Below are 57027 nucleotides of genomic sequence, written 5' to 3'. Positions count from 1 at the left end.
TCACCGTGCGTTGCCCAGCGAGTGTGCGCAATCCCCGTGCCACCAACAACGTTCTCTTTTTCAACCGCATCCGCAAGCTCTTTAACTTTGCCTAGGCGGCGAACTCGGGTCAGGTTAGATTCACTATCGACTACCGCGACACCAGCTGAGTCGTAACCACGATATTCAAGACGACGTAAGCCTTCTACAAGAATTTCTGCAACATCACGTTGTGCTACCGCACCAACTATTCCACACATGTTTCACTCCAGAGTTATTGTTCTAATTGGCAGCAAGCAAAGGCCAATTGAGGAAGTATTAAAAGTTTAGATCTATTTATGCACAAATCACTTTTATGCCATGAGATTCGATTTTTTGTTTGTACTCAGGCTCTAAGTCTTTGTTTGTAATTAATATGTCGATAGCATCCCACGCGAGCTCAAGGTTAGGTATTTTTCGGCCGATTTTCTCTGACTCCACCATAACGATCACTTCTCGTGAAACGTCTGCCATGACTTTACTGAGCCCAACAAGCTCGTTAAATGTTGTTGTACCGCGATCAAGGTCAACCCCATCAGCACCGATGAATAATTGGTCAAAGTCATAAGAACGAAGCACAGACTCAGCCACTTGGCCTTGAAATGATTCGGAATGTGCATCCCATGTTCCGCCAGTCATTAATAATGTAGGCTCACTCTCTAACTCATTAAGAGCGTTTGCTACATTCAAAGAGTTAGTCATCACAACCAGACCATTCATACCATCAAGCTGTTTGATCAATGCGCCTGTTGTACTGCCACTATCAATAACGATACGGTTATGCTCTCGAATCAACTTGGCCGCCGCTTGAGCCAATTCATTCTTTCGAATCGAAACATTCTCACTCATTTCGTCATTCACGACTTCTTTAGGGAGCGCGATTGCTCCACCGTAGCGACGAAGTAATTGACCATTTTTTTCTAGCGATGCCAGATCCTTTCTGATTGTGACTTCTGAGGTTTCAAATTGAACAGAGAGCGCTTCAACACTGATCTCCCCTTTTTCATTTACCAAGTTAGAAATCGCATGTCTTCTTAGCTGAGTGTTTCGTTTCGACATTTAATTGATACCTTTTAGTTTCGAACTGAAAGCAATTATAGTCAAGTCGAAACTTTTAAGTCCATTTATTTCGATCCAAAAAATTAATAAATAGCGCTAAAACCTTGTCCTAAGACAAATCTTAAGCAGTGATATTGAAATGATTCGGTGGTAGAATTCGCAACCGAAAAGAAAAAAAATTACAGAATTGACCGTTATTTTTTTGCAACCTAGACCATATATCCTAGTTTTGTCACACAAATACGGCATTAAATCTCAATAAGTTGGTCATAAAATGACTAAACTTATGAAAGACTTTCAGTTCTGGAGCAGACAACACAACTGGCTATTTTTACGAGTTGGCAGGCACAAAATGCCTAAAAATAGCTCTGGCTTCAGACCAATAACCGACTTTCAAATTGTAACTATATCGACCGGAGAGTATCTTCCATGAAAAAGACCAAAATCGTATGTACGATTGGCCCTAAAACTGAATCTGTAGAGAAGCTAACTGAACTAGTAAATGCAGGCATGAACGTAATGCGCCTGAACTTCTCTCACGGTGACTATGAAGAGCACGGCACTCGTATTGCGAACTTCCGCGAAGTAATGGACAAAGTAGGTAAGCAACTAGCTATCCTTCTTGATACTAAAGGCCCAGAGATCCGTACTATCAAGCTAGAAGGCGGCAACGACGTAGATCTAGTAGCTGGTCAAGAGTTCACTTTCACTACTGATACTTCAGTAGTAGGTAACAAAGAAACTGTTGCGGTAACTTACGCTGGTTTCGCTGCTGACCTAAACGTTGGCAACACTATCCTAGTAGATGACGGCCTAATCGAAATGGAAGTTATCGCTACAACTGAAACTGAAGTTAAGTGTAAAGTTCTTAACAACGGTGCACTAGGCGAAAACAAAGGTGTTAACCTTCCTGGCGTTTCTGTTCAACTTCCAGCTCTATCTGAAAAAGATAAGAACGACCTTAAGTTTGGTTGTGAGCAAGGCGTTGACTTCGTTGCAGCTTCTTTCATCCGTAAAGCATCTGATGTTAAAGAAATCCGTGAGATCCTAGACGCGAACGGCGGCAGCGACATCCACATCATCTCTAAGATTGAGAACCAAGAAGGTGTTGATAACTTCGACGAGATTCTTGAGCTTTCTGACGGCATCATGGTTGCTCGTGGTGACCTAGGTGTTGAAATCCCAGCTGAAGAAGTAATCTTCGCTCAGAAGATGATGATCGAGAAGTGTAACCGTGCACGTAAGATGGTTATCACAGCAACTCAAATGCTTGATTCTATGATCAACAACCCACGTCCAACTCGTGCAGAAGCGGGTGACGTTGCGAACGCAATCATGGACGGTACTGATGCGGTAATGCTTTCTGGCGAAACGGCTAAAGGTAAGTACCCAGTTGAAGCGGTAACTATCATGGCTCAAATCGCTAACCGTACTGACGGCGCTCTAAAAGCTGAACTAGGTTCTCGTCTAGACAGCCCACGCCTACGTATCACTGAAGCGGTATGTAAAGGTGCAGTAGACACAGCTGAAAAGCTAGCTGCTCCACTAATCATTGTTGCTACTGAAGGTGGTAAATCTGCACGTTCTGTACGTAAGTACTTCCCAACGGCAAGCATCATCGCTCTAACAACAAACAAGAAGACTGCAGCGCAGCTAGTTCTTACTAAAGGTGTTCGCCCAGTTCTTGTTGACTCTATCGAAAGCACAGACGCGTTCTACCAAATGGGTAAAGAGTACGCTCTTAAAGCTGAATTCGGTAGCAAAGGCGACATCGTTGTTATGGTTTCTGGCGCACTAGTTGCTTCAGGTACAACAAACACAGCTTCTGTACACGTTCTATAATTAATTAGACTTTCTACTTAATTAAATAAAAGAGGGCTTATGCCCTCTTTTTTTGTATTTTTCTATTGCCCAGCTAATCGGTACGCTGTATTATCACAAAACACTGCGGTATTGCATACCGTTAAAATGAGATTGGTTTTATATAACTACTAGCTGGAAGCAAATGAGGAATACATTGTGTCGAGCCCTACGTTAACAGACAAAGTATCAAAAATGATCCACCAAGATATTTTGAATGGTGCACTACAACCAGGTCAAAAACTTGTGGTTGCTGACCTAAAGCAAAAATACAATGTTGGAGCCTCTCCTATCAGAGAAGCTTTGGTACAACTCTCGTGGACAAAGTACGTAAGCCTTGAGCCACAAAAAGGATGTTGGGTTGCCCCTGTCTCAGTTAGCGAGTTAACTGACCTTTACGATAGCCTAAGATTTGTCGCATCTGTGCTGATCAAGCAAGCAATTGAGGTTGGTGATGAAAGCTGGGAGCTGGACGTACTAACGTCATTCCATAAGCTTTCACGTATTAAACTTTCTAAAGAAGACTTCGATTGGACAGAATGGGAAGAACGCCAGCACCAGTTCCATATTGCTTTGCTTGAAGGTGCAGTATCTAAAAACATGCTCAACTTCTTTAGCGATCTCATTAACCAAGTAAAACGCTACCGCTACTACGCTGTCGTCAATGGCTTAGACAATAGCGCAATTAACTTAGATGAATATGAAATGATCATGAAACTGGTACTTGCTAAAGATGCAAGCAAAGCCGCGGAGAAGTTTGATGCTCACTTAAATCGCACTAAAGAACAAATTCAGCAGGTTATTGAAGCGGCCGCTTAACGCTTAATAGTACCTTTGCATAAAAAATCGAGCTCGGTGCTCGATTTTTTATGCAACTTCTTCTTCACTTGCAATCCTCGACACTCGATTACGTCCCTGTGCTTTAGACTCATATAGAGCAATATCGGCATGCTTGTAACTGCGTACATTATCGGCGGTTAACTCTGTAACACCAATGCTCACCGTCACTGGAATATTCGGCTCTAGATCAATTGCTACTCTAAGTCGCTCTAACCCTAACAGTGCTTCATGCAGTGAAGTATTTGGCATTATTATCGCAAACTCTTCTCCTCCGATACGGGCAACAAAGTCGGTCTCTCGCAATATACGTTCAAGCATTCGACCCGTTTCCGTAATTACCCTATCCCCTTCATCATGGCCAAATTCATCATTGATACGCTTGAAGTAGTCAATGTCCAACAACGCTAAGCATGTGGTAGGCATCTCAGGGTAACGCCTGATGAGACCACTATAATGTCGCAATTTAAGTTCAAATTTACGTCGGTTCCACAGTTGAGTTAACGCATCTCGCTCACTCAATACACGTAACCGCTCCTCAAGTTGTTTTCGATCAGATATATCCACAATTGAGGTGATGTAATAACTCACTTTTCCTGAACGAGACAAAACACTCTGGACTCGACCAAGAGTCGTCACAAGTTCTCCCGTACCAAAATGGCGAAACACAAGCTCGCCTTCCCATAATTGATGACGAGCAACTTGTTCAAAAATAGAAAGCGTCTCCTCAAGCTGCTCTTCACCCAAGAAAAGCTTAATAATGTTTTTGGATTGAACTTCCGCTTTATCGAGCCCCGTCAGCTTGGTGAACTGCTCATTAACCCTAATAACTCGATGACGGCGATCGGAAATGATCATTGCAGACATACCACTTAATGCCGCTCTAGCTAACTGACTTTCAATACTTCGCTGACGGTAACGGCTGATAAGCAGGGCCGCTGGCATTACAAAAGCAAGTGTAATTAAAAACACCAAGATTGCTTCTTGAAACAAGTCATGCAAATCGCGATAGGCAATTTCATCCATTTGTTGCTCATCAAAGTGGATGACTAAATATAATTTCTTTTTCGGAGAAAGGCCTATTTGATTAAAGACGACCAATCCACCAGCTTCTCGCACGAACCCAGACTTTCGCTCCTGCATATCCTTCCAACTCATTGGTAGGCGCAAAGCAAAATTGTACTGCTCTCGAGTTTCAATCAAGTTGCCAAACAACTTACTTTGATTTTCACTCGCGAGGTAATAGCCCTCTTCCCCAATCAACTCAGGTCGGAAGCGTTTATTCGGAGAAAAATTAAGGCGTGATGCTAAATACCATACATCAATATTTAGAACCAAGTACCCAGAGCGAACGCCTTGCACATATACAGGGGTAAGCAAGCGCAGTGTCGGCCGATAAGGTTCAACGTGTTTACCGTAATCTTGTTCAAGGTCGATACCCCAAGCGCCAATCTCATTCTCTTTTAATGACGTGGCATACTGAAAGTAATCACGCTCAGATTTGTCTTGTAACTGAGAAGAGCGAAACACGCGTTCATCACTATGCAGGTAATTAAGGCGTATTTTTTCAGTACCGGTGACGTCCAAATAGCGAATTTGGGTATACCATTTTTGGTTCGCAGCAACGGAAGACCATACATCTTCAACCACCGCTTTATTCGCTTCTGATGGTGTTAAGACGTATTCATAGAGATTTCGGCTATGGGAAAGTAACTCGATGACAGAGACAAACTGATTGCGAACACTGCGGTATTCGCGCTCGCTGTAAGCAAGTTGATGAAGCGCTTGTTTACTCGTTTGAGAAACAATTTCCTGCTGAGTCTGCTGGTACTTTTGTGCATAGTAGGCTGAAACAACAAAAAGGAAAAACAGCGTCGTCGTAATCAAATAGGGATATATTTTATTCTGACGCATTGCCAACTCTGCACATAAGGAGGACTTGTCAGTATAACATTCAACCGAAGTGGGGATAAACAGTATATGACGCCATATACTGTTTACTGTGGTCATTTTTCTTTACAGGTTAACGCGTCTAAACCGTTAATCGAGCTTATAAATGACATCAACTCGATCACGGATGATGATCGTTGAGTCTTGGTAGCTATTAGATTCGGTTTTAGCGTCCATAGCCATGGTTCTCATCAGAACAGGCTGGCTGCCCGACATATTGTAATCAACTCGCCAAACACCATTGATCTCTTTGCCAAAACCTTTTGCGAGAGAATCTGCTTTGCTATTTGCATCTTTAATCGCTTCAAGACGAGCTTGTTGTTGATAGGTTGCCTGATCTTTTACTTTAAGCTGGATGTTATCAACTTGATTAATGCCCGAGTTCAGCGCTAAATCTAAATAACGATTTAAATCCGCCAGTTCATCCACCGTCACTGTGATACTGCGTGAAGCTCTATAGCCAACCAGCTCAGGCTTACCTTTCTTCGGATAGTGATATTGAGGCGTGATGTACAGATTGGAGCTAGCAATATCTTCGCTTTCCACTCCTTCTTCGCTTAACGCTTTTAAAAATGTTGTGACACTGCTGTCGACTGACTGCTTCGCTTGCTCTGCAGTCATTGTAGAGTCAACGACCTTGACGGAGAATTGAGCCATATCGGGCTTCGCAACGACTTCTCCGTATCCTGTTGTAACAAGATGAGGAAAATCAGGACTCGTTGCGAATGAGGTAAAACTCACCACTGATAGAGACAACGCAGCTAAAACTTGAGGAAACGCTTTCATACTTCATCACCATTTTGAATCAACATATTACATCATAGATATCGGTCAGAATTAGACCAGAGGTGGAGTTAAGTCCTGACAAAGAATTAACCTCTGCATTGGCTTCGCTACTACTTCGGTAATAAGTCTTTGGTGTGATTGATAATTGCTTGTGTAATCTCACTCAACAACCCTGTTTCAAGCTGCCAATGATGCCAGTAAATTCGAAAGCTCATAAAAAAGTCTGGCATCAAGTCTACTAATTTCCCTGATGAAAGCTCAGTTTCGATTTGTAACTTTGGAATAAGACAATACGCGCATCCCATCAAGGCTAAGTTTACAAATGCTTCCGAACTTGCGACATGATGATGAATGACTGAGTCAGATGAAATATTAAAATGGAGTTTAAGAAAATCCCTGTGTAACTGATCATGCTGATCAAATGACACCGCGGGCGCTTTAAGTAGTGATTCTCGGTTCACTCCGTTAGGAAAATAGGTTTCAGCAAACTGTGGACTGGCGACACACACATAATCCATTCTGCCTAAGTAAGTTGCTTCACAACCAACCATAGCCTTAGGTTCCATACTTAAAGCACCAACAACTTCACCGTTTTTTAGTTTGTCTAGTGTGCGCCCTTCACCATAAACGGCGAGGTTCAACTCAACTTGGCGAGACTTCATCACTGGTGCTAGAGCGGGCAACAACCAAGTCGCTAAACTGTCAGCATTGATCGCAATCGCCGCTTTTTGCACTCTACCGAGATTATCCCCATCAAGCTCTGGAATGAACTCACTCTCCAGCAGTTGAACCTGTTGGTAGAGTGCAAGCAACTTTTGTCCTATCGGAGTGGGTCTGGGCGGTTGCTCTCTTACCAAAGCAGGTTGCGCTAAAAGCTTTTCTAACTGCTTTACTCGTTGAGACACCGCGGACTGAGAGACAAATAAGGTTTCAGCAGCTCGTTCAAAGCTGCCACAACTCACAACCGCTTCTAAGGCCTCTATCCAACGATAATCCAAACCACGCATCGCTTACTCCCAATTATTAGAGATGCTTATATAGCATAAAAATTATTAAATATACTTATAACATTAGCTTACTTATCTTAGTCCCGATTAATAGTTAAATGGAGACTAAGCGATGAATTTTTGGCTGCTACTGCAAGGTTTTGGCCTCGGCGCCAGTATGATAATCCCAATAGGTGCGCAAAATGCTTATGTATTAAATCAAGGTATCAAACGCCAGCATCACCTTACTACCGCGACGATATGTAGCATTCTAGATATTGTATTCATCTCTTTAGGCATCTTCGGTGGTGGAGCGGTGCTCGCACAAAATGACACGTTATTATTGTGGGTGACCTTGGGTGGGATTGCGTTTTTGTCTGCTTACGGCTTGCTTTCATTAAAAAGTGCCTTTAACTCACAAAAAGAAGAAACCGAGATCAATAAGACGCAACGAGGAAAAAGAGCAGTGATACTTGGCGCACTAGCTGTAACGGTTCTAAACCCTCACCTTTATCTTGATACTGTGGTAATCCTAGGGTCGATTGGTGGTCAATTCGAAGGGCAAGATCGCATCACGTTCGCAGTCGGTACTATGTTAGCCTCACTTGTTTGGTTTTTCGCTCTCTCTATTAGTGCAGCTAAACTCGGACCAATATTGTCACAATCACGAGTCAAGCAAGGTATTGATATCGCCGTTGCCCTTATGATGTTCGTCATTGCCGCTGTATTGGCAAACCAATTACTTAATCAGTATATCTAGGTCGAATATGGACAAGCTTGAAGAAATTTACCAGTTCAATAAAGCACTATTGAAAAAGCTATCGGTTGAATATCAAGAGTGGCAGCATGAACCGATTCTCGATTTCGCGACTGATGAGGAAGTCGCCAAGAAACTCGGTTGGACTGGCACCCATAGCAAAAGCCTATTCTTGAAGTTAAAAGGGGCTGGGTATGCCCTGCTATTGACAGACAAAGATAGTCGTTTGGATAGCAAGAGTATAAAGGCCCTAACGGGTAAGCGACCTTCTATTGTCAGTAATGAGGAAATGATCAGTATAATCGGATGTGTGCCAGGCGCGGTGTGCCCTATCGGATTGCCAAACAACATCCCCATTATTGTTGACCGTAAATTGTTTGATTCAGAAGAGTTACTTTATACACCCGGTAAACCTGAATATACCATTGGACTCCCTAGCTCACGGCTTAAGGATATCCTACAAGCACTCGATAACCCTATTCTTGAAATATAAAAAAGCGAGGCAATTGAGCCTCGCTTTCAATCATCATATCAACGGATATTAAGCTTCAACTTTGTTCAGATGAACATCCATTTGTGGGAATGGAATTTCGATACCTTCGTTATCCAAGCCTTCTTTAATGGCTTGCATCAAATCGAAGTAGACGTCCCAGTAATCAGCCGTATTAACCCAAGGACGAACAACAAAGTTCACTGAAGAATCTGCTAGAGTATGAACACCAACCTGAACACCTGGCTCTTGAAGAACTCGCTCATCAGATTCACAGATCTTAGTTAACAGTTCTTTAGTCTTCTGCAGATCTGCACCGTAAGAAACACCAATCATAAGATCAATACGGCGAGTTGCATGACGTGAATAGTTAGTGATTGGGCTACCGATTACACTGCCATTTGGTACAACAACCATTTTGTTGTCTGGCGTCGTTAGCACTGTTTGGAAAATCTGAATTGATTCAACTGAACCCGCTACACCACCAATCTCAACGTAATCGCCCGACTTAAATGGGCGGAAAGCGACAATCAATACACCTGCTGCAAAGTTAGAAAGTGAGCCTTGAAGTGCTAAACCAACTGCTAAGCCAGCTGCACCAATAACCGCAACAACAGACGCTGTCTGCACACCTAGGCGACCTAGCGCAGCAATCAGTACAATAACGAATAGAAGGTAACGAACTAAGCCATGGATAAACTCAACAACCGCTTTATCCATTTTTTTCTTTTGTAGGACTTTCGCTACGCTGTTTGCGACCGCTTTAACGATAATGTTACCGATAAATAGGATCAGAACTGCGGAGATAATATTCACACCGTACTGAACCAATAGATCTGAGTTATTTGTCAGCCACTTCTCTGCGTGACTCAAACCATCAACCAAAGGAGTCTCAATCCCTGCTGATTCACCTGCCATAATTTTTATCCTCTAAAATGTAATGATTCTATGAATCTAACTGCTTTTACTTACGAAATAACAATGACATCCCTATCCATTCACTGAAACAATGTCAGTTTTTTGGCACGATATCTTATTTGCCGTCATTCTCAAAGTCATGTTTTTGCAAAGAGAATGAAAACAAAGGCTTATCAGAAACTTCTGATACCAGCTTGTTACAGATTACGCAAACTGTTTACATAGTGCCAGAAATTTCACTATAAGAATGGCATTTTGTTTAATAATGTTCAGGCATAAAAAAACCCGCTCAATGAGCGGGTCTTAGATAACTTAGTAACGACTAAATTATAGTACGTCTACTGCGTTAAGGTCAGCAAATGCTTTCTCAAGACGAGTAACCATAGAAGCTTGACCAGCACGTAGCCATACGCGTGGATCGTAGTACTTCTTGTTTGGTGCATCTTCACCAGTTGGGTTACCGATTTGACCTTGTAGGTAATCGCGGTTGTCAGCTTCGTACTGACGGATACCGTCCCAAGTTGCCCACTGTGTATCAGTATCGATGTTCATTTTGATAACACCGTAGCCGATAGACTCTTGGATTTCTGCTTCAGTAGAACCAGAACCACCGTGGAATACGAAGTTTAGAGCGTTAGGTGCAATACCGAACTTCTCTGCACAGTATGCTTGAGAGTCACGTAGGATTGTTGGAGTTAGAACAACGTTACCTGGCTTGTATACGCCGTGTACGTTACCGAAAGAAGCAGCGATAGTGAAACGGTGTGAAACAGCGTTTAGCTTCTCGTATGCGTAAGCAACGTCTTCTGGAGAAGTGTAAAGCTCAGATGCGTCCATGTGAGAGTTATCTACGCCGTCTTCTTCACCACCAGTACAACCAAGTTCGATCTCGATTGTCATGTTCATTTTAGCCATGCGCTCTAGGTACTTAGCACATGTTTCGATGTTCTCTTCTAGAGACTCTTCAGAAAGGTCTAGCATGTGAGAAGAGAATAGAGGCTTACCAGTTTGAGCGAAGAACTCTTCACCAGCGTCTAGTAGACCGTCGATCCATGGAAGAAGTTTCTTAGCAGCGTGGTCAGTGTGCAGGATAACTGGAACACCGTAAGCTTCAGCTACAGCGTGAACGTATTTAGCACCAGCTACAGCACCAAGGATTTGAGCACCTTGACCTTCAAGTTTAACGCCTTTACCAGCGAAGAAAGCTGCGCCGCCGTTAGAGAACTGAACAACAACAGGAGATTTAACTTTCGCTGCTGCTTCTAGTACTGCGTTTACAGAGTCAGTACCAACAACGTTTACTGCTGGAAGTGCAAATTTGTTCTCTTTTGCTACTTCAAATACTTTCTGTACGTCGTCGCCAGAGATAACACCTGGTTTTACGAAATCGAAGATCTTAGACATGGATTTAATCCTATTTATCTGTCGTTTTAAAAATAAAACTTGTTAAGTTTAAATTCTTGCAAACGTTTGCTCACAACTCGCGCTATTCTAGCAAAAAAGTGTGATGTGCAGCAAACAAGAAAGCGGGAGATTAACTCTCCCGCTTTCACTCAATTACTTAGCGCGCTCTTCAAGCATTGCTACAGCTGGAAGTACTTTACCTTCAACGAACTCAAGGAATGCACCACCGCCAGTAGAGATGTAAGATACGTCAGCTTTGATACCGAACTTATCGATAGCTGCTAGCGTGTCACCACCACCTGCTACAGAGAAACCTGCAGATTCAGCGATTGCTTTAGAGATACCAGCTGTACCCGCTTCGAAGTTCTTGAATTCGAATACACCTACAGGGCCATTCCAAAGGATAGTTTTAGCATTGCCGATGATTTCAGCTAGTGCTGCAGTTGAATCTGGACCTAGGTCGAAGATCATGTCGTCGTCAGCAACTTCAGAAACGTGCTTGATTTCAGCTTCTGCGTTTTCGTCGAATGCTTTTGCACATGCAACGTCAGTCGCAACTGGGATTGAACACTCTTTCATTAGTTTCTGAGCTGTTTCAACTAGATCTGCTTCGTATAGAGACTTACCTACATTGTGGCCTTCAGCAGCGATAAACGTGTTTGCGATACCACCACCAACAACAAGTTGGTCAGCAACTTTAGATAGAGATTCTAAAACAGTTAGTTTAGTAGAAACTTTAGAACCACCAACGATAGCGACTAGTGGACGCTCTGGGTTGTCCATAGCTTTACCTAGTGCTTCAAGCTCTGCTGCTAGTAGAGGACCAGCACACGCTACAGGTGCGTTCATGCCAACACCGTGAGTAGATGCTTGTGCACGGTGAGCAGTACCAAATGCGTCCATTACGAAGATGTCACATAGTGCAGCGTACTTTTTAGATAGCTCTTCTTCGTTCTTCTTTTCGCCTTTGTTGAAACGAACGTTTTCAAGAACAACAAGCTCACCAGTGTTTAGCTCTAGGCCTTCTAGGTAATCTTTAGCTAGTTTAACTTCGCAATCTAGTGCGTCGTTTAGATAATTAACTACAGGTTGTAGAGAGAACTCTTCTGCGTATTCACCTTCAGTTGGACGACCTAGGTGAGAAGTAACCATAACTTTAGCGCCTGCTTCTAGACAGTGCTTGATAGTTGGTAGAGATGCTAGGATACGTGCATCAGAAGTCACTTTGCCTTCTTTTACTGGTACGTTTAGGTCCGCACGGATAAATACACGTTTACCTGCTAGATCCAGGTCAGTCATCTTGATTACAGACATGATGTGTCCTCTCAAATATTCAATAAGTAAAGTTTTCAGTAGCCCGGCAACCCTGCCAGACCTATTAATTCTTCAAACGCTTCGGTGTACATGGAGGTTATCAATATTTATTTCAAGGGTAAAAATAAATATTTCTCCATCAATAGAGTGGTTATTTCGCACTCTGCATTGCGAGCGCTGTATCCAACATACGATTCGCAAAACCCCATTCGTTATCACACCATACGAGCATTTTAACTAGATGCCCGTTACTCACTCGTGTTTGTGTGCCATCGACAATCGCGCTATGGGGATCATGATTAAAGTCGATAGAAACGAGCGGCGCTTCAGTATAGTCAACAATGCCCTGTAATGTACACTGAGATGCGTTAACAATGGTTTGATTTACGTCATTAACTTTCACATTTGTATTAATTGTGACACTTAAATCCATTGCTGTGACGTTAACTGTGGGCACTCGTACAGAAATCGCTTCAAATTTGTTAGAAAATTTCGGGAAGATTCTTTCAATTCCCTTATGCAACTTCGTGTCTACAGGAATAATTGATTGGCTTGCTGCACGCGTACGCCTTAAATCAGAGTGGTAAGCATCAATGACCTGTTGGTCGTTCATAGAGGAATGGATGGTAGTAATAGTGCCAGACTCGATTTCAAAAGCGTCATCAAGCGCCTTGATGATTGGCACGATACAGTTAGTGGTACAAGAACCGTTGGAAACAACTTTGTGCTCCGCTTTTAGCGTATCGTGGTTTACGCCATAAATAATGGTGTTGTCTAAATCGCTCGCACCTGGGTGAGAAAACAGGACTTTCTTTGCCCCCGCCTTGATGTGTTCTTGGCCGTCAGCTTGCGAGCCAAATACACCCGTACAATCTAGGACTAAATCGACTTCAAGATCTCGCCATGGCAAAAGATCGATATCGCTTAGGTGAAGGATTCGGATAGAGTCAAACTCCCCCGTTCCCTCATGCGGTGCATCATGGTGAACATAGATATGCTCTTGGTCATTGGAGATCTTCTTACCAAAACGCCCGTGGCTGGTATCATACTGAAGCAAATGCGCCATAGCGTCTGGTTGAGCAAGTTCGTTAACCGCTACCACTTTGATCTGTTGGTTCTTTCCACTCTCATATACTGCACGCAGTACATTACGACCGATACGTCCAAATCCATTGATCGCAACTTTTAGCATGATTCCATCGCCCTACATGATTTTCGTGTCACAAATACTACCCGATAGACACTCAAAACGCATTAAGTTAGTGAAATGTGTCGAAGAATTTGTTTTATAAAACTTGATCAATATTCAATCAGTATGATTTATTAGCGAATAGATAAGTTATTTTCTGTTGGCTGTTTCTTTTCTAGTTTCATCAACCAAAGGAAATGACTATGTCTGGTTACCCAGCTACACACTTTTGTAAGCAATGCTCACAAGAAACACCTCATAGTGAAGTTTTAGTGAGAAAGACGAGCAGCTACGACACTGATCGTTCGTTGCTTGGAAGAGTTAAGCTGATGGCTCACACCTTTATCAACGGTGGGCATTATTACGACATGGACCGATACGTGACATGTAAAGTATGTGGTCACAAAGAAAAAGATAACTGGGGTAATGAGTTTGAATAAACTTTAAATTCAGTAAAGCCAATATAAAAAAACCGAGCCAAATGGCTCGGTTTTCTATTTTTCGTCGACGCGAACTAAATTAAGAAAGTAGTTCTTTCGCTGTGTTCACTACGTTTTCGGTTGTGAAACCGAACATCTTGAATAGCTCACCTGCAGGAGCAGATTCACCGAACGTTGTCATACCGATGATCTTGCCACCGAAACCAACGTACTTGTACCAGAAGTCAGCAATGCCAGCTTCTATAGCGATACGAGCAGTTACGTCTGAAGGTAGAACTTCTTCACGGTAAGCTGCGTCTTGCTTGTCGAATGCGTCAGTTGCAGGCATAGATACAACGCGTACTTTCTTACCTTCAGCTGTTAGTTCAGCCGCAGCGTTAACCGCTAGCTCAACTTCAGAACCTGTAGCGATAAGGATTAGCTCTGGCTTACCTTCACAATCTTTCAGGATGTAACCACCCTTCGCGATGTTTGCTACTTGCTCTTCGCTACGCTCTTGCTGTGCAAGGTTTTGACGAGAGAAGATTAGCGATGTTGGACCGTCTTTACGTTCGATAGCCAGTTTCCAAGCGACTGCAGACTCAACTTGATCACATGGACGCCATGTGCTCATGTTTGGAGTTAGGCGTAGAGAAGCCATTTGCTCAACTGGTTGGTGAGTTGGACCATCTTCGCCAAGACCGATAGAGTCGTGCGTGTACACTTGGATGTTCTGAACTTTCATCAGTGCAGCCATACGCATTGCGTTACGAGCGTATTCCATGAACATTAGGAACGTTGCGCCATATGGTACGAAACCGCCGTGCAGAGCGATACCGTTCATGATCGCTGTCATACCAAATTCACGTACACCGTAGTGGATGTAGTTACCCGCAGGATCTTCAGCTGAAACAGACTTCGAACCAGACCACATAGTTAGGTTAGAAGGTGCAAGGTCAGCAGAGCCGCCTAGGAATTCGGGCAGCATAGCACCAAATGCTTCTAGTGCGTTTTGAGATGCTTTACGTGATGCGATGTTTGCAGGATTTGCTTGAAGGTCAGCAATGATTTGGTTTGCTTTCTCTTCCCACTGTGCTGGAAGCTCACCGTTTAGACGACGCTTAAGCTCTGCTGCTTCTGCAGGGTAAGCTGCCGCATATGCGTCAAACTTAGCATTCCAAGCTGCTTCTTTAGCTGCGCCTGCTTCTTTTGCATCCCACTCTGCATAAACATCTGCTGGGATTTCAAATGGACCGAATTCCCAACCAAGTTGCTTGCGAGTCGCTGCGATTTCTTCAGCGCCTAGTGGAGCACCGTGACAGTCATGTGAACCAGACTTGTTAGGTGAACCAAAACCAATAACTGTCCTAGTACAAATCAGAGTAGGACGAGGGTCTGCTTTCGCTGCAATGATAGCCGCGTTGATAGCTTCAGAATCGTGACCGTCTACTGCTGGAATTACGTGCCAGCCGTAAGCTTCGAAACGTTTAGGCGTGTCATCAGAGAACCAACCTTCAACTTCACCATCAATTGAGATGCCGTTGTCATCCCAGAAAGCGATCAGCTTACCAAGACCTAGCGTACCCGCTAGCGAACATGCTTCGTGAGAGATACCTTCCATCAGACAGCCGTCACCCATGAATGCATAAGTGAAGTGGTCAACGATGTCGTGGCCTTCTTTGTTGAATTGTGCTGCAAGAGTCTTCTCAGCAAGCGCCATACCAACAGCGTTCGTGATACCTTGACCTAGTGGACCAGTTGTCGTTTCAACTCCTGGTGCGTAACCGTACTCAGGGTGACCAGGTGTTTTAGAGTGAAGCTGACGGAAGTTTTTCAGATCGTCGATAGAAAGCTCGTAACCTGCAAGATGAAGCAGAGAGTAAATCAGCATAGAGCCGTGGCCGTTTGACAGTACGAAACGGTCGCGGTCAGCCCACTCTGGGTTTGCAGGGTTGTGGTTTAGGTGAGAACGCCAAAGAACTTCAGCGATATCAGCCATACCCATAGGTGCGCCTGGGTGGCCCGAGTTAGCTTGTTGAACACCATCCATGCTTAGAGCGCGGATTGCATTGGCGAGATGTTGACGAGAAGACATGTCAGCTCCTGAGTGCATTAAGCGAATCAAAAAATATGTGAGCAATAATTCTCTCAAAGCGCTACAGGCTCTGCAAACGTTTTCCAAGACAAAACCTCACAATTTTCTGAGATTTCGCTCCCTTTGACGGCAAGTTATCAATATATAACCGCGCTAAAGCAAACGTTTAGTTATGATTCATGAAAAAAAAGAGCTTGTAATTCGAGCAGTGAAAATTAGAATAGACGTCTAGATGTAGATACACCTACAATATTTAATACTATTTAATCGTGATGGGCTTATAAAGTCGGTCACTCCAAGAGATAAAGTGGAGCTCACATGGCTAAGCACCTGTTCACTTCTGAGTCGGTATCAGAAGGTCATCCAGATAAAATTGCAGACCAAATTTCTGATGCAGTACTTGATGCGATTCTAGAACAAGACCCGAAAGCACGTGTTGCGTGTGAAACTTACGTAAAAACCGGCATGGTAATGGTTGGTGGTGAAGTTACGACTTCTGCATGGGTTGATATCGAAGAGATCACTCGTGAAACAGTACGTGAAATTGGTTACGTTCACTCAGACATGGGTTTTGACGCAGATTCTTGTGCAGTTCTAAACACTATCGGTAAGCAGTCTCCAGACATCAACCAAGGCGTTGATAAAGCAGATCCTAAAGATCAGGGCGCTGGCGACCAAGGTATCATGTTTGGTTACGCAACTAACGAAACTGAAATTCTAATGCCTGCTCCTATTACTTACTCTCACCGTCTTGTAGAAAAGCAAGCTGAAGTACGTAAGAGCGGCAAACTAGACTTCCTTCGTCCAGATGCAAAATCTCAGGTAACGTTCCAGTACGACCAAGGTAAGATCGTTGGTATCGACGCGGTTGTTCTTTCAACTCAGCACTGTGACTCAGTTTCTACGCCAGACCTACGTGAAGCAGTAATGGAAGAGATCATCAAGCCAGTACTGCCTTCAGAGTGGATCAACAAAGAGACTAACTTCTTCATCAACCCAACTGGCCGTTTCGTAATCGGTGGTCCTATGGGTGACTGTGGTCTAACAGGCCGTAAAATCATCGTAGATACCTACGGCGGCGCAGCTCGTCACGGTGGTGGTGCTTTCTCTGGTAAAGATCCATCAAAAGTAGACCGCTCTGCAGCATATGCAGCACGTTACGTTGCGAAAAACATCGTAGCAGCTGGCATGGCAGATCGTTGTGAAATCCAACTTTCTTACGCAATCGGTGTTGCTGATCCAACATCAATCATGGTTGAAACGTTCGGTACTGAGAAAGTGCCTCACGAAGTGATCATTGAAGCTGTTCGCCAGAATTTCGACCTACGTCCTTACGGCCTACAAGAAATGTTGAACCTACTTCAGCCTATCTACAAGAAGACAGCAGCTTACGGCCACTTTGGTCGCGAAGAGTTCCCATGGGAAGCAACAGACAAAGCAGCAATTCTTTCGGACTTTGCTGGTCTTAAGTAATTACAATTTAAGACATAATCAAATTTTAAAGGGCTTTTGGGTAACCAAAAGCCCTTTTTCTTTAGGGATAAATTTATGGCGTAAAGTTGTATTTTTTTGCCATCGGGTCAATAGTTAAAAATATGTTAATGAGCTAAGCCTTTATTTAGGGAGACCTCATAGCAGTAGATGAACTCTTGCCCATATATCGCGAAGTCACAGAGCCGGGCATCGAGTTTCCAACGCATTCGAGTGGCGCCGCCGCTTAAATGACAATAGAGAATCGATCAAGGAGGATGTATGCCTCGTACGGTGAATCCAAATGACTTCAACGATAAACAGAAGGAAGTCTCCGATGCGGAATATGCTCGTACCATTCCGTGTAATCAATTAAGTATTTCAGCACCCTTTCACTGGCTATCTCTCGGTCTGCATGACTTCGTGAGAATGCCACTGATCAGTGCCTTCTATGGGCTCTGCTTCATGGCCGCAGCCATTGGGATTGTATTACTAGTTCAATGGCAAGGCACCCACCTAGTTGTTATGCCAAGTTTAGTAGTCTATATGTTAATCGGCCCTTTCCTTGCGTTAGGTCTTTACGACGCAAGCTGGGAAAGAGAGAAGGGACACAGCCCTAGCTTGTTGCACTCAATGAGAGCCATTGGCCGAAACTCTACTTCACAATGGGCCTTCGCTGTCCTACTTGCGGTGTGTATGATTTTCTGGATGCGCATTGCTGCCTTGCTTCATGCTCTATACCCTTCTGTGCAAGGTGCACCACTAACAGAGTTTATGCCTTTCCTTGTCATAGGCTCACTGGTCGGTTTCGTTCTTGCCTGTATCGTGTTTAGTATCTCGGCTTTCTCGATCCCAGTGATGATGGAACGACGCGTGGATATGATGACTGCCGTCTTTACTAGCTTTAATGCTGTCAAATCAAACATACCTGCCATGGTGGTTTGGGCTGCGTTGATTTGTGGCGGGATTTTAATCGGCTTTGCCACCTACGGTGTCGGCATGCTCTTCACCATGCCAATTCTTGGTTATGGTACTTGGCATGCTTACCATGAAACTATCAAAAAAAAGCATCACCCTTAAGTCGCACACAACACAAAACCAGTATATGATTCGCCCCTACTTATTAGGGGCGTTTTTGTGGAGTCAGACTTGGATATAGAGCTAGAATATCGAGTAAAGAAAATCATCGCTGAATGTATCCAAACTGCTTCAAAGGTTTTTAAACGAACTTTTCCTATTCCAAAGGTGAGCTATAAGCTGCGAGGAAAAGCAGCGGGTAAGGCCTACTTACAACTGAACGAAATTCGCCTTAATCCAGTGCTATTTAGAGAAAACCAGCAAGCGTTCTTAAACGAAGTCATCCCCCATGAAGTTGCTCACCTGATTACCCACCAAGTCTATGGCCGTGTTAGACCGCATGGAAAAGAATGGCAAGGCGTCATGGAGGCGGTATTCAAAGTACCCGCAAAAACAACCCACAGCTTCGAAGTTGCATCCGTACAAGGAAAAACCTTTGAGTACCTGTGCGCCTGTACAACTTATCCTCTTTCTATTCGCCGCCACAATAAAGTCCTGCGCAACCAAGCCAGTTACCGCTGCCAACAATGTCAGCAACCCTTAAGCTTTACAGGAAAACAACTTTCCTAATCGAGATTAATCTCAATAATACTATTCCAGATTGCGTGTTAGACTGTATTTCATACTACTTTTCTAATGCGGAATCTCATGAAAAGAACGCTATTAATCAGCTTATTATCGCTATTAGTCAGTGCGGTTAGCTACGCTGCGCCTCCCTCTTCCTTTTCTAAGGCAAAAAAAGAAGCCCTCAAGATTTACGCCGACCATCCAACAAGCTTCTATTGTGGCTGTGATATTGAATGGCAAGGACGTAAAGGCAAGCCTGATTTAGAATCTTGTGGATACCAAGTCCGTAAACAAGAAAAACGCGCTTCTCGCATCGAGTGGGAGCATGTTGTCCCTGCATGGCAATTTGGCCACCAGCGACAATGCTGGCAAGAGGGTGGACGAAAGAACTGCACTAAAAACGATAAGATCTTTAAATCCATGGAAGCCGATCTGCATAACCTTACGCCAGCGATCGGAGAAGTAAATGGCGACCGCTCTAACTATAACTTCAGTCAGTGGAATGGTCTGGATGGCGTTAGCTACGGACGCTGCGAAATGCAGGTTAACTTTAAGCAACGTAAGGTCATGCCCCCCGACAGAGCAAAAGGCTCAATTGCGCGCACTTACCTATATATGAGCCAAGAGTACGGTTTTAAGCTGTCTAAGCAACAAACTCAACTGATGAACGCATGGAATAAACAATTCCCCGTGGATAAGTGGGAATGTACACGTGAAGAACGTATCTTCAAAATCCAAGGTAATCACAACCCATTTGTTTACCAAGCGTGCCAAGCCCTCTAGCCTATCCGCGTGATAAAATTTATGAGTTTCCAGTTATTGGCTGGAAACTCACTCTGCCCCTTGTTTTTTCTCACTAAAGCATCCATGTTAGAGGTTAATTCAAAACCTCTTGCTGGAAATCGAAATAGAATGCGAATCCCACGAATTTATCACCCAGAAGTCATTACTCAATTAGGTTCTTTAATGCTAAGCGATGATGCCGCAGGCCATATTGGTCGTGTGTTACGCATGAAAGAGGGACAAGAAGTTCTACTGTTTGACGGCAGTGGTGCTGAGTTTCCGGCAGAGATTACCAACGTATCAAAGAAGAGCGTTGAAGTTGAAATTAAACAGCGTGTGGAACGTAGCTCAGAATCGCCTCTAGATCTTCACTTAGGCCAAGTTATTTCACGTGGCGATAAGATGGAGTTTACGATTCAAAAATCGGTCGAGCTCGGTGTGAACACTATTACCCCTCTGATTTCAGAGCGCTGCGGTGTGAAACTCGACCAAAAACGCTTCGAGAAAAAACTCGCCCAATGGCAAAAGATCGCTATCAGTGCCTGTGAACAATGTGGACGCAACACGGTTCCAGAAATCCGCCCTATTATGCAATTAGAAGAGTGGTGTGGAGAAGAGTACGACGGTCTAAAACTTAACCTCCATCCTCGAGCTAAATACTCGATAAACACCCTGCCGACACCGGTTGAAAAAGTGCGTCTATTGATTGGCCCTGAAGGTGGCTTATCAGCAGAAGAAATCGGTATGACGGAACAATACAAATTTGAAGAGACGCTGCTTGGTCCACGTATACTACGCACTGAGACTGCGGCTCTAACTGCAATTACAGCCTTGCAAGTTCGTTTCGGCGATCTTGGTTAAACGGAGAACAATATGATCAAATTAGGTATCGTAATGGACCCTATCTCGTCCATTAACATCAAGAAAGACTCTAGCTTTGCCATGATGCTTGAAGCGCAGCGCCGCGGCTACGAAATCCACTACATGGAAATGAACGATCTTCACCTAGACCAAGGTGTTGCGGTTGCTGACACGAAAGTCGTTGAGCTCAAAGAGGATCCAACTGGCTGGTATCAGTTTAAATCAGAGCAAACTATCGAACTGTCAGAGCTTGATGCTGTTCTGATGCGCAAAGATCCTCCGTTTGATACAGAGTACATCTACGCAACTTACATCCTAGAGCGCGCAGAAGAACAAGGCACTCTAATCGTTAACAAACCACAAAGCCTACGTGATTGTAACGAAAAACTTTTCACTGCTTGGTTCCCAGAGCTAACACCAACCACTATCGTGACGCGTAAAGCAGAGAAGATTAAACAGTTCCGTGAAAAACATGGTGATGTCATCCTGAAGCCACTTGATGGCATGGGTGGCGCTTCAATCTTCCGCGTGAAAGAAGGCGATCCTAACGTATCAGTAATCATTGAAACGTTAACAAACCACGGCCAAAATTACGCAATGGCGCAAACTTTTGTCCCTGACATCAGTAACGGCGACAAACGCATTCTAGTGGTGGATGGTGAACCAATGCCTTACTGCCTGGCTCGTATCCCTGCAAAAGGAGAAACTCGTGGCAACCTAGCAGCAGGTGGCACTGGTGAAGCTCGCCCACTGAGTGAAACAGATAAAAAGATCGCTGAAGCTGTAGCGCCTACACTTAAAGAAAAAGGACTGATTTTTGTTGGTCTAGACGTGATTGGCGACAAGCTAACAGAAATCAATGTCACCAGCCCTACCTGTATTCGTGAAATTGAGGCGGCATTTGATGTCTCAATTACAGGTAAATTAATGGATGCGATTGAACGTCGACTAAAAGCCTAACCGCATTTGGGCGACGTCATTGGTCGCCCTACTTTTTACTGGGAGTAACGATGAATCTAACTAACCATTTTTTAGTGGCAATGCCCGGGATGAAAGACCCATACTTCCAGCGCAGTGTGATTTATGTCTGCGAACATAATGCTGATGGCGCAATGGGGTTAATGATAAACGCACCCATTGATATCACCATCGGAAAGATGCTCGAGAAAGTGGATGTAACATCAGAGCACCCAATGCTACAAACAGAAAGCTTGGAAAAGCCTGTCCTCAATGGTGGCCCAGTCTCTGAAGACCGTGGATTTATACTCCACCAGCCTAAAGATGAATACGAATCCAGTATCAAAATGAGCGACCGAATCTCAGTGACGACTTCGCGAGATATCCTTGGTGTACTTGGTACGGAAGCAGAGCCTAACCAGTATATCGTTGCTCTTGGCTATTCAGGTTGGGAAGCAGGCCAATTGGAGATAGAGCTGTCTGAGAACTCTTGGCTAACCGTCGAAGCTGATCCTAATGTCATTTTTGATACACCAATTAATGAACGTTGGCAAAAGGCCGTTCAGATGCTTGGTATTGATGTCTCTCAGCTTTCTAGCGACATTGGCCACGCCTAAACAATTTAAGAGTAATTATGTCTAGAACAATCATGGCTTTTGACTTTGGCACAAAAAGTATTGGTAGTGCGATTGGTCAAGAGATCACTGGTACCGCCTCGCCATTAAAGGCATTCAAAGCCAACGATGGTATTCCTAATTGGGATGATATCGAGAAGCAAATCAAAGAATGGCAGCCCAATTTATTGGTTGTGGGACTACCAACCGATCTCCACGGTAAAGACCTTGAGACTATTACGCCAAGAGCCAAGAAGTTTGCCAACCGCCTCCATGGCCGATTTGGCTTAGCGGTTGAGCTGCACGACGAGCGCCTATCGACTATGGAAGCGCGTGCAGACCTGTTTGAAATGGGTGGCTACAAAGCACTAAGTAAAGGAAATGTTGATTGCCAGTCTGCAGTCGTCATTCTTGAAAGCTGGTTTGAAGCTCAATACGGCGACTAGCGAGAAGTAAAAGAACAAAAGGGGTGATGCGCAAGCATCACCCCTTTTCCGTTTCAATCAGTTAAAACGTCATCCTCAAGAGTGAGAGACGAACGAGTTGGGGATCTTTTACAGTTAGTAGAGAACAATTAGAGATTCCCTACTCTCTCCTTCGTCGTTCTATGGAATGACCTGTCTAACTAAAACCCATACTCAAAATAGTTGAAGGGGATGTCAGTCCATATCGATCTGAACGCCCTCTAAGCTCCCACCACCAAAGCTATCGCCTCGTTGCGTTTTAAGCATAATACGTAGGTCGTTGGCAGAATCCGCACTATGCAGTGCATCTTCTTCGTTAATCTTTCCGTCCATAACCAACTTATACAAAGCTTGATCAAAGGTCTGCATACCGACTTGCTGCGACTTCGCCATTGTCGATTTAAGCTCATGCAGATCACCTCGACGAATCAAATCCGAGACTCGTGGACTGTTGAGTAGGACTTCAAATACGCCGTGACGCCCTTGACCGTTTTTATCGCGAATCAACTGCTGAGCAATCACACCTCTTAAGTTCATCGACAAATCAAACAGGAACTGCTCTTTTTGCTCTTTCGGTACAAGGTGTAAAATTCGCTCTAAAGCTTGGTTGGCGTTATTGGCATGCAAGGTTGCCATGCAAAGGTGCCCTGTTTCAGCAAACGTCATGGCATATTCCATGGTCTCACGCGAACGAATCTCACCGATTAGAATCATATCTGGAGCTTGGCGTAGTGAGTTTTTCAAGGCAACTTCATAACTATCAGTATCTAAGCCAACTTCACGTTGAGTCACAATACAGCGCTGATGCTCATGCACAAACTCAATAGGATCTTCTACCGTCAGAATATGGCCGGTTCTATGAGTATTTCTATACCCCGTCATCGCTGCCATTGTGGTTGATTTACCAGAGCCCGTAGCCCCGACAACCAGCACCAAACCACGTTTTGCAATCGAGAGGTCTTGCAGTACCTCTGGCAAACGTAAGTCTTCAAACGTTGGGATGGTCGTTTCTATACGACGGATCACCGCGCCCGGCATTTCTCGCTGGTAGAATGCCGAAACACGATAACGGCCAAAGTCACGAACGATGGCAAAATTTGCTTCTTTGGTTTTTAAGTACTCCTGATGACGCTCATCATCCATCATACTCTCAAGCAGTTGATTCACTTGAAGTGTGGAGAGCTTCTCACCATGAGCACGTAGCTCTCCATCTACCCGATACAAAACCGGAGCTCCTACCGTAATATAAAGATCTGAAGACTTTTGATCGTTCATTCCTTGAAGGAAAGCATCGATTTCCATATTCACCTCAATTAAAACATGCTCGATTCAACTTCAATTTTCTTCGCAACTTCATCGGCATCAACCAAGCCTTGAGCAATCAGCTGCTTGGCACTTTGCTCCATCGTCTGCATTCCATGAGCCGCACCTGTTTGAATCACCGAGTACATCTGCGCGACCTTATCTTCACGAATCAGGTTACGAATAGCAGGTGTTGCCATCATAATCTCGTGACAAGCGGTACGCCCACCACCCACACGCTTCAACAGTTTCTGTGCGATGACCGAACGCAAAGACTCAGACAACATTGAACGGACCATATCTTTATCGCTGCCTGGGAATACATCGATAATACGGTCGATGGTTTTAGCTGCGCTGCTGGTATGTAAAGTACCAAACACCAAGTGCCCCGTTTCTGCGGCGGTAAGCGCAAGACTGATCGTTTCTTGATCTCGAAGCTCGCCAACTAAAATAACATCAGGGTCTTCACGCAAAGCACTACGTAAAGCGTTCTTAAAGCTATGAGTATCACGATGCACTTCGCGTTGGTTGATCAAACATTTGTTATTGTTATGAACAAACTCGATTGGATCTTCGATAGTCAGAATGTGCTTGTTATGGTTGCGGTTAATATGATCAACCATTGCCGCTAACGTTGTCGATTTACCAGAACCCGTTGGGCCAGTAACTAACACTAAACCTTTTTCCATATCAGAGATATTTTCAAAGATCTTCGGTGCAGATAGCTGCTCTAAGGTTGGAATTTCGGTTGGTATGGTACGAAAAACTGCGGCACAACCACGAGTTTGGTTGAACGCATTGACACGAAAGCGCCCTACGTTTGGCAACTCAAAAGAGAAATCGACTTCTAGGCGCTCTTCAAACTCACTTCGTTGTGAGTCATTCATAATTTCAAACACTAATCGATGCACATCTGCATGACTAAAAGCAGGGACTCCAAGCTTCCTTACTTCACCATCGATTCTCACCATTGGAGATACTCCAGCAGAAAGATGTAGATCTGAAGCATTATGCTTTACACTAAAATCCAGTAATTCAGCGATATCCATTTAAAATCCTTAAGTAAAATCTGCTATGACTAGTATTCAACAAAATATTGAACAGATCACCTCACAGATTGAGGCTGCACAACAAAAGTGTGGACGCGGTCGAGAGACAGTGCAACTTCTCGCCGTTAGTAAAACTAAGCCTGTCGAAGCTATTCTAGAAGCGGCCCAAGCAGGACAAGTCGCTTTTGGTGAAAACTACGTGCAAGAAGGTGCAAATAAAGTAGCACACTTTTCAGAACGCCATCCAGAGTTAAATCTAGAGTGGCATTTCATTGGACCAATCCAGTCAAACAAGTCGCGCCACGTGGCGGAGAATTTCGCTTGGGTACATACCGTCGATCGCGCCAAAATAGCTCAACGTTTAAATGATCAAAGACTTGAAGGCAGTGACCCTATCCAAGTACTGATGCAAGTTAATACCAGTGGAGAAGCATCAAAGTCGGGACTGAACGAAAGTGAAATCTTTGAACTCGCAGAGTTGATTTCTAGCCTTCCCAACCTCACTTTAAGAGGATTGATGTCAATTCCTGCTAACGTGACTGACTACGCATCTCAGCTAAGTGCCTTTACTCAACTAGCCGAACTGAAAGATAAACTGGCACAACGTTTCCCTGAGCAGAAAATTGATACGCTCTCTATGGGGATGAGTGGAGACATGGAAGCTGCTATTGAAGCAGGAAGTACCATGGTACGAATTGGCACTGCCATTTTCGGCGCTCGCGATTACAGCAACAAAGCTTAAATCTAAAAAGGATCTAACAACCAATGGAACACAAGAAGATCGCCTTTATTGGCGCAGGCAACATGGTTAAGGCAATTGTGTCTGGCTTAGTTGCTGATGGATACCCAGCGTCGCTGATTACTGCTACTGCGCCATCAGAAACACGCCGCCTGCCATTAGAACAAGAGCATGGTATTCATACCACCAGCGATAACGCTCTTGCTGCGCAAAGTGCGGATGTAGTGGTATTGTCTGTAAAACCACAAATGATGGAAGAAGTCTGCAAGCCACTTCAAGCGATCGACTGGTCAGGAAAATTGGTCATCTCTATTGCTGCCGGTATTCAAAGTGTCCGTTTCAATGAGATGTTAGACAGCGAACTAAACCTAGTTCGAGTAATGCCTAATACCCCTTCACAACTCGGCTTGGGAATGAGCGGCCTATATGCTCCGTCTCATGTATCAGAGCAAGATAAACTGTTCGCTGCAGAGCTAATGAAGTCATGTGGCAAAGTATGTTGGGTTGAGCAAGAGTCAGGCATCAACAACATTATCGCCGCTGCTGGTAGTGCACCAGCCTACTTCTTTCTGTTTATGGAAGCCATGCAAGCTGAAGCTATCGCTCAAGGTTTTGATAAAGAGACTGCGCGTTTATTGGTTCAGCAATCCGCACTTGGCGCTGCAAGTATGGTTGTGGGCAATCCAGAGACTGAGCTTTCAACACTGCGTGAGAATGTGACTTCCAAAGGCGGCACGACAGCAGAAGCGTTACGAACATTCAATGACCACCAACTTTCAGATATAGTAGCGAAAGCTATGCAAGCGGCCGTGGTGCGCGCTGAAGAGATGGAAAAACTATTTTAATAATTTTGAGCTAACTGCTCTATAAGTAAGGGTAACCTATGAATTCAATGAGTTTTCTGATTTCCACCCTGTTTGATCTCTACATCATGGTGGTGATCTTACGTATTTGGTTGCAAGCTGCCCGTGCAGACTTCTACAACCCGTTTTCACAATTTATTGTTAAAGCAACTCAACCAGTGATTGCGCCTTTGCGTCGTATCATTCCATCTGTCGGTAACTTAGATTTAGCCACCATACTATTTGCTTACGTATTATGTGTTCTGAAGTTTGTCGCGCTTATCCTTGTCGCCTCTAATGGTTCTGTCAGCTTTAGTGCGGACTTCCTATTCCTTGGTTTGCTATCTCTGCTCAAAGCTGCTGGCGGTTTACTATTCTGGGTACTACTTATCCGCGCAATCTTAAGCTGGGTAAGCCAAGGTCGTAGCCCAATTGAATATGTTTTCCACCAACTAACTGAGCCAATGCTAGCGCCAATTCGTAGAATCCTACCTGCAATGGGTGGTTTTGACCTAAGCGTACTAGTGCTGTTTATTGCTTTGCAATTCGCTAACTTTTTAATGGGCGACCTAATTGGTCCAATTTGGTACCAGCTATAATGTCTTCAGCTGCTTGGTTTGATGGTGAAGACCTTTTATTGATGCTTTACATTCAACCTAAAGCGAGTCGAGACAAAATTGTCGGCCAGCACGGCGAGGAGCTAAAGATTGCGATTACCGCTCCTCCCGTTGATGGTAAAGCCAATGCTCACTTAAGTAAGTATCTCGCCAAGCAGTTTAAAGTGGCAAAGGGATTAATAACCATAGAAAAAGGCGAGCTCGGACGACACAAACAAGTCCGCATCCAATCGCCAGTGCAAATCCCACAAGAAATTAAAGCCATCATTTGATGGCTTTTTGTTTAAATCCAAATAGTAAAAACATCAGGACGCAAAATGAAAAAATGGATCACTCTATTACTGGTAAGCCTCTTCGCCGTACCTAGCTTTGCTGGACAGTTTAAAACGATCAAAGATGTTGAAGTTCACTACTCTGCCTTCAACTCTACCTTCCTTACACCACAAGTGGCACGTAGTTATAAACTAAAACGTAACGGCTATTCTGCCATTTTGAATATTAGCGTTTTAGACAAGTCTCAAGTCGGCAAACCAGCTATCACCGCACAGCTTTCAGGCCATAGCAAGAACCTGATTGGCCAAATGCGCGAGCTCACATTCAAAGAAGTGAAAGAAGCCGATGCGATCTATTACATTGCAGAGTTTCCAATCACGGAAGAAGAGCAGTTAACGTTCAATATTGATGTTAACGCTGGCATTACAGGCACAGGCACATTAAAGTTCACCCAGAAATTTTATGTCGAAGAGTAATTGGGTTGTGATGATCTAAAAGCTTTTGGACACCCTAAGACCAAAACCTATTCATGGGAGAGCAGCAACTCGCTTTCCTTTGATTGCAACAACAGAGACCACCATGAAAAAGATAGTGCTAGCAACAGGTAACCAAGGCAAAGTTCGTGAAATGGCAGACCTACTGGCTGACTTTGGCTTTGACGTTCTTGCTCAGAGTGAATTCAACGTATCTGAAGTGGCTGAAACAGGGACCACTTTTATTGAAAATGCCATCATCAAAGCACGTCACGCAGCAAAAGAAACAGGGCTTGCCGCTATCGCTGACGATTCTGGTCTTGAAGTCGATGCGCTAAAAGGTGCGCCAGGTATCTACTCTGCCCGTTACGCAGGTGAAGGCGCTACAGATCGACAAAACCTAGAGAAATTATTGGAAGCGATGAAAGATGTACCGGAAGCAGAGCGCTCTGCACGCTTTCACTGTGTACTGGTACTGATGCGCCATGAGAACGATCCTACACCTATCGTTTGCCACGGTAAGTGGGAAGGGCGTATCTTAACTGAAGCCCACGGTGACAATGGCTTTGGTTATGACCCTATCTTCTTCGTGCCTGAAGACAACTGCGCTTCAGCTGAGCTAGAGCCCACACGTAAAAAGCAACTTTCACATCGTGGTAAAGCCTTGAAAACTCTTTTTGCAACACTGTCAGAGCAACCTTTGTAAGCCCAATGAGCCAGCTAATTCCACCAGCCTTAAGCCTTTATGTACACATCCCATGGTGTGTACAAAAATGCCCTTACTGTGATTTTAACTCTCACGCCCTGAAAGCAGAGATCCCTGAGCAAGAGTATATTGCGGCCCTCCTGCAAGATCTTGACGCAGATATCGAGCGTTACCAGCTAAACGATAACCCTCGCTTACTGCATTCGATCTTTATTGGTGGCGGAACACCGAGCTTAATCTCTGCTGAAGGTATTACGAACTTGCTGACAGGAATTGAAGCAAGGCTGCCATTTAAGCCAAATATTGAGATCACCATGGAGGCGAACCCTGGCACAATTGAAGCCGAGCGCTTTGCTGGTTATCAAAAGGCTGGGGTGACACGTATTTCCGTTGGGGTACAAAGTTTTGAGCAGCAGAAACTTGAAAGGCTTGGCCGTATCCACGGTCAGGATGAAGCAGTTAATGCGGCTAAACTCGCCCACCAAATTGGATTGAACAGTTTTAATCTCGATCTAATGCACGGCTTGCCAGATCAGTCCGTCGATCAAGCATTGAAAGATCTAGAGAAAGCGATCGAACTCGATCCTCCTCATCTCTCTTGGTATCAATTGACGATCGAACCCAACACCATGTTTTACTATAAGCAGCCTACCTTGCCTGATGACGATGATTTGTGGGACATCTTCGAATTAGGCCATAAGAAATTAGCAGAGGCCGGCTACGTGCAATATGAGATATCTGGTTACAGCAAACCGGGCTATCAATGTCAGCACAACCTTAACTATTGGCGTTTTGGGGATTATTTGGGGATTGGCTGCGGCTCACATGGCAAGCTCAGTTTTAGTGATGGGCGTATTGTTCGAACCACTAAGATCAAACACCCTAAAGGCTATCTTGCTGCTTACGATAATATAGTCAAACCGTATTTAAACAGTGAAGAACAAGTCGCTGATGAAGATCGCCCTTTTGAGTTCTTTATGAACCGCTTCCGTCTTATCGAAGCCTGCCCAAAACAAGATTTTCTTGATACGACAGGACTTGATTTTGAAGCGATTCAAGAGACAATTGATTGGTCTATTGAGATGGGTTATATCGATGAAAGCGATACCCATTGGAAAATCACCGAGAAAGGTAAGTTATTCCTTAATGATTTGTTAGAAGCCTTTATGGCGGAAGAGTAGAGCGTTAATGGGATGCGCGGACTTCGTCCTATGGAGAGCGGGAGAGTTTACAGGGTTGGCGTTTTGCGCCAGCCCTTTATTTTTTGTCATCCTCAAGAATGAGGCACGAGTGAGTTGGGGATCTCTTAAAGCTATTCGAAATCTTAAGGAGATTCCCTACTCGCTCCTTCGTCACTCAATGGAATGACCGAATAATGCATGGGGTTCATCTCGAAAGGCGAAGCCCGTTCTCGAAGCAAAGCGTTCCTCAAACATCTAAAAAATCGAACGACCAATACGCTCAGCTAGCAGTTCAAGTGCCTTAGTCCCTGCTAATGAGTTACCTGACGGGTCAAGCTCAGGTGACCAAACCGCGATGGTCATCTCACCCGGTACGACTGCCATAATGCCACCACCAACGCCCGACTTACCTGGCATACCCACACGATAAGCAAATTCGCCCGCACCGTCATACAAACCACAGGTCGCTAGCAAAGCATTTAACTGCTTAGTTTGCGTTGGCGTAATTACTGATTTCTCAGTCTGTACCGAGGTGCCTTTATTGGCTAAATAACTGAAGGTTTTGGCTAAATCAACACAACTCATCTTCAGTGCACAAGCATGGAAGTAGTTATTGAGTACAGGAATAACATCATTCTCAAAGTTGCCAAATGAGCGCATCAAATACGCGATAGCCGCATTACGGTCACTGTGCATCATCTCTGAAGCGGCAACAATTTTGTCATAGCAAATATGCGTATCACCAGAAAGTTGACGGACAAACTCCAGCAAACGTTGACGAGGTGCAGAAAGACGACTGTTGAGCAGGTCAGCAACTACAATCGCTCCAGCATTGATAAACGGATTGCGCGGGATCCCCTGCTCCATTTCCAGCTGAATTAATGAATTGAATGCTTGGCCTGATGGCTCTTTACCTACACGTGCCCAGATCTCTTCCGGCTTATATAGACACATCGCCAAGGTTAAACTTAGCGCTTTAGAAATCGACTGAATAGAAAACGGCTCATCCGCATCACCCGCTTTAATCACTTCCCCTTGGTTAGTAAAAACCGCCAGCCCCAATTTAGAGGCCGGTACTTTTGCTAGAGCAGGAATATAATCAGCCACCTTACCTTGGCCAATTAACGGGCGAACTTCTTCGAGAATCTCATTTAAAATTTCTTGTGTCGGTTTCATCAGCAACCTTAAAAATCAATTAGTTATTATTATTTTCTTATAGGGTCAAAAAAGCCAACACATCAATGTTGGCTTTAATCATCTTTTACCTTACTGCTATTAGTACAAGCATCAAGGTCTAAGTCATTGCGGTTATTTTACGCGCTTGTACTTAATATCCCAAACGCCGTGACCTAAACGGTGACCACGCGCTTCAAATTTTGTCAATGGACGCTCATCTGGGCGAGGAACAAAATCACCTTGTTCAGCGATGTTCTCAAAGCCAGGTGCTTCGTTCATCACTTCAATCATGTGCTCTGCGTAGTTTTCCCAGTCAGTCGCCATATGGAAGATACCTTCACCTTCAATCAGCTTTTGACGAACCATCTCAGCGAAATCTAACTGAACGATACGACGCTTGTGGTGACGTTTCTTATGCCATGGGTCAGGGAAGAACAGTTGTAACGTTGCAAGACTGCTATCAGGGATCATGTTAGCAAACACTTCAACCGCATCGTGACACATAACACGCAAGTTAGTGATACCTGCTTCACGAGCGTCAGATAGACACGCACCTACGCCTGGGCTGTGTACTTCGATACCGATAAAGTTCTTTTCAGGAGCATTCTTCGCCATTTCAACTAGAGATGCACCCATACCAAAACCAATTTCTAGAACTACTGGGTTGTCGTTACCAAACACTTCTTTCCAATCTAGAAGCTTATCTTGGTAATCAATACCCATTGTTGGCCAACACTCATTCATCGCGTTTTCTTGACCTTTGGTCAAACGACCTTCGCGTCGAACAAAGCTGCGAACTTTGCGTATCAGTTTACCGTCTTCGTTGTACTCGTTAGTGGTCACTTCACTCATGATATTGCCTGTTTAAAAATTGGTCTCGACTCAAAGGGATTGTGATTATCCAAAGAATTGACACTGGTGCAAGTCTTTTAGAACATTTCACCCATATTATAACCCTACTCTTTATCGGTTGTACTTTAGCCACTGAATGTGGTGCAATTTTGACAAACCAAATTATAAATAGAGCAAGTCGTGACTCCTTTCGCCAGCGCCATCTTAGAATGGTACGAAAACTATGGCCGTAAAAGCCTACCGTGGCAGCAAAACAAAACCGCATATAGTGTTTGGCTGTCAGAAATCATGTTGCAACAAACCCAAGTCGCGACAGTTATTCCTTATTACCAGCGCTTCCTGGAGCGCTTTCCAACTGTCATAGATCTAGCCAATGCCGAGCAAGATGAAGTATTGCACCTATGGACAGGGCTTGGTTATTACGCCCGCGCGCGAAACCTGCACAAAGCCGCAAAAGTAGTAACACAGCAATACAACGGTGAGTTTCCACTTAACATCGAAGAGATGAATGCTCTGCCAGGAATAGGTCGCTCAACGGCCGCCGCCATTTTATCTTCGGTATATAAACAGCCTCATGCAATTTTAGATGGCAATGTTAAGCGTACACTTGCGAGAAGCTTTGCCGTTGATGGTTGGCCGGGGCAGAAAAAAGTAGAGAATCAACTTTGGCAATACGCGGAAGAACACACGCCAAGTGTCGATGTTGATAAATACAACCAAGCGATGATGGATATGGGTGCGATGGTCTGTACCCGCAGTAAACCCAAATGCACTCTTTGCCCAGTTGAATCAATGTGCGTGGCTAATAAGCAAGGCAACCAGCTCGACTACCCAGGTAAGAAGCCTAAGAAAGAAAAGCCGATTAAAGAAGCTTGGTTCATCATGCTGCACTATCAAGGTCAAGTATGGTTAGAGCAACGACCACAATCTGGCATTTGGGGTGGGTTGTTTTGCTTCCCTGAAAATAGTCACGCAGACCTTACGCATCAAATTGATAGCCGAGGTGTGTTAGATGCTGATATTAAAGCAACCACACAGTTGATTGCCTTTCGCCATACCTTTAGCCATTACCATCTCGATATCACCCCTATTTTGGTAGACCTATCAAAGCAACCTAACGTGATCATGGAAGGAAGCAAAGGTCTTTGGTATAACTTATCGCAACCAGAAGAGATCGGCTTAGCCGCACCAGTAAAACAATTACTGGAAAGCCTACCGTTCGAGCTTCAAAACTAATATTTTAAGGAGTCGTTATGAGCCGCACTGTATTTTGTGCTCGACTACAAAAAGAGGCTGATGGCCTAGACTTTCAACTTTACCCTGGTGAACTAGGTAAACGCATTTTTGATAGCATTTCGAAAGAAGCGTGGGCTGAATGGCAAAGTAAGCAAACCATGCTTATCAATGAGAAAAAGCTCAACATGATGGACCCAGAGCACCGCAAACTGCTTGAAGCAGAGATGGTTAATTTCCTGTTTGAAGGTAAAGAGGTTCACATCGAAGGTTACACGCCACCAAGCGAGTAATTGAAAACGAGTTTAAGATTAGAATGACATCATTGCCTGCAGTGATGTCATTTTTTTAGGATACATATGAAGAAGTTAGCGTATTTTCTGATCGCAATATCACTAACGGGTTGTAGCCGTGAGTTTGTAGAAAGCATCTATGATGTCAATTACGAGCCAACCAACCGTTTTGCGAAAAACCTCGCTGAATTACCCGGCCAGTTCGCAAAAGACACCGATGCTCTCGATGCTTTGATCAACAGTTTTTCTGGCAACATTGAAAAACGCTGGGGACGAAATGAGATCAAATTCGCAGGCAAAAGTAACTACGTTAAATATATCGACAACTACTTAAGCCGTTCAGAAGTTAACTTCGATAAAGGTTTGATAACCATTGAGACCGTCTCTCCTACGGATCCTAAACAACACCTAAAAAATGCCATTATCACGACGTTACTTACACCAGATGATCCAGCCAACGTTGACCTTTTCTCATCAAAAGAAATTACTTTAGAAGGCCAGCCTTTCCTCTATCGCCAGGTTGTTGACCAAGATAAAAAACCAATCCAATGGTCGTGGCGTGCGAATCGATTTGCTGATTATCTAATTGCTAACAAGCTCAAAGTTAAAGACGTTGATTTTAAAAAGGCTTACTACGTTGAAATCCCAATGGTTGAAGAACAGTTTGAGATCCGTAGCTACAAATATGCCGATATTGTTCAACGTGCATCGCGTAAGTATGACATTCCAGAAGACCTGATTTACGCCATCATCAAAACAGAGAGCAGCTTCAACCCATATGCTGTGAGCTGGGCAAATGCTTATGGTTTGATGCAAGTGGTACCAAAAACGGCAGGTAAAGACGTATTTAAGCTTGTTAAAAAGAAATCAGGGCAACCTACACCTGAGTATCTATTCAATCCAGAAAACAACATTGATACCGGCACCGCCTATTTCTACATCTTAAAAAATCGTTATCTGAAAGATGTCCGCCACCCGACTTCGCTTGAGTACAGTATGATCTCTGCTTACAACGGAGGAACCGGTGGTGTTTTGAACACTTTCAACCGCAATGATAGAAAACGAGCAATGCGAGATTTAAATTCCTTACAACCAAATCAAGTTTATTGGGCCCTTACGAAAAAACATCCAAATGCTGAAGCTCGTCGTTACCTAGAAAAAGTTACCAAATTCAAAAAAGATTTTAACTCTGGCAAAACATAATTAGTCAAAACGACTAAATAATCGACACTTAAGCACTTTTTTGATTTTTTTTCTAAAAACATGTTGACGGCAAGACCGAAAATCCGTTTAATAGCGCTCCGTTGCCCGGATAGCTCAGTCGGTAGAGCAGAGGATTGAAAATCCTCGTGTCGGTGGTTCGATTCCGCCTCCGGGCACCACAATTTGATTTGTTGGTGTCTTAACAAAAAGTTATTACACGGACAAAAGCACAAAGAATACAGTGTGCCGACTTAGCTCAGTAGGTAGAGCAACTGACTTGTAATCAGTAGGTCACCAGTTCGATTCCGGTAGTCGGCACCATTCTTTTGCCTCGATAGCTCAGTCGGTAGAGCAGAGGATTGAAAATCCTCGTGTCGGTGGTTCGATTCCGCCTCGAGGCACCATTATTTGGTGCTCTTGCATAGCAAGACACAAACAGAATAGTTCCTCCTTAGCTCAGTTGGTAGAGCGACGGACTGTTAATCCGCAGGTCGCTGGTTCGAGCCCAGCAGGAGGAGCCACTTTAAGAAGCCAAGTCGAAAGACTTGGCTTTTTTCATTTCTGCAACCCCAAACATTCTCTTGCTCATTCAATTTCATAACTTCAGCAATGTGTTCAGTTGCTTAATAAATAGTTATTTCGCACCTAAAATTTAATCTGAATCATAAATTCATCCATCGCTGCTACTCGCTTAGTTTGAACTACAATAAGATGACATTCTAATTACTAGAATGGATTCTATCGCTTTTTTTATTGAAGCTATTGTTTGTGAGCTAATTATATGAAATTAAAAACTCAAGCTTATTTATTGTCAGGAATTATCCTGATTGCACTGCTAGCACTAACTGCAACTGGCCTTTGGACCTTGCGCGTCGCTAGTAATCTAGACAACAAGGCACGAGTAACCGAACTATTCAAAAGTGCTTATAGCATTTTGACTGAAGTCGAGAAGATGTCGATAGATGGCACACTTGAAGAAGAACAAGCAAAAGCGCTAGCGACTCGTCTACTACGCAACAACATCTACAAAGATAATGAATATGTATATGTTGCAGATGAGAACATGACTTTCGTAGCGACCCCTCTTGATCCTCAGCTTCATGGTACAAGCTTCCACGACTTTAAAGATGGGAATGGTGATAGCGTCGGTCAGCTGATTTTAGATGTACTAGGCCGAAAAACAGGTCAAATTGTCGAATACACTTGGACACAAAAACTTCCTGATGGCTCGATCGAAGAGAAGCTATCTATTGCTGAGAAAACACCTCACTGGGGTTGGGTTGTTGGCACTGGCATTGGCTTCAATGAAGTCAATGCCCGCTTCTGGTCAACAGCCCAGTGGCAGCTATTTCTATGTCTAGTTATCGCTTCAACCATTCTAGCAACCTTGATCCTTTCAATTCGTCGTATGTTAGCTCTACTCGGTGGAGAACCAACAGATGTACGTCGTGCAGTTCAAGAAGTCGCAAGCGGTAGTATTCAAAGCTCATTTGAGCACTCAGCACCAAAAGGCAGCATTTATGAAGCAGTGCAACAAATGAGTAAATCACTCGCCCAGCTTGTTGGCAACTTGGATAGCTCAATGCATGCTCTTCGTAACGAGCTAGGCAATGTGGAAGGTCGAGCAGCAAGTATTGCCCAGCTGACTGACTCTCAGCAACAATCAACAGCAATGATCGCGACGGCAATGACTGAAATGGCTTCTTCTGCAAACAACGTGGCTGATTCAGCAAGCGATACGGCTCGAAACACTGATGAAGCCGATAAACAGAGCCAGCACACCCAACAGCTAATCCATAATACGGTTGATAATATTCAAGGTCTGGCTTCTCAACTAGGTACTGCAAGTCAAGCCGTTGCAGACCTCGACAATGATGTAAATAACATCGTAAAAGTCCTAGACGTTATTGGTGATATTGCTGAACAAACTAACCTGCTTGCGCTAAATGCCGCTATAGAAGCTGCGCGTGCCGGTGAGCAAGGACGTGGTTTTGCGGTTGTAGCAGACGAAGTACGTAACCTTGCAGGTCGAACTCAAGACAGCACAAAAGAAATTCAGCAGATGATCACCAACCTGCAGGAAGGCTCGCGCAATGCTATTCAAACGATGGAAGTATGTGCAGAGACAAGCCAGAATACAGTCGAAGAATCGCAACATGCCTCTGAAGCACTGCAGCAAATTGTTGTTGCCCTAGAGTCTATTACTCAAATGAGTCACCAGATTGCGACAGCTGCAGCTGAACAGACTCAAGTAAGTGATGATATTTCTCAGCGCATCAACATGATCGAAGAGAGCGGAAACCAGTTAAGTGGTGTCGTTACTGAAAGTCATAACAGCACACAAAGCTTAACTCAGCTTTCAAATGAACTCGAAAACTGGGTAAGCAAGTTTACTGTTAAGCACTAATCGTACTCAGACTAGTAAAAAGCACGCCTCTTTGCGTGCTTTTTTATTGTCTAAACCCAACTATTTCACCTTTTCTAATAGATATGCCCTGTTGCCCTCTATACATTTCTTAATCAAAACGGATAAAAACAGTCCATTAAGTATAGAAAAACAACAAACGATATTTTTTTTGCATTTTAATGTTGACCTAAAGAACGAAAAGCCGTTTAATACACCTCGTCGCCCGGATAGCTCAGTCGGTAGAGCAGAGGATTGAAAATCCTCGTGTCGGTGGTTCGATTCCGCCTCCGGGCACCACAATTTATTTGTTGGTGTCTAAGTAAGACAACAACATGAAAAGAAATAAAGTGCGCCGACTTAGCTCAGTAGGTAGAGCAACTGACTTGTAATCAGTAGGTCACCAGTTCGATTCCGGTAGTCGGCACCATTTCTTTTCTCAATGGACAATTCCTCCTTAGCTCAGTTGGTAGAGCGACGGACTGTTAATCCGCAGGTCGCTGGTTCGAGCCCAGCAGGAGGAGCCACATTTAGTGTGCCGACTTAGCTCAGTAGGTAGAGCAACTGACTTGTAATCAGTAGGTCACCAGTTCGATTCCGGTAGTCGGCACCATTCTTTCTTCTTAGAAAGATTTAAAAAAGAATAATTCCTCCTTAGCTCAGTTGGTAGAGCGACGGACTGTTAATCCGCAGGTCGCTGGTTCGAGCCCAGCAGGAGGAGCCACTTTTTAAAACCAAGTCGAAAGGCTTGGTTTTTTTTCGTTTGTACTCTCTCTAAATCTTCTCTCAGAAAATCCCACTTTTCCAAAGCAAACGTCGACTCTCATCATATAGATTTTCTACGTTTACCTCTTCACACTGAAGTAAACCTATCATGTAATGCTATTGTTCCTTGTCTAATTGACGCTTCAATACAACGGCGAGAATTAACAGATATAAAAAAGCCCCAGTCTTTCGACTGAGGCTTCTAGAAACGCTTGTACGGCTCTAATTAAGCTTTTACACCGTCTTGTTGGTTAAGCATAGCAACTTCATTGTCTAACGCTTCTAGCTTCGCTTTCATCTGCTCACGACACTCATTCGCTAGCTCACGTACATTCTCTTTGCCATACGTTTCAGTGCTGATCGCTGGTAGCATCTCTACAATAACGTGGCCATTGTTCCAACGGTTCAACTTAATGCCGGCGGTTGAGCTACATACAATCGGAACAATCGGCAGCTTAGCGCCAATCGCAGCATGGAAAGCGCCCGTTTTGAACGGAAGTAAACCTCGACCACGAGAACGTGTACCTTCAGGGAACATCCACACAGACACATCACTCTGCTTCATTTGATCGACAACTTGATCAATCGTGCCTTTCGCTTTAGAGCGGTTTGCACGGTCAATGAGAATATTACCTGTAAGCCAGTAAAGCTGCCCAAATAACGGCATCCAAGCTAAGCTCTTCTTACCTACCGTAACGACCTTAGGTGTTACCGCAGATGAAACCGTGAATAAATCCCAGTTATTTTGGTGGTTAGCAATGTAGATATGCTGACCTCGCTCGTAAGCATCTTTAGGAAGACGAAGCTCCAGCTTAATACCAAACACTCGTGACATCTTGCCGAACAGACGACCAAAGGTAAAAACATGCTTAGGGTTACGTGGGCTTAGTAAACAGTAGCCACAACCAAACACAAACATCACGACTGCAAAAATCGCAACAGCAAATACACGTAATAGTGCAATCATTGTAGTTCTCCAAGAATTCTGGGAGTCAAAAATAGTGACCAGACTCTAACTGATCTATCGCTCATAAAAAAGCCGAAACTTGCGTTTCGGCTTACAAATGTTAGCTCAAAGCCAAATTAGTCTTGAAAACGCTCGATATTCGCACCCAGTGCAGAAAGCTTGTCTTCAATTTTGTCGTAGCCGCGGTCGATATGGTAGATACGGTCAACGATTGTCTCACCTTGAGCAATACAGCCAGCAATAACTAGACTTGCTGAAGCACGAAGGTCAGTTGCCATCACTTGTGCACCACTCAGTTCGTCAACGTCACCACAGATAACCGTGTTACCTTCAATCTCTGCTTTTGCGCCCATACGCATAAGTTCAGGCACATGCATAAAGCGATTTTCAAAGATAGTTTCGGTAATGACACCGCCACCTTTCGCCATCAGGTTAAGTAGAGTGAACTGAGCCTGCATATCGGTTGGGAAACCTGGGTGTGGAGCAGTGCGAACCGTTACCGCTTTTAGCTCACGGCCCGTCATGTCTAGAGAAATCCAATCTTCACCTGTCTCTACTTTTGCCCCCGCTTCTTCTAGCTTAGCAAGAACAGCTTCAAGAAGATGTGCCTTAGTATTACGACAAACGACTTTACCGCCAGATACCGCAGCAGCAACAAGGAATGTCCCTGTTTCAATACGGTCAGCCACAACAGCATGTTTACCACCGCTTAGACGCTCTACACCTTCAATAGTGATAGTGTCAGTGCCTGCACCTGAGATCTTTGCGCCTAACTTATTAAGGAAGTCCGCTGTGTCTACAATCTCTGGTTCGCGAGCAGCATTGTCTAATACCGTAGTACCTTCAGCTAATGTCGCCGCACACATGATAGTGATCGTTGCGCCTACACTCACCTTGTCCATAACAATGTGAGCGCCCTTTAAGCGGCCATCAACATTGGCTTTTACATAACCATCTTCAAGAGTGATTGTCGCACCTAGTTGCTCAAGACCGTGAATATGCAAATCCACTGGACGAGCGCCGATAGCACAGCCACCAGGTAAAGATACTTGCCCCTGACCGAAACGAGCGACAAGTGGACCAAGCGCCCAAATAGACGCGCGCATCGTCTTAACCAAGTCATATGGCGCACAATATTCATTGATACTGCTTGGGTCGACATGAACCGAACCATTGCGCTCTACTTTTGCACCTAAACGCTGCAGTAGCTCCATCGTTGTATCGATGTCACGTAAGCGAGGTACGTTTGTCACCTCAACCGGCTCTTCTGCGAGAATCGATGCAAATAAAATTGGCAGTGCAGCATTCTTTGCACCAGAGATAGTTACTTCACCAACTAATGGCTGGTCAGAACCTGTTACTCGAAACTTTTCCATTATTAAACCTTACAGCGACATCAGCTTCTTATCACGTGCCCACTCTTCTGGAGTATAAGCTTTAATTGAAACCGCATGGATGTCATTTCTTTGGATGTATTCCATTAGTGGTGAATAGATTAGTTGTTGTTTTTTAACGCGACTCATTCCATCGAAACAAGCATCAACAGCAACGACTTCGTAGTGGCTACCTTCACCTTTTACGTGTAGTTCTTCTAAGTTCAGAGCTTCGTTCAAAATCTGTTGTACTTTTGCGCTATCCACAATTCACCCCTGTATTATTCTTTAAATGCTCAGCAATAAAATCATCAACATTGCTTAACTGAAATAGTGTGCGCAGTTCATCCGGCACGAAACTGAGCATTATATGACAGTTTTGTTTTTTTGCATGCTCTATTAGATGAATTAACATCACCATTCCGGCTGAGTCTATTTTATTTAGACCCTCAAGCGAGATTTCTATCTGACTGCCCTGCCATTGCTGCTCTTTCAAAGAACGCCATAGCTTGGGAACAGTCTCTCGATTGAGTTCCCCACTCAATTCAAACTCATTCACACTGCTTGAGTGCCAATTGGCATTATTCATTGAGCTTTGCTCTCAAAGCGAATCGGCTGTTTCGCTAGTTCTTCAAGTTCATTAGCTACAGCCAGAATACCTTCTTGGCGCAACTTGCTGTTCCACTCAGATTGTTTGCTCGACAATAAGCTAATTCCTTCTGCAATCATATCGAATGCCTGCCATTCGCCGCTCTTCTTATCTTTACGCAGCTTAAACTCCAATTTGATGTTGGGCCTAGGCGCATCAACAATCTCAACTTTCACCCCAGTAATGCTCTTTTTAGGGTTGAGTTTTGGTTCTGGACCGAACTCGATAGTTTGATCAGTATATTGCGTCAGAACTTGAGCATAAGAGCTCACTAAATACGAGCGAAATGCCACAATAAACTTAGCAACATCTTCACGCTTGGCACCCTTTAGATTTGGCCCCAAAAGCTTAAGTGCTGCATACTTTTCGTTGATATAAGGCATTAACTCTTCATCAACAATCATTTTTAAGTGCTCAGGATCTTGATGAATTTGTTCCTGCTCGGCTTTCAATCTTGCGAAAGCGTGTTCAGAAACTTGCTTCATCATCTGATATGGCTGGGTTTTATCTATCTCATTTGCTGTCACGTTAAAAGCAAAAAGCAATGAGCACAAAGTAAGTACTAACTTTTTAAACATCCTGCTGCTCCTTATTCGCTTTCAGAATCACCGCCAACGCTATATAAGACCTGACCAATCAAGTCCTCTAGCACTAACGCCGATTTCGTATCTTCAATATAGTCACCTTCCACCAGCATCTGTTCGTCGTCAAACACAAAACCCGGTGTTAAGCCAATATATTGCTCACCAATAAGACCTGAGGTCAGGATCTTAACGCTTGAGGTTTCAGGGAACTGATCGTAAGTACTACTGATCGCCATAGTTACAACCGGAAGTAAAGACTCACTATCCAAACCAATATTCGTCACTCGTCCAATCACAACTCCGCCTACCTTGACTGGTGAGCGAACTTTCAGACTACCTATATTGTCAAACTCCGCTTTGAGCGTGTAAGTATCATTTGAACCGAGACCTTTAACGTCAGCAACTTGAAAAATCATTACTAGAATTGCGCAAATTCCAGCAAGGACAAAGCTACCGACCCATAATTCAATCTTTCGAGTTTGTTGCATGATTAATTCCCAAACATCATTTAATTACCAAACATCAAGGCAGTAAGTACGAAATCTAGGCCTAGAACGGCCAACGAAGAGTGAACAACTGTACGTGTTGTTGCTCGACTAATACCTTCCGAAGTCGGAATGGCGTCATACCCATTAAACAGCGCAATCCAAGTCACCGTAACCGCAAAGACCAAGCTTTTGATCATGCTGTTACCAATATCTTGTCCTAGCTCAACAGACGCCTGCATTGCTGACCAAAAGCTGCCATGATCGATTCCTTTCCAATCCACACCAACCAGTTGCCCTCCCCAAATACCAACAGCCATAAAAATCATCGCTAACATTGGCATTGAAATAACCCCCGCCCAAAAACGTGGTGCAATCACCCTTTTCAGTGGGTCGACCGCCATCATTTCCATACTTGAAAGCTGCTCTGTTGCTTTCATTAAGCCTATTTCAGCTGTTAACGCAGAGCCCGCACGGCCTGCAAACAATAAAGCGGTAACAACTGGGCCAAGCTCACGTAAAAGTGAAAGCGCGACCATTTGACCTAAAGCCCCTTCGGCACCAAAATCCACTAGGATGACGTAACCCTGTAAGCTCAGCACCATACCAATGAATAAGCCAGAAAGAACAATAATAAGCAGTGATTGAACGCCAACGCTATAGAGCTGCTTAACCAGCAGTGGAAAGTTCTTAATTGGTTGAGGTCGACTCGCCAATGCGCCAAACAGCATTAAACTGGCTCGGCCAAATGACTCACAGACAGCCATACTTCTTTGGCCGACAGAAGCAACGAAATTAGCGAAACCTGCCATTATGAGAAAAGCTCCTTGGCTAAAGGTTGAGACGGGTAGCTAAATGGAACAGGTCCATCAGCTTGCCCTTCTAAAAACTGTTGAACTTGCGGGTCTGGGTTTGCTCGAAGTTCTTCAGGAGTGCCACTGGCAACAATTTTTCCGTTGGCCAGAATGTAGCACCAATCAGCGATACTCATCACTTCAGGAACATCATGAGAAACCACGATAGACGTGACTCCAAGCGCTTGATTCAAATTTCGAATCAGCTCCACCAGCACCCCCATCGTAATTGGATCCTGCCCAACAAAAGGTTCGTCGTACATAATAAGGTCTGGGTCCAAAGCGATGGCTCTTGCCAGTGCAGCGCGTCTTGCCATGCCACCAGACAATTCACTTGGCATCAATTCAGCAGCCCCACGTAAGCCAACGGCCTCTAACTTAAGTAGAACTAAAGTACGGATTAAAGGCTCTTCAAGCTCAGTATGCTCGCGAAGGGGAAAAGCGACGTTATCGAAAACGGTTAGGTCAGTGAACAGCGCTCCAGATTGAAACAGCATGCTCATTTTTTTACGCTCTTGATAAAGCTTAGAACGGCTTAAAGCAGGGATGTTATGACCATCGAACCAGATTTCTCCAGCATCAGGGGATATCTGACCACCGATAAGACGAAGCAATGTCGTTTTACCTATACCAGATGGGCCCATAATCGCCGTTACCTTGCCTTTTGGTACGTGTAAGCTTACATCGTCAAAAATCTTTCGCTTACCACGAGAGAAGGTCAGCTTTTTTACGGTAACTAAATCTTCAGATTCCATGCTCAACTCTTGGTCACTCCCTTTGAGAATGGGCAATCATAAGCACATTCATACATAATTTAAAGCACTGTTCAATTAATTGTGAGTGAGTTTAATATTAGTAATAGCGATGACATATCTCACCTAAAGTCTTCTAATCATCTGTATCGTTCACAATTAATTTGAATGAAGCGCTTCCCTTTTATAAGCCAAACCGTCAAAATTAACGGTTAAATTCTCTCGCTGTATATTGATTAGGAATCATCATGTTCGAAGCCGTTGCGTTTCTCATTATTGGATTAGTATTTTTGGTTTGGAGTGCAGATAAACTGGTATTTGGTGCTGCTGCTCTAGCTCGAAATGTAGGTATTTCACCGCTAGTTATCGGTATGACAATTCTTGCAATGGGTTCTTCAGCTCCTGAAATGATGGTTTCAGCAACGGCTGCATTGGATGGCAAGACAGATACAGCCGTTGGTAACGTATTAGGCTCTAACATTGCGAACATTGCTTTAATCCTTGGTATCACCGCACTGATTAAGCCACTATCCATTAGTTCAGCTGTACTGCGACGCGAACTCCCACTAATGATTGGCGTAACAATCCTGGCTGGCGTACTACTCTGGGACAACCACTTAGGCTTCTACGAAGGTGTGCTGCTATTTGTTCTGTTTGCCGCTTTCATTCTTGCGATGCTACACATAGGCCGCAGTGAAAAGAAAAACGGTGACGTATTACTAGAAGAGCAAGAATCCGAGGTACCTGAAGGCGTCAGCAACGCTAAAGCCGCAATGTGGGTCGTGATTGGTCTTATCATCCTTCCTATCGCCGCTGATGCTTTAGTCGACAGCGCTGTTATCATCGCTAAACACTTCGGTATGAGTGACCTTGTTATTGGTCTAACAATTATCGCTGTCGGTACTAGCCTTCCTGAGCTTGCCGCATCACTAGCGGGTGTGATGAAAGGTGAAGACGATATGGCAGTCGGCAACATCATCGGCTCTAACGTATTCAACATTCTCGCGGTAATGGGTATCCCTGGTATTCTTAACCCATCAATTTTAAGCGAGTACGCAATGGGGCGCGATTTCTGGGTAATGCTTGGCGTATCACTACTCCTTGTTGCTATGGCACTAGGTAAATCACGTAGCATTAACCGCTTTGAAGGTGCTGCGCTATTCTGCTGCTTTATCGGCTACCAAGCTTACTTAATCATGAACATGACCGCTTAAGATTCTCGGGAGTTCTCTATGTTTGATTTTCGTTCTGCTGCTTTAGAAGTTCTAGAAACTGAAATTGAGGCTCTAGAGCAGTTAGACCAATACCTGAACCAAGACTTTGTTAAAGCATGTGAGTCAATCATTGCAAATAAAGATGGCAAAGTTGTCGTAATGGGCATGGGTAAGTCAGGCCACATTGGCAACAAGATTGCGGCAACACTGGCTAGTACAGGCACCTCATCGTTTTTCGTTCATCCTGGAGAAGCCGCGCATGGCGATCTCGGCATGATCGAACCTGGTGATATTGTTCTAGCGATTTCCAATTCAGGTGAATCTGGAGAGATTTTAGCTCTTTTCCCAGTATTGAAACGCCTCAATATCAAAATCATCAGCATGACAGGTAAGCCAAATTCGAACATGGCAAAACTGTCAGATATTCATCTACAAATCACTGTGCCGAAGGAGGCCTGCCCTATTCAATTGGCACCGACCTCTAGCACAACCGCAACATTGGTAATGGGTGACGCTCTTGCTATGGCATTGATGCAAGCTCGTGGCTTTACCTCTGAAGATTTCGCCCTTTCACACCCAGGTGGTGCTTTAGGGCGTAAACTACTGCTTAAACTGTCGGACATCATGCATACCGGCAATGCGCTACCTTTAGTTACACCAACCACGGTAGTACGTGATGCATTACTCGAAATCAGTCAGAAAGGCCTAGGAATGACTGCCGTTGTCGATGACCACCAGCAACTAGTTGGTATCTTCACTGATGGCGATTTAAGGCGTATCCTTGATAAGAGAATCGATATTCATAGCGCACTAATTGGCGATGTGATGACAGTGAACCCAACGGTTGCTGAGCCAAACATGCTCGCAGCTGAAGGCCTTAATTTAATGCAAGACAAAAGCATCAATGGCCTAATTCTGTGTGAACAAGGCAAAGTGGTGGGTGCACTGAACATGCACGACTTATTAAAAGCTGGAGTGATGTAATGCCAGAAATGATTGAAACGCTGTATCAACCGGTGGAACCTTCTATCCTTGCCATTGCCAAAGAGATTAAACTGCTCATTTGCGATGTCGATGGAGTTTTCTCAGACGGTTTGATCTATATGGGCAATGATGGCGAAGAGCTTAAAACCTTCCATACCCGTGACGGTTATGGCGTTAAGTCATTAATGAATGCCGGTATTGAAATTGCGATCATTACAGGCCGCCGCTCTCAAATTGTCGAGAACCGTATGAAAGCGCTTGGTATTTCGCTGATTTATCAGGGACAAGACGATAAAGTAAAAGCGTACCAAGACATTTACAGCAAACTGAATATCTCTGCCGAACAAACGGGCTATATCGGCGATGATCTTATCGACTGGCCAGTAATGGAAAAAGTGGCATTGAAGGTCTGTGTTGCTGATGGGCATCCTTTGTTAGCAAAAAGAGCAAATTATGTCACCTCAATTAAAGGTGGCCACGGAGCAGTAAGGGAAGTCTGCGACCTCATTCTTCAAGCACGAGACGAACTAGACGTTCATAAAGGTTTAAGTATATGAGTCTTTCTCGTATTGGTTATATCATCGTGAGTTTCATAATATGCTGGTCTGCTTACTATCTTTTCGATAAGCAGCAGAGTTATGATATTCAGGTTGAACCAGATACAGAACTCCCAATGTTTAATGGTGAAGGGCTTGTGAATACCTCTTACACTGACGACGGTATTCGCAGCTATGTCATCACATCAGTAGAACTCGATCACTATGCGAAGAGCGGCGATACGATTTTCCAACAACCCGTCCTAAAAGTGTACAAAGAAGGGACAACCCAAGAGTGGGAAATTACCGCTGTTCGTGGAGTCTTAACTCAAGAACATGTGTTGACCCTATATGAAGATGTTCTGGCGACAAACTTGTTGCCCGACTCTGGGTTCGACACCCTGTCAACTGAGGTAATGAATATCCAGTTAGATAGTAGAGACTTTTGGGCAGATAACCAAGTAACCTTGGTTGGCCCACAATTTGAAACGGTAGGGCAAGCAATGAACGGTAACTTTGCCGATAATCATGCGACCCTATACAAACATGTACAAGGTAGATATGAAACTCTCACACCTTAGTCTGATTTCTTGTTTATTCCTATCTAGCCAAGCGCTAGCGCTATCAACAGACCAAGATCAACCGGTCTACATTGACTCAGATAGCCAGCAGCTAGATATGCAGAGCAATAAAGTTACTTTTCTTGGTGACGTTAAGCTGAAACAAGGCAGCATCAACATCAACGCTGACAAAGTTATCGTAATACGCGACCCAAAAGATGGCTCGATCCAAGAGATTGAAGGTTACGGTGATTTGGCGACGTTCTCTCAGCTAACTGATGACGGTAAGACCTTATATGGCGAAGCAAAAGAGCTTTATTACGTGATGGTCGATGATCAATTAACAATGATTGATCAGGCAATGTTGTCTCAAGATGACAGCGTGATCCGCGGAACAAAAATTCGCTACAAGATTTCATCTCAAAAGCTGATTGCTGACGGCAAACAGAAAGGCGACCGCGTTTCTACCGTTCTTCAACCACAGACAGTACAAGAATAATTATGGCAATTCTCAAAGCTGAGCATTTAGCAAAGACCTACGGTAATCGAACCGTCGTTACCGACGTAAGCCTTCAAGTTGAATCTGGACAAATCGTTGGTTTGCTTGGTCCTAACGGAGCGGGTAAAACAACGTCGTTCTATATGATTGTAGGCCTTGTTGCTCGCGATCAAGGTGCCATAACGATCGATGGAAAAGACATCAGCATCTTACCAATGCACAGCCGTTCGCGTATGGGTATTGGCTACCTGCCACAAGAAGCCTCTATCTTCCGTAAATTGTCAGTTGAAGACAACATAATGGCAGTACTAGAAACTCGTGAAGAAATGACGCGAGAAGAGCGCCAAGATAAGCTAGAAGATTTGTTGGAAGAATTCCACATTCAGCACATTCGCGCTAGTGCGGGTATGGCATTATCGGGTGGTGAGCGACGTCGTGTAGAAATTGCCCGTGCACTGGCTGCTAACCCACAATTTATTCTTCTTGATGAACCCTTTGCTGGTGTTGACCCCATTTCGGTTATCGATATCAAGAAGATCATTGAGCATTTAAGAGATCGTGGCCTCGGCGTTCTTATCACCGACCACAACGTTCGCGAAACGCTCGATGTGTGTGAGAAAGCTTACATCGTAAGCCAAGGACACCTGATTGCAGAAGGCACTCCTGACCAAGTACTGAATAACGAACAAGTAAAACAAGTTTATCTAGGCGAACAATTCCGTCTATGATTAAAGGGAAGAACGGTAAGATTCTCCAGCATTAAGGCAAACAATACTGAATGAAACCCTCATTACAACTCAAGCTAGGACAGCAGTTAGCGATGACTCCTCAATTGCAGCAAGCGATTCGCTTGTTGCAACTGTCAACGTTAGATCTTCAACAAGAAATTCAAGAAGCTTTGGATTCAAACCCTCTGCTAGAGGTTGAAGAAAACAGTGATGAACCTTCTTCAGAAGAGAACAGCCGCAATGAGGAAAAAGAGCCGACGGTTGAAGTCTCGGAGCCGGATGTAAAAGACAGCTCTGAATTGATCGAAAAGTCAGAAATCAGTAATGACTTAGAAATTGATACCACATGGGATGATGTCTACAGCGCAAATACAGGTAGTACAGGTATAGCCCTCGATGACGATATGCCGGTATATCAAGGTGAAACAACTCAGTCTCTCCATGACTACCTTATTTGGCAGCTTGACCTCACCCCATTCAGTGAAACTGACCGAACCATAGCCTTGGCGCTAATTGATGCTATTGATGACTATGGTTATTTAACCGTTTCAACACAAGATATTCTTGAAAGCTTTGATAACGAAGAAATTGAGATCGAAGAAATTGAAGCCGTTCGTAAGCGTATTCAGCAATTCGACCCTCTTGGTGTCGCATCAAACAATTTGCAAGATTGCCTATTACTACAGCTAGCTACGTGTCCTGAAGATACGCCATGGCTACAAGAAGCCAAGTTAGTACTTACCAACCATATCGACCAACTTGGTAACCGTGATTACAAGCTGATCATCAAAGAGACTAAACTCAAAGAAGCTGAATTGCGTGAAGTACTTAAACTCATTCAGCAACTTGATCCAAGACCAGGTAGCCGCATAGCTACTGAGCACGCTGAATACGTTATTCCGGACGTTTCCGTGTTTAAAGATCACGGTAAGTGGGTAGTCACTATCAACCCAGATTCCATTCCAAGACTTAAAGTTAACCAACAGTATGCAGCTCTAGGCAAAGGCAGTAGCCCAGACAGCCAGTACATCCGCAGCAATTTGCAAGAAGCAAAATGGTTAATTAAGAGCTTAGAAAGTAGAAACGAGACCCTGCTCAAAGTTGCTAAGTGTATTGTTGAACATCAGCGTGATTTCTTTGAGTATGGTGAAGAAGCGATGAAACCTATGGTGCTCAATGACGTTGCATTAGCCGTCGACATGCATGAGTCCACCATATCAAGGGTTACCACACAGAAGTATATGCATACTCCGCGTGGTATTTTTGAACTGAAGTACTTCTTTTCTAGCCACGTCAGTACTGATAATGGCGGGGAGTGCTCATCAACTGCAATTCGCGCACTAATTAAGAAGCTCGTTGCTGCAGAGAATAGCGCTAAGCCTCTGAGTGATAGCAAAATTGCAGCTCTACTTGCTGACCAAGGAATTCAGGTCGCTAGAAGGACAATAGCGAAGTACCGTGAATCATTAGGTATTGCCCCTTCAAGTCAGCGCAAACGCCTGCTTTAGGCCAACAACCGAGAAGGAAAGTCTATGCAAATCAATCTTACTGGACATCACGTTGATCTAACCGATTCAATGCAAGACTACGTAAACGATAAGTTTCAAAAGCTTGAGCGCTTTTTCGACCATATCAACAGTATTCATGTGGTATTAAAAGTTGAAAAACTTAACCAAATCGCAGAAGCTACCCTTCATGTTAACCAAGCTGAGATTCATGCATCATCAGATGATGAAAGCATGTATGCAGCAATAGATTCCCTAGTCGACAAACTTGTTCGACAGCTCAATAAGCACAAAGAAAAGCTAAACGCCCACTAACACCATGCAACTAAGCGAAATCCTCACATTGGACTGCACCAAAAGTGCAGTCCAATGTACTAGTAAAAAGCGTGCCCTTGAAATGATCAGCGAACTTGTCGCTGAGCAAACCGGGCAGAATTCTACCGAACTATTTGAATGCATGCTCAGCAGAGAAAAGATGGGCAGTACTGGCATTGGAAATGGAATTGCCATTCCCCATGCTCGTATGCACTCTAGTGATAAAGCTGTAGCTGTTTTGCTTCAGTGTGAATCACCAGTTGAGTTTGACGCTATCGATAACCGTCCTGTTGACCTACTTTTTGCTTTGCTTGTGCCTGATGCACAGTGCAAAGAGCATCTAAAAACTCTTTCTAGTATGGCAGAACGTCTTAACGATAAGCAGATCCTAAAACAACTTCGTAAAGCTCAATCCGATCAAGAACTTTACGATATTATGGTTAGCCAGTAATGCGTCTTATCGTAGTAAGTGGTTACTCAGGGGCAGGCAAAAGTGTCGCTCTGCGAGTACTTGAAGACCTAGGTTACTACTGTGTCGACAATCTTCCTGTCGATATGCTTGAAGCCTTTGTTCAGTCAGTTCAATCTAGCAAACAAAACGTAGCGGTAAGCATCGATATTCGAAACTTGCCTACTGAGCCAAACTTAGTTGAAGATGTTCTTACTAAGCTCAAGCAAGGCTCAGACGTAAGCGTGTTGTTTTTGGATGCCAACAAAGACACTCTACTAAAACGCTATAGTGAAACCCGCCGAATTCATCCACTGACGTTGAGCTTGGAGAACACATCCCTCGAGCAAGCTATTGCAAAAGAGCGATGCATTCTTTCACCGCTCAAAGAGAATGCAGATCTAGTGATCGATAGTAGTCACCAATCTCTTCATGATCTCAGTGAAACAGTCCGCATGCGGGTTGAAGGCCGAGAGCGCAAAGACCTAGTGATGGTATTCCAATCATTTGGCTTTAAGTACGGCCTTCCAAGTGATGCTGATTATGTCTTTGATGTACGTTTTCTACCAAACCCTCATTGGGAACCGGACTTGCGTCCACTTACTGGTTTGGATGCACCGATTAAATCGTTTCTAGAGGGCCATCAAGACGTAATGGATTTGAAACAACAAATTCAAAAATTCATCGAAAACTGGCTTCCTTTGCTTGAGAAAAACAACCGCAGTTACCTGACCGTGGCTATTGGCTGTACAGGTGGTAAACACCGCTCAGTCTACTTAACTCAGCAAATTGGCGAATACTTTGCAGAAATGGGTCACCAAGTCCAAATTCGTCACGCCTCATTAGAGAAAAATCATAAGGAATAGTTTATGCAGCAGCAAAGCCGTACAGTCTTAATCCAAAACCGTTTAGGGCTCCATGCTCGTGCTGCTGTTAAACTTGTCGAACTGGCCCAATCATTCGATGCTATTCTCACCATTCAAAACCATGAAGGTAAAGAAGCAACCGCCGACAGCGTAATGGGTTTGCTTATGCTTGAATCAGCTCAAGGCGAGCACGTCACGATTAGCGCTGAAGGTGGTGATGCACATCCTGCATTGGAAGCGGTTTGTCATCTAATCGAAGATAAATTCGATGAAGATGAGTAATCCCAAACGCTTCAGGCATTAAATTGTCTTCCTTAACATTAACTTATTAAATCCATTCTAAAATTAAGTTACTATCCTTAGCATTGTAAGCTTATAGAGTCAGGGGGAACCAATGGCAGAGCAAATAGAATTCGACCAAGCTCACCAAGCCCTCAAAGAAGTAACAGAAGCTCTAGAAAATGGCCGATTTGTCCATGTCCGCCGTCAGCTGCAAGACATGGAACCTGAAGATATTGCCCATCTCTTAGAAGCCTCTCCACGAAAAAGTCGTGAAGTCCTTTGGCAGCTCACCGATCCAGAAGATTACGGTGAAATCCTCGATGAATTAAATGAAGACGTAAAAGATGACTTGGTGTCTAAAATGGCACCAGAGATGCTTGCTGAAGCGACAGAAGGTATGGAGACCGATGACGTTGCCTACGTACTTCGTAGTCTTCCAGATGACGTTTCTCGTGAAGTTCTATCACAGATGGATGCAGCTGAGCGATTGCTCGTCGAAACAGCCCTCTCCTACCCTGAAGATACTGCCGGCGGCTTGATGAACACCGACGTCATTACCATTCGTAGTGATGTTGATGTCGATGTTGTACTGCGCTACCTGCGTATGAAAGGGGAACTTCCAGAGGCTACTGATGCCCTTTACGTCATTGATGAAGAGAACCGTCTAATCGGCCAACTTCCAATAACAACCCTGATCACGACTCAACCTGATATTGAGGTAAGTGAAGTCATGGAAGATGCTGATGAAGCAATCGAAGTGACTATGATTGACTCCGACATCGCGAGTTTGTTTGAGCGACGTAACTGGGTATCAGCGCCTGTCATCGATGAAAACCAACACCTAGTGGGCCGTATCACCATCGATGACGTTGTCGATGTCATTCGTGAAGATGCCGAACACTCTATGATGAGTATGGCGGGTATGGATGACGATGAAGATACTTTTGCACCCGTGGTTAAATCCGCCCGTAAGCGTAGTGTCTGGTTAGGAGCAAACGTACTTGCCGCTCTAGCAGCCGCATCCGTTTCAAACATGTTTGAGGCTACGCTTGACCAAATGGCAGCGATTGCGGTCTTGATGACAATCGTTCCATCTATGGGTGGGGTGGCTGGCAACCAAACTGTCGCTCTCGTCATTCGAGGTTTAGCACTAGGTCACATCGGTGACTCCAACAAACGCGAACTTCTCATGAAAGAAGCAGCTATCGGCTTGCTCAACGGCATCATGTGGGCATTGATCATTGGTGGTATCGTGGTGGCTTGGAAAGGCAACTGGATGCTCGGTGGTATTATCTCCGCAGCAATGCTTACCAACTTATTGGTTGCGGGTATTGCCGGGGTATCAATCCCTATTCTTTTAAAGAAGATGAATATCGACCCTGCTCTTGCAGGCGGTATGGCACTGACTACAGTCACCGATGTCATCGGTTTATCGGTCTTCTTAGGCTTAGCGACTATTCTTATCTAGAACCCATTAGACAAACAAAAAAGCGCAGTATCAATACTGCGCTTTTATTTTATCTCACGATTAACCGTTGATGTTTGGCCCTAGCCACTTCTCCGCCTCAAGCATATTCCAACCTTTACGATCAGCGTAGCTCTCCACTTGATCCTGCTGGATCTGTGCGATCGCAAAGTAACGCGAGTCAGGGTGTGAGAAGTACCAACCCGATACAGATGCACCTGGATACATTGCGTAGCTCGACGTGAGTGTCATACCAATTGTCTCTTCAACCTTCATCAGCTCCCACAAAGGACCTTTCTCTGTATGCTCAGGACAAGCTGGATAACCAGGTGCTGGGCGAATACCTTGGTACTTTTCACGAATCAAATCTTCATTCGACAAGTTTTCATCCGCAGCATAGCCCCAAATTTCCTTACGGACACGCTCATGTAAATACTCAGCAAACGCTTCAGCTAAACGATCTGCAACCGCTTGAATCATAATAGCGTTGTAGTCATCACCTTGTGCTTTGTACTCATCCGCTAGTTCACGCTCATTAATACCGCCAGTTACTGCAAAGGCACCAATCCAATCTTTCTTACCCGACTCTTTTGGCGCAATGTAATCTGACAAGCAGTAGTTAAACCCTTTTGGTTTTTCCGTTTGCTGACGTAAGTTACACAACACCTTAGCGACCTCGGTACGAGATTCATCGGTATACACTTCAATATCATCACCAACACTTGCAGCTGGGAATAGTGCACACATACCACGAGCTTTCATTAAGCCTTCTTTCTCGACTCGGTCCAGCAATTCATTGGCATCTTTAAATAAGCGCTGTGCTTCTTCGCCCACTTCCTCATGCTCAAAAATCTTTGGATACTTACCAACTAGCGACCAAGTCATAAAGAATGGAGTCCAGTCGATATACTTTCGTAGTGTTGAGATATCAAAATCATCAAACACATGCACACCCGGTTTAGCTGGTACAGGTGGCGTATAGCTATCCCAATCAATATCAACCTTATTTGCACGAGCTTGCTCTAATGTCACTGGCTTAGTGCGCGGCTTCTTACGGTTATGCTGATCACGAACGCGTTCATAATCTGCATCGAGTTTTTCTACGAATGCAGGACGTAGCTCATCAGATAATAAAGAAGTACATACACCTACGGCTCGAGAGGCGTTATTCACATAAACCACTGGATGTTTGTAGTTTTGCTCAATTTTAACGGCCGTATGGGCCTTGGATGTTGTTGCACCACCAATCAGCAACGGTAAATCAAAATCTAGACGTTCCATTTCTTTGGCGACATGAACCATCTCATCTAATGAAGGAGTGATTAAGCCAGACAAACCAATGATGTCGACATTCTCTTCTTTGGCAACTTTAAGGATTTGCTCACAAGGAACCATGACACCAAGATCAATGATCTCGTAGTTATTACACTGAAGTACGACACCAACAATATTCTTACCAATATCGTGAACATCCCCTTTTACTGTCGCAAGCAGAATCTTACCGTTGGTAGAGCCTGCCTGTTTTTCTTTATTGATGAAAGGCTCTAAGTGACCAACTGCCTGTTTCATTACACGAGCAGATTTAACCACCTGAGGTAAGAACATCTTGCCTTCACCAAACAGGTCGCCGACAACGTTCATACCATCCATTAGCGGGCCTTCAATCACCTCTAATGGTTTAGATGCATTAACACGTGCTTCTTCTGTATCTTCAATAATGAACTCGGTAATGCCCTTAACTAGCGCATGTTCGAGACGTTTCTCTACTGGCCAAGTACGCCATTCAAGTGCAGAAGCATCTTCTTCTTTACCGACACCTTTACCAGCATATTCAGCAGCTATATCAAGCAGGCGCTCTGTACCGTCTTCACGGCGGTTAAGAACGACATCTTCCACCGCTTCGCGTAACTTATCAGGCACGTTATCGTAGATCTCTAGCTGACCTGCGTTAACAATTCCCATATCCATACCATTCTTGAAACAGTGGTATAGGAACACGGCGTGAATCGCTTCACGAACGTAGTTATTACCTCGGAAAGAGAATGAAACGTTAGACACACCACCCGAAATCATCGCATGCGGCAAGTCTCGTTTGATGTCAGCTACCGCTTCGATGAAATCAACAGCGTAGTTGTTGTGCTCTTCAATACCTGTAGCGACTGCAAAGATATTCGGGTCAAAGATGATATCTTCTGGTGGGAAGCCTACTTCATCTACAAGAATTCGATAAGCGTTAGTACAGATTTCTAATTTACGTTCACGGGTTTCCGCTTGGCCAACTTCGTCAAATGCCATCACGATAACGGCAGCACCATAACGGCGGATCAGCTTAGCCTGCTCAACAAACTTCTCTTTACCTTCTTTTAGCGAGATCGAGTTAACGATACCTTTGCCCTGAATACATTTAAGGCCAGCTTCGATAACCTCCCACTTTGAAGAGTCAACCATGATTGGTACTTTTGAAATCTCTGGCTCAGAGGCACATAGATTCAAAAAGCGCACCATACATGCTTCAGCGTCAAGCATCCCTTCATCCATGTTGATATCGATGATCTGAGCACCGTTTTCAACTTGCTGACGGGCAACCTCTAAAGCTTCGTCATACAGTTCTTCTTTGATCAGGCGCTTAAAGCGAGCTGAACCAGTTACGTTGGTTCGTTCACCAACGTTGATAAATAGTGTTTCTTTTTCGATCGTTAGTGGCTCTAGACCTGATAAACGACATGCTGTTACGAGATCAGGCAATACACGCGGAGTAACACTTTCGACCGCTTGTGCCATCTGACGAATATGTTCTGGAGTAGTACCACAACAACCACCAATGAGGTTTAGAAAGCCGCTTTCAGCCCATTCTTTAACATGGACAGCCATACCCTCAGGAGATAGATCATACTCACCAAATGCGTTTGGTAATCCTGCGTTAGGGTGTGCAGAAACAAACGACTCAGAGATGCGTGATAGCTCTTCTACATAAGGACGGAGTTCATCTGGACCAAGTGCACAGTTAAGGCCAAATGAAATAGGTTTTACGTGACGCAGAGAATTGTAGAAGGCTTCTGTTGTTTGGCCCGATAGAGTACGCCCTGAAGCGTCGGTAATCGTGCCTGAAATCATAACAGGCAAACTAATACCCATTTCTTCAAATACGGTTTCGACTGCAAAAGCACACGCCTTCGCATTTAGCGTATCGAAGATAGTCTCGATAAGAATAAGATCTGAACCGCCTTTAATTAGCGCTCGAGTCGACTCAGAGTAAGCCGCTACAAGCTCATCAAAACTAACATTACGATAACCTGGGTCATTTACATCAGGAGAGATAGAACAAGTGCGGTTAGTAGGACCAAGTACACCAGCAACATAGCGAGGCTTATCAGGTGTTTTCGCCGTCCATTCATCAGCAGCTTCTCTAGCTAACTTAGCAGCCTCAAAGTTAATCTCTTCGCTAAGGCTTTCCATTTCATAGTCAGCCATTGCGATAGTGGTTGCGTTAAATGTGTTGGTTTCAAGAATATCTGCACCAGCTTCAAGATACTCTAGATGAATATCTTTGATAAGTTTTGGCTGGGAAAGAACCAAAAGGTCATTGTTGCCTTTTAAATCACAGTGCCAATCAGCAAAACGTTCACCACGATAGTCTTGCTCTTCCAGTTTGTAGTCTTGGATCATGGTGCCCATACCACCATCGATCAATAAGATACGTTGCTTTAATTGAGCTTCAATCTGTTGCCTTACATTACTTCCCACAGTACAGCCTCATTCCTTTAGTTATCACTCCATCCTATCACACATTAAAAAGGAGTCTAGACGTCTAAACGAGTAAATTGATGACTTTAAACTGACAAATAATGTTTGCTATTTGAACGAACTAGGCAGAAAATTCCTATTCACATTTTGTTACATGGTAAGAATCTAATGTCAGTCTATTACACGCTTTGCTTTCTATCTGCAGCAGCTATGTTGATAGCCTTTGTAAACAGT

General features: G+C 44.1%; 60 protein-coding genes and 9 tRNA genes (2 of these 69 only partly in view). 46 read left to right on the top strand and 23 right to left on the bottom strand.

Annotated elements, in window-relative coordinates:
* Both glmS and AAFX28_RS10710 read right to left on the bottom strand, forming a co-directional pair.
* On the bottom strand, positions 1–239 hold the 5' portion of the coding sequence (gene glmS / locus AAFX28_RS10715) for a glutamine--fructose-6-phosphate transaminase (isomerizing) (RefSeq protein ID WP_408687561.1). 1594 nt of this gene lie to the left of the window's left edge; 239 of the gene's 1833 nt are visible here — the first part of the coding sequence; the start codon lies at positions 237–239; its stop codon lies off the left edge, out of view.
* Positions 240–315: 76 nt separating this feature from the next.
* A complete protein-coding gene (locus tag AAFX28_RS10710; protein ID WP_408687560.1) occupies positions 316–1077 on the bottom strand; it encodes a DeoR/GlpR family DNA-binding transcription regulator in 762 nt (253 codons plus the stop codon).
* A 429-nt stretch (positions 1078–1506) separates the two neighbouring features.
* Here AAFX28_RS10710 and pykF point away from each other — a divergent pair, with 429 nt between their 5' ends.
* Together pykF and AAFX28_RS10700 are read left to right on the top strand one after the other, a co-directional pair.
* Positions 1507–2919, top strand: coding sequence for a pyruvate kinase PykF (pykF, locus tag AAFX28_RS10705; RefSeq protein ID WP_408687559.1), 1413 nt, complete (start codon positions 1507–1509; stop codon positions 2917–2919).
* 177 nt (positions 2920–3096) lie between these two features.
* On the top strand, positions 3097–3756 hold the full coding sequence (locus AAFX28_RS10700; RefSeq protein WP_408687558.1) for a GntR family transcriptional regulator: 660 nt from the start codon (positions 3097–3099) through the stop codon (positions 3754–3756).
* Between the two features lie 48 nt (positions 3757–3804).
* Here AAFX28_RS10700 and AAFX28_RS10695 read toward each other — a convergent pair whose 3' ends face one another.
* The 3 genes from AAFX28_RS10695 to AAFX28_RS10685 form a co-directional block, all read right to left on the bottom strand.
* Entirely contained in the window at positions 3805–5688 is a 1884-nt protein-coding gene (locus AAFX28_RS10695) for a GGDEF domain-containing protein (RefSeq protein WP_408687556.1), read from the bottom strand.
* A gap of 126 nt (positions 5689–5814) precedes the next feature.
* On the bottom strand, positions 5815–6510 hold the full coding sequence (locus AAFX28_RS10690) for an oxidative stress defense protein (protein ID WP_408687555.1): 696 nt from the start codon (positions 6508–6510) through the stop codon (positions 5815–5817).
* A 110-nt stretch (positions 6511–6620) separates the two neighbouring features.
* Positions 6621–7517, bottom strand: a complete 897-nt coding sequence (locus AAFX28_RS10685; protein WP_408687553.1) for a LysR family transcriptional regulator ArgP — start codon at positions 7515–7517, stop codon at positions 6621–6623.
* Between the two features lie 112 nt (positions 7518–7629).
* On the opposite strand from AAFX28_RS10685, the gene AAFX28_RS10680 reads away from it, so the two are divergent.
* Both AAFX28_RS10680 and AAFX28_RS10675 read left to right on the top strand, forming a co-directional pair.
* Positions 7630–8256 (top strand): LysE/ArgO family amino acid transporter, encoded by a 627-nt coding sequence (locus AAFX28_RS10680; protein WP_408687551.1) that lies wholly within the window; start codon positions 7630–7632, stop codon positions 8254–8256.
* A gap of 7 nt (positions 8257–8263) precedes the next feature.
* Positions 8264–8746: a YbaK/EbsC family protein gene (locus tag AAFX28_RS10675; protein WP_408687549.1), complete on the top strand. Its 483-nt coding sequence runs from the start codon at positions 8264–8266 to the stop codon at positions 8744–8746.
* 48 nt (positions 8747–8794) lie between these two features.
* Here AAFX28_RS10675 and mscS read toward each other — a convergent pair whose 3' ends face one another.
* The 4 genes from mscS to epd form a co-directional block, all read right to left on the bottom strand.
* The gene (mscS, locus tag AAFX28_RS10670; protein ID WP_408687547.1) at positions 8795–9661 is read right to left on the bottom strand and encodes a small-conductance mechanosensitive channel MscS; all 867 of its coding nucleotides are present in this window, start codon (positions 9659–9661) and stop codon (positions 8795–8797) included.
* A gap of 327 nt (positions 9662–9988) precedes the next feature.
* The gene (gene fbaA / locus AAFX28_RS10665; RefSeq protein ID WP_394145729.1) at positions 9989–11065 is read right to left on the bottom strand and encodes a class II fructose-bisphosphate aldolase; all 1077 of its coding nucleotides are present in this window, start codon (positions 11063–11065) and stop codon (positions 9989–9991) included.
* Positions 11066–11218: 153 nt separating this feature from the next.
* Positions 11219–12379 (bottom strand): phosphoglycerate kinase, encoded by a 1161-nt coding sequence (locus tag AAFX28_RS10660; protein WP_408687545.1) that lies wholly within the window; start codon positions 12377–12379, stop codon positions 11219–11221.
* A 151-nt stretch (positions 12380–12530) separates the two neighbouring features.
* On the bottom strand, positions 12531–13571 hold the full coding sequence (gene epd, locus AAFX28_RS10655) for an erythrose-4-phosphate dehydrogenase (protein ID WP_408687543.1): 1041 nt from the start codon (positions 13569–13571) through the stop codon (positions 12531–12533).
* Between the two features lie 200 nt (positions 13572–13771).
* On the opposite strand from epd, the gene AAFX28_RS10650 reads away from it, so the two are divergent.
* A complete protein-coding gene (locus AAFX28_RS10650) occupies positions 13772–14008 on the top strand; it encodes a hypothetical protein (RefSeq protein ID WP_408687541.1) in 237 nt (78 codons plus the stop codon).
* Between the two features lie 79 nt (positions 14009–14087).
* Here the strand turns inward: AAFX28_RS10650 and tkt are convergent, their stop codons facing one another.
* Positions 14088–16082 carry a transketolase gene (gene tkt / locus AAFX28_RS10645; RefSeq protein ID WP_408687540.1) on the bottom strand — a complete coding sequence of 665 codons (1995 nt, stop codon included), beginning with the start codon at positions 16080–16082 and terminating at the stop codon, positions 14088–14090.
* Between the two features lie 318 nt (positions 16083–16400).
* Between tkt and metK the strand changes: the two genes are divergently transcribed.
* From metK to ruvX, 8 genes are all read left to right on the top strand, one after another.
* Complete coding sequence (gene metK / locus AAFX28_RS10640) at positions 16401–17555, top strand: methionine adenosyltransferase (RefSeq protein ID WP_408687538.1); 1155 nt, start codon at positions 16401–16403, stop codon at positions 17553–17555.
* Positions 17556–17834: 279 nt separating this feature from the next.
* On the top strand, positions 17835–18632 hold the full coding sequence (locus AAFX28_RS10635; RefSeq protein ID WP_408687536.1) for a DUF2189 domain-containing protein: 798 nt from the start codon (positions 17835–17837) through the stop codon (positions 18630–18632).
* Positions 18633–18701: 69 nt separating this feature from the next.
* Positions 18702–19199, top strand: coding sequence for a SprT family zinc-dependent metalloprotease (locus AAFX28_RS10630; protein ID WP_408690856.1), 498 nt, complete (start codon positions 18702–18704; stop codon positions 19197–19199).
* A 78-nt stretch (positions 19200–19277) separates the two neighbouring features.
* Complete coding sequence (gene endA / locus AAFX28_RS10625) at positions 19278–19979, top strand: deoxyribonuclease I (protein WP_408687535.1); 702 nt, start codon at positions 19278–19280, stop codon at positions 19977–19979.
* A 129-nt stretch (positions 19980–20108) separates the two neighbouring features.
* On the top strand, positions 20109–20840 hold the full coding sequence (rsmE, locus tag AAFX28_RS10620; protein WP_408687533.1) for a 16S rRNA (uracil(1498)-N(3))-methyltransferase: 732 nt from the start codon (positions 20109–20111) through the stop codon (positions 20838–20840).
* A 12-nt stretch (positions 20841–20852) separates the two neighbouring features.
* Complete coding sequence (gene gshB, locus AAFX28_RS10615; RefSeq protein WP_408687531.1) at positions 20853–21800, top strand: glutathione synthase; 948 nt, start codon at positions 20853–20855, stop codon at positions 21798–21800.
* Positions 21801–21850: 50 nt separating this feature from the next.
* Positions 21851–22414 (top strand): YqgE/AlgH family protein, encoded by a 564-nt coding sequence (locus tag AAFX28_RS10610; protein ID WP_408687530.1) that lies wholly within the window; start codon positions 21851–21853, stop codon positions 22412–22414.
* A gap of 17 nt (positions 22415–22431) precedes the next feature.
* Positions 22432–22857 carry a Holliday junction resolvase RuvX gene (ruvX, locus tag AAFX28_RS10605; RefSeq protein ID WP_408687528.1) on the top strand — a complete coding sequence of 142 codons (426 nt, stop codon included), beginning with the start codon at positions 22432–22434 and terminating at the stop codon, positions 22855–22857.
* Positions 22858–23070: 213 nt separating this feature from the next.
* On the opposite strand, the gene AAFX28_RS10600 is transcribed toward ruvX, so the two are convergent.
* Complete coding sequence (locus AAFX28_RS10600; RefSeq protein ID WP_408687526.1) at positions 23071–24177, bottom strand: PilT/PilU family type 4a pilus ATPase; 1107 nt, start codon at positions 24175–24177, stop codon at positions 23071–23073.
* An 11-nt stretch (positions 24178–24188) separates the two neighbouring features.
* Positions 24189–25226: a type IV pilus twitching motility protein PilT gene (locus tag AAFX28_RS10595; RefSeq protein ID WP_408687524.1), complete on the bottom strand. Its 1038-nt coding sequence runs from the start codon at positions 25224–25226 to the stop codon at positions 24189–24191.
* A 25-nt stretch (positions 25227–25251) separates the two neighbouring features.
* Here AAFX28_RS10595 and AAFX28_RS10590 point away from each other — a divergent pair, with 25 nt between their 5' ends.
* The 7 genes from AAFX28_RS10590 to hemW all read left to right on the top strand — a co-directional run bounded on the left by AAFX28_RS10590 (position 25252) and on the right by hemW (position 30057).
* Positions 25252–25968 (top strand): YggS family pyridoxal phosphate-dependent enzyme, encoded by a 717-nt coding sequence (locus tag AAFX28_RS10590; protein WP_408687523.1) that lies wholly within the window; start codon positions 25252–25254, stop codon positions 25966–25968.
* Positions 25969–25991: 23 nt separating this feature from the next.
* Entirely contained in the window at positions 25992–26810 is an 819-nt protein-coding gene (gene proC, locus AAFX28_RS10585; protein WP_408687521.1) for a pyrroline-5-carboxylate reductase, read from the top strand.
* 38 nt (positions 26811–26848) lie between these two features.
* Positions 26849–27406: a YggT family protein gene (locus AAFX28_RS10580; protein ID WP_408687520.1), complete on the top strand. Its 558-nt coding sequence runs from the start codon at positions 26849–26851 to the stop codon at positions 27404–27406.
* Positions 27406–27696 (top strand): DUF167 family protein YggU, encoded by a 291-nt coding sequence (yggU, locus tag AAFX28_RS10575; protein WP_408687518.1) that lies wholly within the window; start codon positions 27406–27408, stop codon positions 27694–27696. Before AAFX28_RS10580 ends, yggU begins: the two co-directional genes overlap by 1 nt.
* A gap of 45 nt (positions 27697–27741) precedes the next feature.
* Positions 27742–28173 (top strand): DUF4426 domain-containing protein, encoded by a 432-nt coding sequence (locus AAFX28_RS10570; RefSeq protein WP_408687517.1) that lies wholly within the window; start codon positions 27742–27744, stop codon positions 28171–28173.
* Positions 28174–28276: 103 nt separating this feature from the next.
* Positions 28277–28876, top strand: a complete 600-nt coding sequence (locus tag AAFX28_RS10565; RefSeq protein WP_408687516.1) for an XTP/dITP diphosphatase — start codon at positions 28277–28279, stop codon at positions 28874–28876.
* Between the two features lie 5 nt (positions 28877–28881).
* Entirely contained in the window at positions 28882–30057 is a 1176-nt protein-coding gene (gene hemW, locus AAFX28_RS10560; RefSeq protein WP_408687514.1) for a radical SAM family heme chaperone HemW, read from the top strand.
* Positions 30058–30312: 255 nt separating this feature from the next.
* On the opposite strand, the gene glsB is transcribed toward hemW, so the two are convergent.
* Positions 30313–31233 (bottom strand): glutaminase B, encoded by a 921-nt coding sequence (gene glsB / locus AAFX28_RS10555; protein WP_408687513.1) that lies wholly within the window; start codon positions 31231–31233, stop codon positions 30313–30315.
* Between the two features lie 132 nt (positions 31234–31365).
* Entirely contained in the window at positions 31366–32085 is a 720-nt protein-coding gene (gene trmB, locus AAFX28_RS10550; protein WP_408687511.1) for a tRNA (guanosine(46)-N7)-methyltransferase TrmB, read from the bottom strand.
* Between the two features lie 180 nt (positions 32086–32265).
* On the opposite strand from trmB, the gene mutY reads away from it, so the two are divergent.
* The 13 genes from mutY (at position 32266) to AAFX28_RS10485 (ending at position 37942) form a co-directional block, all read left to right on the top strand.
* A complete protein-coding gene (gene mutY / locus AAFX28_RS10545) occupies positions 32266–33321 on the top strand; it encodes an A/G-specific adenine glycosylase (protein WP_408687509.1) in 1056 nt (351 codons plus the stop codon).
* Between the two features lie 17 nt (positions 33322–33338).
* The gene (locus tag AAFX28_RS10540) at positions 33339–33611 is read left to right on the top strand and encodes an oxidative damage protection protein (protein WP_408687508.1); all 273 of its coding nucleotides are present in this window, start codon (positions 33339–33341) and stop codon (positions 33609–33611) included.
* Positions 33612–33677: 66 nt separating this feature from the next.
* On the top strand, positions 33678–34814 hold the full coding sequence (mltC, locus tag AAFX28_RS10535) for a membrane-bound lytic murein transglycosylase MltC (protein WP_408687506.1): 1137 nt from the start codon (positions 33678–33680) through the stop codon (positions 34812–34814).
* A 103-nt stretch (positions 34815–34917) separates the two neighbouring features.
* Positions 34918–34993: transfer RNA gene (locus AAFX28_RS10530), tRNA-Phe, on the top strand.
* Positions 34994–35059: 66 nt separating this feature from the next.
* Positions 35060–35135: transfer RNA gene (locus tag AAFX28_RS10525), tRNA-Thr, on the top strand.
* Between the two features lie 7 nt (positions 35136–35142).
* Positions 35143–35218, top strand: a tRNA-Phe gene (locus AAFX28_RS10520).
* 41 nt (positions 35219–35259) lie between these two features.
* Positions 35260–35335, top strand: a tRNA-Asn gene (locus AAFX28_RS10515).
* A gap of 260 nt (positions 35336–35595) precedes the next feature.
* A complete protein-coding gene (locus AAFX28_RS10510; RefSeq protein WP_408687504.1) occupies positions 35596–37221 on the top strand; it encodes a methyl-accepting chemotaxis protein in 1626 nt (541 codons plus the stop codon).
* Between the two features lie 221 nt (positions 37222–37442).
* Positions 37443–37518 (top strand) — tRNA-Phe (locus tag AAFX28_RS10505).
* A gap of 54 nt (positions 37519–37572) precedes the next feature.
* A tRNA-Thr gene (locus AAFX28_RS10500) sits at positions 37573–37648 on the top strand.
* 21 nt (positions 37649–37669) lie between these two features.
* Positions 37670–37745: transfer RNA gene (locus AAFX28_RS10495), tRNA-Asn, on the top strand.
* 10 nt (positions 37746–37755) lie between these two features.
* A tRNA-Thr gene (locus AAFX28_RS10490) sits at positions 37756–37831 on the top strand.
* A gap of 35 nt (positions 37832–37866) precedes the next feature.
* Positions 37867–37942 (top strand) — tRNA-Asn (locus AAFX28_RS10485).
* A gap of 267 nt (positions 37943–38209) precedes the next feature.
* Here the strand turns inward: AAFX28_RS10485 and AAFX28_RS10480 are convergent.
* The 8 genes from AAFX28_RS10480 to mlaF all read right to left on the bottom strand — a co-directional run bounded on the left by AAFX28_RS10480 (position 38210) and on the right by mlaF (position 43650).
* The gene (locus tag AAFX28_RS10480; protein WP_408687503.1) at positions 38210–38950 is read right to left on the bottom strand and encodes a 1-acylglycerol-3-phosphate O-acyltransferase; all 741 of its coding nucleotides are present in this window, start codon (positions 38948–38950) and stop codon (positions 38210–38212) included.
* A gap of 116 nt (positions 38951–39066) precedes the next feature.
* Complete coding sequence (murA, locus tag AAFX28_RS10475; RefSeq protein WP_408687501.1) at positions 39067–40326, bottom strand: UDP-N-acetylglucosamine 1-carboxyvinyltransferase; 1260 nt, start codon at positions 40324–40326, stop codon at positions 39067–39069.
* 9 nt (positions 40327–40335) lie between these two features.
* Entirely contained in the window at positions 40336–40590 is a 255-nt protein-coding gene (ibaG, locus tag AAFX28_RS10470) for a BolA family iron metabolism protein IbaG (protein ID WP_408687499.1), read from the bottom strand.
* A complete protein-coding gene (locus AAFX28_RS10465; protein ID WP_408687497.1) occupies positions 40583–40912 on the bottom strand; it encodes a lipid asymmetry maintenance protein MlaB in 330 nt (109 codons plus the stop codon). Before AAFX28_RS10465 ends, ibaG begins: the two co-directional genes overlap by 8 nt.
* Positions 40909–41550: a phospholipid-binding protein MlaC gene (gene mlaC, locus AAFX28_RS10460; RefSeq protein ID WP_408687495.1), complete on the bottom strand. Its 642-nt coding sequence runs from the start codon at positions 41548–41550 to the stop codon at positions 40909–40911. Before mlaC ends, AAFX28_RS10465 begins: the two co-directional genes overlap by 4 nt.
* 11 nt (positions 41551–41561) lie before the next feature.
* Positions 41562–42044 (bottom strand): outer membrane lipid asymmetry maintenance protein MlaD, encoded by a 483-nt coding sequence (gene mlaD / locus AAFX28_RS10455; RefSeq protein WP_408687493.1) that lies wholly within the window; start codon positions 42042–42044, stop codon positions 41562–41564.
* Positions 42045–42064: 20 nt separating this feature from the next.
* The gene (gene mlaE / locus AAFX28_RS10450; RefSeq protein WP_408687491.1) at positions 42065–42853 is read right to left on the bottom strand and encodes a lipid asymmetry maintenance ABC transporter permease subunit MlaE; all 789 of its coding nucleotides are present in this window, start codon (positions 42851–42853) and stop codon (positions 42065–42067) included.
* Positions 42853–43650: a phospholipid ABC transporter ATP-binding protein MlaF gene (mlaF, locus tag AAFX28_RS10445; RefSeq protein ID WP_408687490.1), complete on the bottom strand. Its 798-nt coding sequence runs from the start codon at positions 43648–43650 to the stop codon at positions 42853–42855. The genes mlaE and mlaF overlap by 1 nt, the downstream gene beginning before the upstream one ends.
* Before the next feature lie 245 nt (positions 43651–43895).
* Between mlaF and AAFX28_RS10440 the strand changes: the two genes are divergently transcribed.
* From AAFX28_RS10440 to mgtE, 12 genes are all read left to right on the top strand, one after another.
* Positions 43896–44861: a calcium/sodium antiporter gene (locus AAFX28_RS10440; RefSeq protein WP_408687488.1), complete on the top strand. Its 966-nt coding sequence runs from the start codon at positions 43896–43898 to the stop codon at positions 44859–44861.
* An 18-nt stretch (positions 44862–44879) separates the two neighbouring features.
* Entirely contained in the window at positions 44880–45845 is a 966-nt protein-coding gene (locus AAFX28_RS10435; protein WP_408687486.1) for a KpsF/GutQ family sugar-phosphate isomerase, read from the top strand.
* A complete protein-coding gene (gene kdsC, locus AAFX28_RS10430; protein ID WP_408687484.1) occupies positions 45845–46402 on the top strand; it encodes a 3-deoxy-manno-octulosonate-8-phosphatase KdsC in 558 nt (185 codons plus the stop codon). The genes AAFX28_RS10435 and kdsC overlap by 1 nt, the downstream gene beginning before the upstream one ends.
* A complete protein-coding gene (lptC, locus tag AAFX28_RS10425) occupies positions 46399–46962 on the top strand; it encodes an LPS export ABC transporter periplasmic protein LptC (RefSeq protein WP_408687483.1) in 564 nt (187 codons plus the stop codon). The genes kdsC and lptC overlap by 4 nt, the downstream gene beginning before the upstream one ends.
* A complete protein-coding gene (lptA, locus tag AAFX28_RS10420) occupies positions 46943–47440 on the top strand; it encodes a lipopolysaccharide transport periplasmic protein LptA (protein ID WP_408687481.1) in 498 nt (165 codons plus the stop codon). The genes lptC and lptA overlap by 20 nt, the downstream gene beginning before the upstream one ends.
* 2 nt (positions 47441–47442) lie before the next feature.
* Entirely contained in the window at positions 47443–48168 is a 726-nt protein-coding gene (lptB, locus tag AAFX28_RS10415) for an LPS export ABC transporter ATP-binding protein (protein WP_408687479.1), read from the top strand.
* A gap of 50 nt (positions 48169–48218) precedes the next feature.
* The gene (locus tag AAFX28_RS10410; protein ID WP_408687477.1) at positions 48219–49676 is read left to right on the top strand and encodes an RNA polymerase factor sigma-54; all 1458 of its coding nucleotides are present in this window, start codon (positions 48219–48221) and stop codon (positions 49674–49676) included.
* 24 nt (positions 49677–49700) lie between these two features.
* Entirely contained in the window at positions 49701–49988 is a 288-nt protein-coding gene (hpf, locus tag AAFX28_RS10405; protein ID WP_053441026.1) for a ribosome hibernation promoting factor, read from the top strand.
* 4 nt (positions 49989–49992) lie between these two features.
* The gene (gene ptsN, locus AAFX28_RS10400) at positions 49993–50439 is read left to right on the top strand and encodes a PTS IIA-like nitrogen regulatory protein PtsN (protein WP_053441025.1); all 447 of its coding nucleotides are present in this window, start codon (positions 49993–49995) and stop codon (positions 50437–50439) included.
* Positions 50439–51302 (top strand): RNase adapter RapZ, encoded by an 864-nt coding sequence (gene rapZ / locus AAFX28_RS10395; RefSeq protein WP_408687475.1) that lies wholly within the window; start codon positions 50439–50441, stop codon positions 51300–51302. Before ptsN ends, rapZ begins: the two co-directional genes overlap by 1 nt.
* Positions 51303–51305: 3 nt before the next feature.
* Positions 51306–51584, top strand: coding sequence for an HPr family phosphocarrier protein (locus AAFX28_RS10390; protein ID WP_408687473.1), 279 nt, complete (start codon positions 51306–51308; stop codon positions 51582–51584).
* Between the two features lie 112 nt (positions 51585–51696).
* Positions 51697–53052 carry a magnesium transporter gene (gene mgtE, locus AAFX28_RS10385; protein WP_408687472.1) on the top strand — a complete coding sequence of 452 codons (1356 nt, stop codon included), beginning with the start codon at positions 51697–51699 and terminating at the stop codon, positions 53050–53052.
* Positions 53053–53112: 60 nt separating this feature from the next.
* Here the strand turns inward: mgtE and metH are convergent, their stop codons facing one another.
* Positions 53113–56793: a methionine synthase gene (metH, locus tag AAFX28_RS10380; RefSeq protein ID WP_408687470.1), complete on the bottom strand. Its 3681-nt coding sequence runs from the start codon at positions 56791–56793 to the stop codon at positions 53113–53115.
* Between the two features lie 168 nt (positions 56794–56961).
* Between metH and AAFX28_RS10375 the strand changes: the two genes are divergently transcribed.
* Positions 56962–57027, top strand: partial view of a cation:proton antiporter gene (locus AAFX28_RS10375; protein ID WP_408687468.1) — the 5' end (the start) only. The gene runs 1245 nt beyond the window's last position; only the first 66 of its 1311 coding nucleotides appear in the window; it begins with the start codon at positions 56962–56964; its stop codon lies off the right edge, out of view.

Origin of the sequence: Vibrio sp. TBV020 (assembly GCF_046056895.1) — a bacterium.
Taxonomy (GTDB): Bacteria; Pseudomonadota; Gammaproteobacteria; order Enterobacterales; family Vibrionaceae; genus Vibrio.
This window is presented reverse-complemented; position numbering and strand designations above follow the sequence as displayed.

Coding starts and splice junctions, on each gene's coding strand:
- AAFX28_RS10435 (WP_408687486.1), top strand. CDS start 44,880: ATGTTTGATTTTCGTTCTGCTGCTTTAGAAGTTCTAGAAACTGAAATT.
- AAFX28_RS10465 (WP_408687497.1), bottom strand. CDS start 40,912: ATGAATAATGCCAATTGGCACTCAAGCAGTGTGAATGAGTTTGAATTG.
- epd (WP_408687543.1), bottom strand. CDS start 13,571: ATGCTAAAAGTTGCGATCAATGGATTTGGACGTATCGGTCGTAATGTA.
- hemW (WP_408687514.1), top strand. CDS start 28,882: ATGAGCCAGCTAATTCCACCAGCCTTAAGCCTTTATGTACACATCCCA.
- metK (WP_408687538.1), top strand. CDS start 16,401: ATGGCTAAGCACCTGTTCACTTCTGAGTCGGTATCAGAAGGTCATCCA.
- mlaC (WP_408687495.1), bottom strand. CDS start 41,550: ATGTTTAAAAAGTTAGTACTTACTTTGTGCTCATTGCTTTTTGCTTTT.
- AAFX28_RS10510 (WP_408687504.1), top strand. CDS start 35,596: ATGAAATTAAAAACTCAAGCTTATTTATTGTCAGGAATTATCCTGATT.
- AAFX28_RS10580 (WP_408687520.1), top strand. CDS start 26,849: ATGAATTCAATGAGTTTTCTGATTTCCACCCTGTTTGATCTCTACATC.
- AAFX28_RS10660 (WP_408687545.1), bottom strand. CDS start 12,379: ATGTCTGTAATCAAGATGACTGACCTGGATCTAGCAGGTAAACGTGTA.
- mlaF (WP_408687490.1), bottom strand. CDS start 43,650: ATGGAATCTGAAGATTTAGTTACCGTAAAAAAGCTGACCTTCTCTCGT.
- AAFX28_RS10635 (WP_408687536.1), top strand. CDS start 17,835: ATGCCTCGTACGGTGAATCCAAATGACTTCAACGATAAACAGAAGGAA.
- murA (WP_408687501.1), bottom strand. CDS start 40,326: ATGGAAAAGTTTCGAGTAACAGGTTCTGACCAGCCATTAGTTGGTGAA.
- mgtE (WP_408687472.1), top strand. CDS start 51,697: ATGGCAGAGCAAATAGAATTCGACCAAGCTCACCAAGCCCTCAAAGAA.
- endA (WP_408687535.1), top strand. CDS start 19,278: ATGAAAAGAACGCTATTAATCAGCTTATTATCGCTATTAGTCAGTGCG.
- AAFX28_RS10690 (WP_408687555.1), bottom strand. CDS start 6,510: ATGAAAGCGTTTCCTCAAGTTTTAGCTGCGTTGTCTCTATCAGTGGTG.
- AAFX28_RS10675 (WP_408687549.1), top strand. CDS start 8,264: ATGGACAAGCTTGAAGAAATTTACCAGTTCAATAAAGCACTATTGAAA.
- AAFX28_RS10595 (WP_408687524.1), bottom strand. CDS start 25,226: ATGGATATCGCTGAATTACTGGATTTTAGTGTAAAGCATAATGCTTCA.
- tkt (WP_408687540.1), bottom strand. CDS start 16,082: ATGTCTTCTCGTCAACATCTCGCCAATGCAATCCGCGCTCTAAGCATG.
- fbaA (WP_394145729.1), bottom strand. CDS start 11,065: ATGTCTAAGATCTTCGATTTCGTAAAACCAGGTGTTATCTCTGGCGAC.
- lptA (WP_408687481.1), top strand. CDS start 46,943: ATGAAACTCTCACACCTTAGTCTGATTTCTTGTTTATTCCTATCTAGC.
- AAFX28_RS10590 (WP_408687523.1), top strand. CDS start 25,252: ATGACTAGTATTCAACAAAATATTGAACAGATCACCTCACAGATTGAG.
- gshB (WP_408687531.1), top strand. CDS start 20,853: ATGATCAAATTAGGTATCGTAATGGACCCTATCTCGTCCATTAACATC.
- mltC (WP_408687506.1), top strand. CDS start 33,678: ATGAAGAAGTTAGCGTATTTTCTGATCGCAATATCACTAACGGGTTGT.
- AAFX28_RS10570 (WP_408687517.1), top strand. CDS start 27,742: ATGAAAAAATGGATCACTCTATTACTGGTAAGCCTCTTCGCCGTACCT.
- yggU (WP_408687518.1), top strand. CDS start 27,406: ATGTCTTCAGCTGCTTGGTTTGATGGTGAAGACCTTTTATTGATGCTT.
- AAFX28_RS10410 (WP_408687477.1), top strand. CDS start 48,219: ATGAAACCCTCATTACAACTCAAGCTAGGACAGCAGTTAGCGATGACT.
- ruvX (WP_408687528.1), top strand. CDS start 22,432: ATGTCTAGAACAATCATGGCTTTTGACTTTGGCACAAAAAGTATTGGT.
- AAFX28_RS10600 (WP_408687526.1), bottom strand. CDS start 24,177: ATGGAAATCGATGCTTTCCTTCAAGGAATGAACGATCAAAAGTCTTCA.
- AAFX28_RS10650 (WP_408687541.1), top strand. CDS start 13,772: ATGTCTGGTTACCCAGCTACACACTTTTGTAAGCAATGCTCACAAGAA.
- ptsN (WP_053441025.1), top strand. CDS start 49,993: ATGCAACTAAGCGAAATCCTCACATTGGACTGCACCAAAAGTGCAGTC.
- AAFX28_RS10390 (WP_408687473.1), top strand. CDS start 51,306: ATGCAGCAGCAAAGCCGTACAGTCTTAATCCAAAACCGTTTAGGGCTC.
- AAFX28_RS10685 (WP_408687553.1), bottom strand. CDS start 7,517: ATGCGTGGTTTGGATTATCGTTGGATAGAGGCCTTAGAAGCGGTTGTG.
- AAFX28_RS10480 (WP_408687503.1), bottom strand. CDS start 38,950: ATGATTGCACTATTACGTGTATTTGCTGTTGCGATTTTTGCAGTCGTG.
- rsmE (WP_408687533.1), top strand. CDS start 20,109: ATGCGAATCCCACGAATTTATCACCCAGAAGTCATTACTCAATTAGGT.
- AAFX28_RS10710 (WP_408687560.1), bottom strand. CDS start 1,077: ATGTCGAAACGAAACACTCAGCTAAGAAGACATGCGATTTCTAACTTG.
- lptB (WP_408687479.1), top strand. CDS start 47,443: ATGGCAATTCTCAAAGCTGAGCATTTAGCAAAGACCTACGGTAATCGA.
- AAFX28_RS10695 (WP_408687556.1), bottom strand. CDS start 5,688: ATGCGTCAGAATAAAATATATCCCTATTTGATTACGACGACGCTGTTT.
- AAFX28_RS10610 (WP_408687530.1), top strand. CDS start 21,851: ATGAATCTAACTAACCATTTTTTAGTGGCAATGCCCGGGATGAAAGAC.
- AAFX28_RS10440 (WP_408687488.1), top strand. CDS start 43,896: ATGTTCGAAGCCGTTGCGTTTCTCATTATTGGATTAGTATTTTTGGTT.
- AAFX28_RS10540 (WP_408687508.1), top strand. CDS start 33,339: ATGAGCCGCACTGTATTTTGTGCTCGACTACAAAAAGAGGCTGATGGC.
- AAFX28_RS10565 (WP_408687516.1), top strand. CDS start 28,277: ATGAAAAAGATAGTGCTAGCAACAGGTAACCAAGGCAAAGTTCGTGAA.
- rapZ (WP_408687475.1), top strand. CDS start 50,439: ATGCGTCTTATCGTAGTAAGTGGTTACTCAGGGGCAGGCAAAAGTGTC.
- hpf (WP_053441026.1), top strand. CDS start 49,701: ATGCAAATCAATCTTACTGGACATCACGTTGATCTAACCGATTCAATG.
- lptC (WP_408687483.1), top strand. CDS start 46,399: ATGAGTCTTTCTCGTATTGGTTATATCATCGTGAGTTTCATAATATGC.
- mlaE (WP_408687491.1), bottom strand. CDS start 42,853: ATGGCAGGTTTCGCTAATTTCGTTGCTTCTGTCGGCCAAAGAAGTATG.
- pykF (WP_408687559.1), top strand. CDS start 1,507: ATGAAAAAGACCAAAATCGTATGTACGATTGGCCCTAAAACTGAATCT.
- mscS (WP_408687547.1), bottom strand. CDS start 9,661: ATGGCAGGTGAATCAGCAGGGATTGAGACTCCTTTGGTTGATGGTTTG.
- kdsC (WP_408687484.1), top strand. CDS start 45,845: ATGCCAGAAATGATTGAAACGCTGTATCAACCGGTGGAACCTTCTATC.
- proC (WP_408687521.1), top strand. CDS start 25,992: ATGGAACACAAGAAGATCGCCTTTATTGGCGCAGGCAACATGGTTAAG.
- trmB (WP_408687511.1), bottom strand. CDS start 32,085: ATGAGTGAAGTGACCACTAACGAGTACAACGAAGACGGTAAACTGATA.
- mlaD (WP_408687493.1), bottom strand. CDS start 42,044: ATGCAACAAACTCGAAAGATTGAATTATGGGTCGGTAGCTTTGTCCTT.
- AAFX28_RS10680 (WP_408687551.1), top strand. CDS start 7,630: ATGAATTTTTGGCTGCTACTGCAAGGTTTTGGCCTCGGCGCCAGTATG.
- glsB (WP_408687513.1), bottom strand. CDS start 31,233: ATGAAACCGACACAAGAAATTTTAAATGAGATTCTCGAAGAAGTTCGC.